Origin of the sequence: Shewanella cyperi, assembly GCF_017354985.1 — a bacterium.
In the GTDB taxonomy this organism is placed as follows: domain Bacteria; phylum Pseudomonadota; class Gammaproteobacteria; order Enterobacterales; family Shewanellaceae; genus Shewanella; species Shewanella cyperi.
On sequence record NZ_CP071501.1, the window covers coordinates 3647312 to 3704982 of the forward strand.

General features: G+C 55.9%; 51 protein-coding genes (2 of these 51 running past the window's edge). 28 read left to right on the forward strand and 23 right to left on the reverse strand.

The window, feature by feature from the left end:
- Window positions 1-1475 carry the 3' portion of a TonB-dependent receptor gene (locus JYB84_RS16205; protein ID WP_207321045.1) on the forward strand. 547 nt of this gene lie to the left of the window's left edge, so 1475 of the gene's 2022 nt are visible here — the last part of the coding sequence; the start codon falls outside the window, past its left edge; it ends in the stop codon at window positions 1473-1475.
- A 165-nt stretch (window positions 1476-1640) separates the two neighbouring features.
- Here JYB84_RS16205 and JYB84_RS16210 read toward each other — a convergent pair whose 3' ends face one another.
- Together JYB84_RS16210 and JYB84_RS16215 are read right to left on the reverse strand one after the other, a co-directional pair.
- Entirely contained in the window at window positions 1641-2165 is a 525-nt protein-coding gene (locus JYB84_RS16210) for a response regulator transcription factor (RefSeq protein ID WP_207321046.1), read from the reverse strand.
- Window positions 2162-3427, reverse strand: a complete 1266-nt coding sequence (locus JYB84_RS16215) for a sensor histidine kinase (RefSeq protein ID WP_207321047.1) — start codon at window positions 3425-3427, stop codon at window positions 2162-2164. Before JYB84_RS16215 ends, JYB84_RS16210 begins: the two co-directional genes overlap by 4 nt.
- Before the next feature lie 202 nt (window positions 3428-3629).
- Between JYB84_RS16215 and JYB84_RS16220 the strand changes: the two genes are divergently transcribed.
- The 3 genes from JYB84_RS16220 (at window position 3630) to JYB84_RS16230 (ending at window position 5719) form a co-directional block, all read left to right on the forward strand.
- Window positions 3630-4115, forward strand: coding sequence for a cupin domain-containing protein (locus JYB84_RS16220; protein WP_207321048.1), 486 nt, complete (start codon window positions 3630-3632; stop codon window positions 4113-4115).
- A gap of 32 nt (window positions 4116-4147) precedes the next feature.
- A complete protein-coding gene (locus tag JYB84_RS16225) occupies window positions 4148-4435 on the forward strand; it encodes a YciI family protein (RefSeq protein WP_207321049.1) in 288 nt (95 codons plus the stop codon).
- A gap of 1065 nt (window positions 4436-5500) precedes the next feature.
- A complete protein-coding gene (locus tag JYB84_RS16230; RefSeq protein ID WP_207321050.1) occupies window positions 5501-5719 on the forward strand; it encodes a hypothetical protein in 219 nt (72 codons plus the stop codon).
- 352 nt (window positions 5720-6071) lie between these two features.
- Here JYB84_RS16230 and JYB84_RS16235 read toward each other — a convergent pair whose 3' ends face one another.
- The gene (locus JYB84_RS16235; RefSeq protein ID WP_207321051.1) at window positions 6072-7199 is read right to left on the reverse strand and encodes an IS110 family RNA-guided transposase; all 1128 of its coding nucleotides are present in this window, start codon (window positions 7197-7199) and stop codon (window positions 6072-6074) included.
- A gap of 131 nt (window positions 7200-7330) precedes the next feature.
- Here JYB84_RS16235 and JYB84_RS16240 point away from each other — a divergent pair, with 131 nt between their 5' ends.
- On the forward strand, window positions 7331-7591 hold the full coding sequence (locus JYB84_RS16240) for a hypothetical protein (protein WP_207321052.1): 261 nt from the start codon (window positions 7331-7333) through the stop codon (window positions 7589-7591).
- A gap of 30 nt (window positions 7592-7621) precedes the next feature.
- On the opposite strand, the gene JYB84_RS16245 is transcribed toward JYB84_RS16240, so the two are convergent.
- Window positions 7622-8584, reverse strand: a complete 963-nt coding sequence (locus JYB84_RS16245; protein WP_207321053.1) for an IS110 family RNA-guided transposase — start codon at window positions 8582-8584, stop codon at window positions 7622-7624.
- A 776-nt stretch (window positions 8585-9360) separates the two neighbouring features.
- Here JYB84_RS16245 and JYB84_RS16250 point away from each other — a divergent pair.
- Window positions 9361-9906: a TlpA family protein disulfide reductase gene (locus tag JYB84_RS16250; RefSeq protein ID WP_207321054.1), complete on the forward strand. Its 546-nt coding sequence runs from the start codon at window positions 9361-9363 to the stop codon at window positions 9904-9906.
- A gap of 133 nt (window positions 9907-10039) precedes the next feature.
- Here the strand turns inward: JYB84_RS16250 and JYB84_RS16255 are convergent, their stop codons facing one another.
- Entirely contained in the window at window positions 10040-10216 is a 177-nt protein-coding gene (locus JYB84_RS16255; protein ID WP_207321055.1) for a DUF3012 domain-containing protein, read from the reverse strand.
- A 31-nt stretch (window positions 10217-10247) separates the two neighbouring features.
- A complete protein-coding gene (locus JYB84_RS16260; RefSeq protein ID WP_207321056.1) occupies window positions 10248-10619 on the reverse strand; it encodes a SpoIIAA family protein in 372 nt (123 codons plus the stop codon).
- Between the two features lie 97 nt (window positions 10620-10716).
- On the opposite strand from JYB84_RS16260, the gene arfB reads away from it, so the two are divergent.
- Window positions 10717-11130 carry an alternative ribosome rescue aminoacyl-tRNA hydrolase ArfB gene (arfB, locus tag JYB84_RS16265; RefSeq protein ID WP_407696004.1) on the forward strand — a complete coding sequence of 138 codons (414 nt, stop codon included), beginning with the start codon at window positions 10717-10719 and terminating at the stop codon, window positions 11128-11130.
- 16 nt (window positions 11131-11146) lie between these two features.
- On the opposite strand, the gene JYB84_RS16270 is transcribed toward arfB, so the two are convergent.
- Window positions 11147-11686 carry a phosphatase domain-containing putative toxin gene (locus tag JYB84_RS16270; protein ID WP_207321057.1) on the reverse strand — a complete coding sequence of 180 codons (540 nt, stop codon included), beginning with the start codon at window positions 11684-11686 and terminating at the stop codon, window positions 11147-11149.
- 148 nt (window positions 11687-11834) lie between these two features.
- On the opposite strand from JYB84_RS16270, the gene JYB84_RS16275 reads away from it, so the two are divergent.
- The 4 genes from JYB84_RS16275 (at window position 11835) to JYB84_RS16290 (ending at window position 15832) form a co-directional block, all read left to right on the forward strand.
- Complete coding sequence (locus JYB84_RS16275) at window positions 11835-13451, forward strand: LVIVD repeat-containing protein (protein WP_207321058.1); 1617 nt, start codon at window positions 11835-11837, stop codon at window positions 13449-13451.
- Between the two features lie 156 nt (window positions 13452-13607).
- Window positions 13608-14060 (forward strand): type II 3-dehydroquinate dehydratase, encoded by a 453-nt coding sequence (gene aroQ, locus JYB84_RS16280; RefSeq protein ID WP_207321059.1) that lies wholly within the window; start codon window positions 13608-13610, stop codon window positions 14058-14060.
- A gap of 4 nt (window positions 14061-14064) precedes the next feature.
- Complete coding sequence (gene accB, locus JYB84_RS16285) at window positions 14065-14487, forward strand: acetyl-CoA carboxylase biotin carboxyl carrier protein (RefSeq protein ID WP_207321060.1); 423 nt, start codon at window positions 14065-14067, stop codon at window positions 14485-14487.
- Between the two features lie 4 nt (window positions 14488-14491).
- Entirely contained in the window at window positions 14492-15832 is a 1341-nt protein-coding gene (locus tag JYB84_RS16290; RefSeq protein WP_207321061.1) for an acetyl-CoA carboxylase biotin carboxylase subunit, read from the forward strand.
- A gap of 8 nt (window positions 15833-15840) precedes the next feature.
- On the opposite strand, the gene JYB84_RS16295 is transcribed toward JYB84_RS16290, so the two are convergent.
- The 3 genes from JYB84_RS16295 to JYB84_RS16305 all read right to left on the reverse strand — a co-directional run bounded on the left by JYB84_RS16295 (window position 15841) and on the right by JYB84_RS16305 (window position 17813).
- On the reverse strand, window positions 15841-16881 hold the full coding sequence (locus tag JYB84_RS16295; RefSeq protein WP_207321062.1) for an MJ1255/VC2487 family glycosyltransferase: 1041 nt from the start codon (window positions 16879-16881) through the stop codon (window positions 15841-15843).
- A 58-nt stretch (window positions 16882-16939) separates the two neighbouring features.
- Entirely contained in the window at window positions 16940-17452 is a 513-nt protein-coding gene (locus tag JYB84_RS16300; RefSeq protein WP_207321063.1) for a phosphatase PAP2 family protein, read from the reverse strand.
- A 112-nt stretch (window positions 17453-17564) separates the two neighbouring features.
- On the reverse strand, window positions 17565-17813 hold the full coding sequence (locus tag JYB84_RS16305) for a YgjV family protein (RefSeq protein ID WP_207321064.1): 249 nt from the start codon (window positions 17811-17813) through the stop codon (window positions 17565-17567).
- Window positions 17814-18144: 331 nt separating this feature from the next.
- Between JYB84_RS16305 and rraA the strand changes: the two genes are divergently transcribed.
- The 13 genes from rraA (at window position 18145) to JYB84_RS16370 (ending at window position 29166) form a co-directional block, all read left to right on the forward strand.
- The gene (rraA, locus tag JYB84_RS16310; RefSeq protein WP_207321065.1) at window positions 18145-18630 is read left to right on the forward strand and encodes a ribonuclease E activity regulator RraA; all 486 of its coding nucleotides are present in this window, start codon (window positions 18145-18147) and stop codon (window positions 18628-18630) included.
- 108 nt (window positions 18631-18738) lie between these two features.
- Window positions 18739-19773: a formimidoylglutamase gene (locus JYB84_RS16315; RefSeq protein WP_207321066.1), complete on the forward strand. Its 1035-nt coding sequence runs from the start codon at window positions 18739-18741 to the stop codon at window positions 19771-19773.
- A gap of 186 nt (window positions 19774-19959) precedes the next feature.
- Window positions 19960-20715, forward strand: a complete 756-nt coding sequence (ubiE, locus tag JYB84_RS16320) for a bifunctional demethylmenaquinone methyltransferase/2-methoxy-6-polyprenyl-1,4-benzoquinol methylase UbiE (protein WP_207321067.1) — start codon at window positions 19960-19962, stop codon at window positions 20713-20715.
- A complete protein-coding gene (locus tag JYB84_RS16325) occupies window positions 20715-21332 on the forward strand; it encodes a ubiquinone biosynthesis accessory factor UbiJ (RefSeq protein ID WP_228290819.1) in 618 nt (205 codons plus the stop codon). Before ubiE ends, JYB84_RS16325 begins: the two co-directional genes overlap by 1 nt.
- Entirely contained in the window at window positions 21329-22978 is a 1650-nt protein-coding gene (ubiB, locus tag JYB84_RS16330; protein ID WP_207321068.1) for a ubiquinone biosynthesis regulatory protein kinase UbiB, read from the forward strand. Before JYB84_RS16325 ends, ubiB begins: the two co-directional genes overlap by 4 nt.
- Window positions 22979-23040: 62 nt before the next feature.
- The gene (tatA, locus tag JYB84_RS16335) at window positions 23041-23265 is read left to right on the forward strand and encodes a Sec-independent protein translocase subunit TatA (protein ID WP_207321069.1); all 225 of its coding nucleotides are present in this window, start codon (window positions 23041-23043) and stop codon (window positions 23263-23265) included.
- Between the two features lie 6 nt (window positions 23266-23271).
- Window positions 23272-23637, forward strand: coding sequence for a Sec-independent protein translocase protein TatB (gene tatB, locus JYB84_RS16340; protein ID WP_228289648.1), 366 nt, complete (start codon window positions 23272-23274; stop codon window positions 23635-23637).
- 3 nt (window positions 23638-23640) lie between these two features.
- Window positions 23641-24384 (forward strand): twin-arginine translocase subunit TatC, encoded by a 744-nt coding sequence (gene tatC, locus JYB84_RS16345; RefSeq protein ID WP_207321070.1) that lies wholly within the window; start codon window positions 23641-23643, stop codon window positions 24382-24384.
- A 72-nt stretch (window positions 24385-24456) separates the two neighbouring features.
- Entirely contained in the window at window positions 24457-24939 is a 483-nt protein-coding gene (locus JYB84_RS16350) for a hypothetical protein (protein WP_207321071.1), read from the forward strand.
- A 2-nt stretch (window positions 24940-24941) separates the two neighbouring features.
- Window positions 24942-25745, forward strand: coding sequence for a TatD family hydrolase (locus JYB84_RS16355; protein ID WP_207321072.1), 804 nt, complete (start codon window positions 24942-24944; stop codon window positions 25743-25745).
- Window positions 25738-27609, forward strand: a complete 1872-nt coding sequence (locus tag JYB84_RS16360; RefSeq protein ID WP_207321073.1) for a sensor domain-containing diguanylate cyclase — start codon at window positions 25738-25740, stop codon at window positions 27607-27609. Before JYB84_RS16355 ends, JYB84_RS16360 begins: the two co-directional genes overlap by 8 nt.
- Window positions 27610-27623: 14 nt before the next feature.
- On the forward strand, window positions 27624-28634 hold the full coding sequence (gene hemB, locus JYB84_RS16365) for a porphobilinogen synthase (RefSeq protein WP_207321074.1): 1011 nt from the start codon (window positions 27624-27626) through the stop codon (window positions 28632-28634).
- A gap of 133 nt (window positions 28635-28767) precedes the next feature.
- Window positions 28768-29166 (forward strand): TlpA family protein disulfide reductase, encoded by a 399-nt coding sequence (locus JYB84_RS16370; RefSeq protein ID WP_207321075.1) that lies wholly within the window; start codon window positions 28768-28770, stop codon window positions 29164-29166.
- A gap of 60 nt (window positions 29167-29226) precedes the next feature.
- Here JYB84_RS16370 and JYB84_RS16375 read toward each other — a convergent pair whose 3' ends face one another.
- The 3 genes from JYB84_RS16375 to rhlB form a co-directional block, all read right to left on the reverse strand.
- A complete protein-coding gene (locus JYB84_RS16375; RefSeq protein ID WP_207321076.1) occupies window positions 29227-32235 on the reverse strand; it encodes a TonB-dependent receptor in 3009 nt (1002 codons plus the stop codon).
- Window positions 32236-32514: 279 nt separating this feature from the next.
- Window positions 32515-33432 carry a Ppx/GppA phosphatase family protein gene (locus JYB84_RS16380; protein WP_207321077.1) on the reverse strand — a complete coding sequence of 306 codons (918 nt, stop codon included), beginning with the start codon at window positions 33430-33432 and terminating at the stop codon, window positions 32515-32517.
- Complete coding sequence (gene rhlB / locus JYB84_RS16385; protein WP_207321078.1) at window positions 33432-34748, reverse strand: ATP-dependent RNA helicase RhlB; 1317 nt, start codon at window positions 34746-34748, stop codon at window positions 33432-33434. Before rhlB ends, JYB84_RS16380 begins: the two co-directional genes overlap by 1 nt.
- 152 nt (window positions 34749-34900) lie before the next feature.
- On the opposite strand from rhlB, the gene trxA reads away from it, so the two are divergent.
- Window positions 34901-35227, forward strand: coding sequence for a thioredoxin TrxA (gene trxA / locus JYB84_RS16390; RefSeq protein ID WP_207321079.1), 327 nt, complete (start codon window positions 34901-34903; stop codon window positions 35225-35227).
- A 220-nt stretch (window positions 35228-35447) separates the two neighbouring features.
- Entirely contained in the window at window positions 35448-36713 is a 1266-nt protein-coding gene (rho, locus tag JYB84_RS16395; protein ID WP_207321080.1) for a transcription termination factor Rho, read from the forward strand.
- Window positions 36714-36775: 62 nt separating this feature from the next.
- On the opposite strand, the gene JYB84_RS16400 is transcribed toward rho, so the two are convergent.
- The 3 genes from JYB84_RS16400 to hemE form a co-directional block, all read right to left on the reverse strand.
- Window positions 36776-37693 carry a LysR family transcriptional regulator gene (locus tag JYB84_RS16400; RefSeq protein ID WP_207321081.1) on the reverse strand — a complete coding sequence of 306 codons (918 nt, stop codon included), beginning with the start codon at window positions 37691-37693 and terminating at the stop codon, window positions 36776-36778.
- Between the two features lies 1 nt (window position 37694).
- On the reverse strand, window positions 37695-38495 hold the full coding sequence (locus JYB84_RS16405) for an SDR family oxidoreductase (RefSeq protein WP_207321082.1): 801 nt from the start codon (window positions 38493-38495) through the stop codon (window positions 37695-37697).
- A 106-nt stretch (window positions 38496-38601) separates the two neighbouring features.
- A complete protein-coding gene (gene hemE / locus JYB84_RS16410; RefSeq protein ID WP_207321083.1) occupies window positions 38602-39666 on the reverse strand; it encodes a uroporphyrinogen decarboxylase in 1065 nt (354 codons plus the stop codon).
- Between the two features lie 402 nt (window positions 39667-40068).
- Here hemE and rsd point away from each other — a divergent pair, with 402 nt between their 5' ends.
- Window positions 40069-40533 carry a sigma D regulator gene (rsd, locus tag JYB84_RS16415; RefSeq protein WP_207321084.1) on the forward strand — a complete coding sequence of 155 codons (465 nt, stop codon included), beginning with the start codon at window positions 40069-40071 and terminating at the stop codon, window positions 40531-40533.
- Window positions 40534-40644: 111 nt separating this feature from the next.
- Here rsd and acnB read toward each other — a convergent pair whose 3' ends face one another.
- The gene (gene acnB / locus JYB84_RS16420; RefSeq protein WP_207321085.1) at window positions 40645-43242 is read right to left on the reverse strand and encodes a bifunctional aconitate hydratase 2/2-methylisocitrate dehydratase; all 2598 of its coding nucleotides are present in this window, start codon (window positions 43240-43242) and stop codon (window positions 40645-40647) included.
- Between the two features lie 436 nt (window positions 43243-43678).
- Here acnB and hxpB point away from each other — a divergent pair, with 436 nt between their 5' ends.
- A complete protein-coding gene (gene hxpB / locus JYB84_RS16425) occupies window positions 43679-44341 on the forward strand; it encodes a hexitol phosphatase HxpB (protein ID WP_207321086.1) in 663 nt (220 codons plus the stop codon).
- A gap of 60 nt (window positions 44342-44401) precedes the next feature.
- On the opposite strand, the gene JYB84_RS16430 is transcribed toward hxpB, so the two are convergent.
- From JYB84_RS16430 to aceE, 6 genes are all read right to left on the reverse strand, one after another.
- Entirely contained in the window at window positions 44402-46447 is a 2046-nt protein-coding gene (locus tag JYB84_RS16430) for a M13 family metallopeptidase (RefSeq protein WP_207321087.1), read from the reverse strand.
- Window positions 46448-46594: 147 nt separating this feature from the next.
- Window positions 46595-48799 (reverse strand): patatin-like phospholipase family protein, encoded by a 2205-nt coding sequence (locus tag JYB84_RS16435; RefSeq protein WP_207321088.1) that lies wholly within the window; start codon window positions 48797-48799, stop codon window positions 46595-46597.
- Window positions 48800-48873: 74 nt separating this feature from the next.
- On the reverse strand, window positions 48874-53325 hold the full coding sequence (locus tag JYB84_RS16440) for an EAL domain-containing protein (protein ID WP_207321089.1): 4452 nt from the start codon (window positions 53323-53325) through the stop codon (window positions 48874-48876).
- Window positions 53326-53468: 143 nt separating this feature from the next.
- Complete coding sequence (gene lpdA, locus JYB84_RS16445) at window positions 53469-54899, reverse strand: dihydrolipoyl dehydrogenase (protein ID WP_207321090.1); 1431 nt, start codon at window positions 54897-54899, stop codon at window positions 53469-53471.
- A 175-nt stretch (window positions 54900-55074) separates the two neighbouring features.
- A complete protein-coding gene (gene aceF, locus JYB84_RS16450) occupies window positions 55075-56985 on the reverse strand; it encodes a pyruvate dehydrogenase complex dihydrolipoyllysine-residue acetyltransferase (RefSeq protein WP_207321091.1) in 1911 nt (636 codons plus the stop codon).
- 11 nt (window positions 56986-56996) lie between these two features.
- Window positions 56997-57671 carry the 3' portion of a pyruvate dehydrogenase (acetyl-transferring), homodimeric type gene (gene aceE / locus JYB84_RS16455; RefSeq protein WP_207321092.1) on the reverse strand. 1989 nt of this gene lie beyond the right edge of the window, so only the last 675 of its 2664 coding nucleotides appear in the window; its start codon lies beyond the right edge, outside the window; its stop codon occupies window positions 56997-56999.

Here is a 57671-nt window from a genome sequence, read left to right on the forward strand (position 1 = left end):
ACCAGCAACAAGGGCATACGATCCCCCAAAGCGGCGCGGGCCACAGATTGCTGCCTGGCATTTATCAGCAGACCCAGTTCGGCGCCAAGTACCGCCTGTTCCTGAACGATGAGGATTATCTTGGTCTCGATGCCCGTCATCTGGAAACCGACAACAGCGCCACCCCGGCCCTGCCCATGGACATAGACTATATCCGCAGTGACCGTGTCCACACCGACGGCAGTCACGCCTTGGGTGATTCACGCCTCCAGTGGCAGCTGGGCTATGGCAACGGCCGTCACGGCATGGATAACGACAGCCTGAGGCTGCGAATGCCAACCATGGCCGCCCGCTATAACCAGGCCGACGCCGAGGACTGGCAGGCAAGCATTAAGCTGAGCGACGGCGATTGGCAGTTTGGTCTGGATATCAGCCAGGCCAGGCACAATTCGGTCATTAGCGATCCCAACAATCCCATGTTAAGGGTGGATAACTTTAACGACGTCAGGGATGACAGCTACAGTCTGTTTGGCCAGTGGCAGAGCCTACTTGCCGACTGGCAATGGCAGCTGGGGGCCAGGGTCAAGCACTACCGTTTCGATGCCGACGCGGTCAACCACTCCATGGCCGCCATGAAGCCCGCCATCAAGACCCTGATGGACAGATTTAACCAGGCCGACCGCAACGGCAGCGATACCGGGCTGGACTTGGTGCTGCAGGGCCGCCGCGCCCTTTCAGAAGATCTGGCGGCCGTAGTGGGTCTGGCCCGCAAACAGGCCAATGCCAGCTACCAGCAACGCTTCCTGTGGGTGCCGATGCAGTCCACCGGCGGTTTGGCGGACGGACGCACCTATGTGGGCACACTGGATTTGCAGCTGGAAACCGCCTGGCAATTGGAGCTGGGGCTGGATCTGCAGCAGCAACAATGGCTCCTGAGCCCGCGGCTGTTCGTGCAGCGCATCGACAACTATATCCAGGGCCTGCCGACGGAAGATCCGGCACTGCTGATGGCCGGCGATGCCCATACCCTGGTGTTCAGCAATACCGATGCCCTGCTCTACGGCATGGATCTTCAGGGCGAGCTGAGGCTGACCGAACACTGGCAGCTCATGCTTGCGGCCGCCTATGTCCGCGGTGAGCGCCGGGACGAGGACGGGGATCTGTACCGCATAGCACCACCCAATGCCAATCTGGGCCTGGTCTATAACAGCGGGAATTGGTTTACCGGCATTCACGGCCGGGCGGTGGCGGCCCAGGACAAGGTGTCCGCCGTGCAGCTGGAACAGGCGACTCCGGGGTATTTCACCCTCGACATCAAGGCCGGCTGGCAGGGCAACAACTGGCGCCTGAGCGCCGGGGTCGACAACCTGTTTGACCTTGAATATGCCGACCATCTCGGTGGCTATAACCGGGTCGCCGGTGGCGATGTGCCCGTGGGCGAGCGCCTGCCACAACCGGGGCTCAGCGCCTGGTTGATGGCGGACTATCGCCTGTAAGTGAAGTATCCGTCTTGAGGTTCAATTTTCATCGCAGCGGCAGCGAAACACGCTGAGGGTGTGATATCCACTGCCTTGAACCTGCCCCCGACAGCCTGGCCTGCCGGGGGATTTTTTTATTTCAATGGCGGCAACCAGGCTCCCGCCAAGTTAGCGACATTGGTTTCAGTGAGGCTTTTTCGCCAGTTTGCGTTGCAAGGTACGCCTGTGCATCCCCAGCTGGCGGGCGGTGGCCGACACATTGCCCTCGTTGGCACTGAGCACCTGCTGCAGGTGTTCCCACTCCAGGCGCCTTGGGTTCATGGGTTGCTCGTCCGGCAGCGCCCGCTTTTGGGCATGACCAGTGTGCGGCAACAGGGCCGCCAGCAGGGTTTGGGTATCTGCGGGTTTGGCCAAATAGTTGTCGGCGCCAAGCTTCACCGCCTCTACCGCTGTGGCTATGCTGGCAAAGCCGGTCAGCAGCACTATGGTGGCCTTGGGCAGGCTGGCCCGCAGCGGGGTGATCAGCGACAGTCCATTGCTTTCGGCCAGCTTCATATCCAGCAGCACATGGCTGGGACACCAACGTCTGGCACTGAGCAGGGCCTCGGAAGGCTCGGCGGCATGGTGGCATTCAAAGCCCTGGCGGCTCATGCGCCGGGCGAGCACTCCGGCAAAGGCATTGTCATCCTCAATGATCAGCAGCTTCATGCCTCGGACTCCAATTGCAAATGCACCCTGGCAAGGCCGCCACCCTGGGGAGCGTTGCCCAGGTGCAACTCGCCTCCCAGGCGCTCCAGGCTGGCGTGGCTGAGCAGCAGGGCCAGCCCCAGACCATCCTTGCTTTTCACCGGTTTGGCCCCCAACTGGTGCAAGCGTTCTGGGTCGATTCCGGCCCCCCTATCCCGCACATCCAATTGCAGCCTGTCCGGCCCCGCCAGTCTGGCTTCCAGCCAAATCCCGGCGTCCTGACCTGCGGCCTGGGACGCCTTGGCGCCGTTATCCACCAGGGCCAGCAAGGACGGCAGCAGGCTGACATCCACCTGCAACAGCCGCTTTGCCAGCACGGCATCACAGTCCTGATGCAGCTTGACCCCGGGCATTTGCAGCAGCACCTGTTGCCTGAGCCCGTGGAGCAACTGCGCCACAGTCATGCTTTGTTTGCGCCGCTCGCGAATGGCCTCGGTGGCCTGACGCAGGTCATTGAGGCTGGCTTCGCAACGGCCCATAGCCCGGTCCATTTCCGCCACCACCTCTGCCAAGGGGGCGCCGTCCTTAAGCTCGTCAAGCAACAGCCGCAGACTGGCGAGCGGCGTGGCCAACTGATGACTCATCTGGGCCGATGCCGTGCCCAGGGCCAACAGCTGTTCCTGGCGCAGCTGCGATTCACGCATGGCCGCCAACTCGGCATCGCGACTGCGCAGACGGCGGGCGATCAGTGCAACACTGGTGGTCAGCACCCAGGCAGAGATCAGAAAGTTCAGCCACATCCCCAGGTAATGGGGGCTGAGCAAGGTCCCTTGAGCCGGGCCGTGATGCTGATGACCCTGAGGCTCACCCGAGGCCAGGAACAACATCAGGCTGTAGGCCAGCACAGTCAGCCCAGCGAGACTCCAGGGCGCCCAGGACGGCAGGGTCACGGCGGCGATGGCGATGGGCAACAGCAACAGGGAAATAAAGGCGTTGGTCGCGCCACCACTGAAATAGAGCCAGGCTATCCACAGCACACTGTCCATCAGCAGCACGGCAAACAGGCTGGCGTGGCTGCGCAGCAATTGTTGCCGCAGGCCTATGGTCAGCCCCAGATACGCCAGCTCAAGAGCGAACACATACAGCAAGGGGCCCTGTTGCAAGGTCAGCCCCAGGGCATCGGCACCGACAAAGGTCAGCTGTAACTGCAATACCAGTCCCAACCCCCGCAACAAGGTCAGCTGATCGGCCGCCAGCGGTGGGCTGCTTCGAATAGGGGTCATCAGGTTTGCCTAAAGATCAAAAAATTGGACCATTTTAGCCCAAGGGTCCGAACCAATTCCGGGCTGAAGATCAAAGATGCGTCGCAAATACCTGTGCCGGGTTTCATCCGTTTCTGTGCCAAATAATCATCTCGGCAGAAAGCAGGATTGACAGCCCCAAGGCGTGCACCTAAGTTGGGGAACCTGCCGCGAGGAGCCAGCGATGAAACCCCTTATCAATCTCAATGAACTCAGCGAGTCTTTCCACGACGAACGGGGCAAGTACGCCGACACCTACTACCCCATCAGCGAAAAAATCGGTGCCAAACGCCTGGGGTACAGCCTGTCCGAAGTGCCGCCCGGCAAACGGGTATGTCCCTTTCACAATCACAGGATCAATGAGGAAATGTTTCTGATCCTCGCAGGTACTGGCACGCTGCGCTTCGGTGCCGAGGAATATCAGGTCAAACCCATGGATATCATCGCCTGCCCACCCGGTGGCCGGGATGTCGCTCACCAACTGATCAACACGGGCACCGACACCCTGCGCTATCTGTGTTTGAGCACCAACGACCCCTTTGATATCTGCGAATACCCCGACTCGGACAAAATACTGGCCATGACGGGCGAACAGGGCAACCGCACCCTGAGACACATCAGCCGCGCCGGCGATGCGGTGGACTATTATGACGGCGAAATGGACGACTAACGGCGTCAGCACCCAAGCTTAAGGAGTAAGTTATGTTTATCGTTTCCCTGAGTTATCTGGTCCCTGTGGATCAAGTGGACACCCACCTGGCGGCCCACATGGAATTTCTCGATAAGTTTTATGCCAACGGCACCTTTGTGCTCTCGGGCCGCAAGATCCCCCGCACCGGCGGGGTCCTGCTGGCCCGGGCCAAGGACAGGGACAGTCTCGACGCCATTTTGCAGCAGGATCCCTTCTTCCGTTACGGCATAGCCCGCTTTGATGTCATCGAAATGCAGGTCAGCCGCACGGCCCCAGGATTGGAGTTACTCAAGGAGTAACACAGTTTTTCTCCAGTTGGCTGGCACTGAAACACCAGTGCCAGAATGCGTGTTCCGCTCCTGCCATGGTGCATCCGACATATACTCGAAAGAGAAATGCCAATGTCAGACTGCTCCGCTTTAGCACTGCAAAATCATTGAGTTTATTTAAAAGCAACTCAGAAGTCGGAATGTTGCACTCACCCCGTTCCGACGCTGCCGAGGACGTTACTGAAAATGGCGTGGCGAGGCATGGATGCCGAAGCAGCGCCAGTCGAATCAGGGATGAGCGTCTGGCGCGCTAGCCAATTTTCAGCATAAGGCCGAGGAGTTGTCAGCGTCGGTGGGGTGTCCTTGGGGTTGCAAGGGGCATTGGACAAGCAATGCCCCTTGCCCGGGTGTGGGTTGGAGACCCACGACTTTGTGCCGCTGGCACAGCGGCTATCTTGTGCTTTTGTGCAACTTCAATCCCGGGAAGTACTAAATCACCTGCGGTGCGCTTTCGCACTGCCACACCCGTGACACGGCGTGAATATGTCCCTATAGCCTCCCCTCGCCATCCATGGCTCGGACGGTCACTGGTGCGGCAGTGCTTGATTAAAGGTGTTCCACTCTGGCAATCCTGCCACTTTTGGCAAAGAACTTAATGCGCATTATTTTTTGCTTGCCGAACGGTAGCAGCCTCTGCCAAGATGCTGATTCAAAAAAAATAAAACAAAGTTCAGGGATGAAGAACATCACTTCAACCCGTGCGGTAGCCATGCCTGCTGATCTCCCTAATGGCGCAATGATGCGATGAACGGCGTAAAGCTATACCTATTAGTCAGATACCAAAAGCGCAGCAAGGCTTGTAAAGTGGTTTTATACAGTCATATCTGAGTTTCGGGAGAAAGGTAGCCAAAATGGCTACAAAATTGTGTGCGCTATTGCCGCAACATTTTCAAAAATTAACTAAATATCAGCAAATTAAATTCACTGCGACTTAGATAATTGGTTTGATAACCGCGCATGCGCACTATACAGCTGTTATGTTTTTGAGGAATCATGATAAATAGTGAGGACCACCCCATCGCGTGGGCTCAATTGATGAGTGAACTTGAAGATGCTCACGAGCACCTTGGGAGTCTTATTTCAGAAATGGCCAACGCTGGAAAAATCGACGTGGAATCTTACGCCGTGGATGTGGCGCACATTTATGCACATCTAAATCGTGCGTGGAATACGAGAAACGCCACTGGCGAAGTCACAGACAAGGAATGGGAGGATGGGCGGTTATACCCCAAAGATCTGGAGCCACTCGCCTAGCCATGAAACATAACCAAGCCATTAAGTACGCTCCCTTCGGTCGCCCGACGCTCGCAAGTTCGCGCGGCTTATGGCGGCGTTGATATGATTTCCTTTGTCAAATAGATAATAGTGTCCTTACCGGAGGGCCAAAAACGCTCCGGTAAGGACACTCTGGCAGTCGGGCTTGGGCAAGTAAGTGTCGGCGGTTGACCTTGCTGATATCCGCGAGTTTGGTTATTCGCATTACTTGTGTTCGCCGCAGGAGCCTTGCCTCAGTCTAGGAGCGCGGATGTGACCGCTTAACGCCCTCGAGGGTTGCTCGCACCGCTGCCGCAGCCCGGTACTGCCAGAGTGATTGCTTAAATCAGCTTCAGAACGCTTGTATTGGTTTCTCGGCGTCAAAGCCCTGCGCCAGGTCCCAGATGTAACCGGTCAGCTCCCGTGCCACCGCAGTGACCACCTTGTTGTACTCTTTGCCCCGCGCCTTCAGGGCATGGAACCGTCGGCACAGGCGTTGCTGCACTTCCCAGGAGCGGGTTTGCAACTTGATGGAATGCGCCTGCTGACGACTTTCCAGCTCCCGCGAGACCCGGGCTGGAAATCGATAGGCCCACGCCGATTCGATTAAGATGCGCCTGGCATGACCATTGCCACATTTGGTGATACCACCCCTTCGTTCCCGCTGGCCACTGGAGCGTTCACTGGGTGTCAGGCCGACAAAGTTCATTAAGGAACGCGGCGAGGCAAAGCGCCGCAGGTCACCCAGCTCGGCCAACAAGGTCATGGCGGACAGAAAACGCACGCCCCGCAGCACCGTCAGGCGCTGCACCAGCGGATACCAGCGCCAGCTTTCAGCCAGGCTTTGCAGTTCTAACTCCAGCCGCTGCAAGCGCTCATAGCGCTCGGTCACGGTGTGGATGTAATGCTGGAAGGTAATTTTGCTGGCACTTTCCGGGAAGCTGATATCCGCCAGATGACGCCGATAGGCTTCGGTCCAGTGTTGGCGACCGCTGCAGGGGTGGCCATGACGCAGCAGGAAGGATTTCAGCCGTTGCCGCGCCTGACGCAAGTCGAGCATGGCATCCTCCCGGCAGCGGATAAGGTCGCGGATGGCCTCGTCCCGTTCGTCCGGAACATAGATAGACTTCAAGTCACCACTGCGGGCCAGTCTGGCCAAGGTCATGGCATCGCGTTTATCGGTTTTAACTCTGTCTCCCGGGGCCTTGGGGATGAGCGCCGGCGCTACCACCCAGCATTCAATGCCACGGCGCAACAGATGACGATAGAGCCAGAAACCGCAGGGACCGGCTTCATAAATGACGCACAGCTTGCTGGCTTTGGCTGTTTGGTTTTTAAAGAGTTTATTAAGTGAACGCAGGTTGGTTGGAACTGTGCCATGGTAGTGCACTGTGTCAGCCGGCTTATCAGAAACCCAGGCCACGTCAGTGGTCTCCTTGTGCACGTCCAAACCGATAAAAAGTGTGTTAGCTTTAGACATGTCGGCCTCCTGTAATTGTTTGCCTATTGGATCAACAAACAGTGTGGCTCTGGTTTAACTAACCCACGAGAAAACACGGAGGCCGACACCTGCACAGGGAATCATTATGTCTAAGCATACAAGGAGCGTCAGTGCCTATTGGTGAAATTGCGGGAGAATTACTTGGCGGTGTGTTTAGGATTCTAGGCCACTTCCTGATAGAAATAGTCCTAGAAGTATTAATTAAAGGTCTGGGGTATTTGATTTGTAGACCGTTCTCAAAGTCAATTAGCCCAGACGGCATCTTGGTTATTGTGGTTGGTCTGCTGGCATGGGCAGCAATAGGCGTAGGGATATTAATCACCTTTAGCCACTTTCATTCGATGGAAACTGGAGTGGGAATAAATGCTTAACAAGTGACTGTGGCATTCCGTCAATATTTATTACGCCAATTCAGGTGATTTTTCGCCCCACCGAGTCCCGTTTTTCATCATGGTGTTGAGCGTGACCAAGAGCTTCCGCATGCAGGCTATCAATGCCACCTTGGGCAGTTTTCCCTGGGCCTTTAAATGTTCATAGTAGCATTTGAAAACCGGATTGCACTGGATGGCTGACATCATGGCCATAAACATCACGGTTCGCACCCTGGCTCGACCTCCGCGAATACGGCGTTTACCTGTGTAACTGCCGCTCTCGCGGCTCATGGGGGCAACGCCTGCCAGCGCGGCGATTTCTTTGCGGTTGAGTTTGCCAAGCTCGGGTAAGTCGCTAAGTAAGGTGTATGCCAATACCTTGCCTACCCCGGGAACGCTGGTCAGTATGTCGGCTTTTTCACGCCAGCCTTTGAATTGCATGACCAGGGTATCCAACTGCTTGGTGAGTGTGTCTATCTGCTTTTCAAGGCTTTTGAGCATGGCTTTGATAGAAGCGTGTAGTGGCTTTGGCAGGATTTGCAGGCGATTTTTCTCCATGGTGGACATCTCCAGTAATTGGGTGCGTCTGACGAGTAAGTCTTTGACCAACCTGGATTGTTCATCTGGAATGGGCTTAATTTCTGGCTTGAGCGTGGCGCCAAACTGCGCCAGGACGCCGGCATCCAGCTTATCGGTTTTGGCGAGGACTCCTATCGCCTGAGCAAAGCGTCTGACCTGAATTGGATTGACCACCACGACCGGCAATCCGGCTTTATCACAGGCAAACACAAAGGCGTGTTCATAGCGGCCTGTGGCTTCAGTGACAATGCGACTGATGCGGTGGGATTGCAGTAATACAATAACCTTTTGGATCTCTGCTGCTTCATTGGCAACGGTGAAATGCAGATTCAACGGGTAAAGCATGATGTCGAGTTTGGACTTGCTGACGTCCACTCCGACCGTGATTTCAGATTGGATTTCCGTGTTATTCATAATAAGCTGACTCTGCCTTGCTATACGGGCTCGAGGCCCCGATGACTGTTCGAGTTGTCGCTAAAGAGTCATGCAACGCTGCACACTTGTTACCGGTCTCTCGCAAGAGGAGCCTGCGCTAAATCGAGCTGCTGCATGAAGGCCCTCAATGGCCGTTGAGGGTGGGCCTCAATTTACCCAAAAACACACGGAATGAACCATACAAGTTGTTCAAGGTTACTTCGCCAGCCAAGGCTAGCTCTGTGGAACTGGCGCGTGGCGCCATGAAGAGTCAACAGGCATGATAATCAAAAATTTAATAAAAATGTTCAGTGACGTTCATGGAATGCCTCTTTTGTTTTTGTTTTAACATCGGCTTAATTCCTTAACTTACACAGCTATTTTGTTGTTTTTATTTTGGCCCTGGCCGAATGCAACATACTCATTGAATGGGCGAGAATTAAACTACTCAGAGTTTTGGTCTACCGGATTGGCGCCAGCGTTCATGATCTTCAGCAGCATCATGGTATCCATTTGTATTGCCACTGTTAACCGAAAGAAAGTTGGTCTTTGCGGAGCATTTTTATATTGGGCTTCTCTGATCGCCTTTCTGTGCTTTCACACCCTAACAGGCGCAGTTATTGGCTGTCTATTGATAGCATTATGGGCTTGGTATGTTCTCTCCAACGCAAAACTTAGGCAGTATTTTGCACCTGGCAACGCATAACCAGTTGCTCAAGTTTACTCCGCCAGCCCCTCCTTAAAACGTTATGAGCCATCCAGACCCGGGGTTTAGCATGAAAAAATGGATTTATTTATCACTCGCAACAGCAATTTTCGTTGCAATATTCGGCGCATGGCAATTAGGTTTCTTCGCAAAAAACTTCGATGACATTAAAGGGAAAACCATTCAAAGCGTTGCACTTCAAGACTTATATGGAAACTCCAAGTCATTTAACGAATTAGAAAATAGCGAAACCGTCATTTATTTTTTTGCATCTTGGTGTGCGCCCTGCTTTAAAACGCTAAAGCAACTGCAAACACTTAATAACAAAAGCCAATTTAAAATTAATCTACTCGCAGTAGCCTTGGACAAAGATATAGATGGTGTCAAAAACATGATCCGTCGCGCTAACTACTCAGGTGATGTTTGGCTAGTTAAAGAAGGCACAACGGCTTTACAACAAAAATGGTTCGGTAACGAAAAGCGGGCTGTACCCTATGTAATAAAACTAAATCAAGAAACAGAAATTTTAGAAAGCTCTTACACTATTAAAAGTGACGAGGATTGGCTTTCGGTGTTAGTAAACGGTAGTAGCTTAAATGCGCGAGATGGCTTATAACAAGTTAAATCATCGGAAAACCATTCGTAGGGCATAACCCAAAAGCGCTCGCGTTCTCCGCTGTTTAAAGCGTTAATCTTCAATCAAAAACAAAAGGCACCCTGGGGTGCCTTTTTGCTATTCCTGCGTCGGATTACTTGAACACGCAGTGCTTGGCGTAATCGGACGCCTCGTTGGCGGTCCAGTCACCTTTTGGCTTTTCTTTCATCATCTTGCACCAGGCTTCGCTGCCCACTTCAGGGGTACAGGCGCCCAGGGCTGCCACCATGGCCACGGCGGCCAGCAGCTTGAAATAAGTTTTACTCAGCATTGTGCTTCCTCTTCAATTCTTTTGCATTGCCTCAGCCACGCACGGCCGAGCGCTTGATAATCCATTCCACTGCCCTGGGCTTTTGCTCCAGCGGAAACCAGGCGACTTCACCGCTGACGAACGGGCCCAGCAAACGCACGGCATTGCCGACCCAATCCGGACCACCGACAAACACCAGGGCATCGAACGGCGGTAATTGTACCTCACCGGGGCCGGAAAGCGACAATTGCTCCCAACCTTCCAGCAACACATCGGCCTCGATATAGAGACACACCTGGCCCCAGTTTTCCCGGTAACTCTTAATGGCGGGCTGCAATCGGGTGCGATAATCCTGGGCCGACAGGCGACCGCTGGCAAAAAGACTGATAACACCCTTAGCAATATCCGGGATCTGGCATAACATAGAGGCTCTCCGAGGGAAAACAAACGCCGGCCAATGGCTAGGCGGGTCGGCCAATCATAGCAAATCCCTTGTCAGCCATTAACTGCAAAGCATGTCCATGATCACAATATCGCAAAGGGTTGTCATTCAGGAGCAGGAAATCGAGTGGCAATTTATCCGCTCCAGCGGCGCCGGGGGCCAGAATGTCAACAAGGTGTCCACCTGTGCCCAGCTGATCTTCGATATCCGCGTCTCATCCCTGCCCGACTTTTACAAGGAGCGCCTGCTGGCCAAAAGCGATCACCGCATCAGCCAGAGCGGCAAGATCATTATCAAGTGCCAGGACAGTCGCAGTCAGGAGGCCAATCGCCAGACCGCGCTGGCGCAATTTATCGAACTGGTGCGTTCGGTCAATGTGGTGCAGAAAAAACGTATTCCCACCAAGGCCAGCCGCTCCAGCCAGAAAAAGCGGGTCGACAGCAAGAAGCAACGCGGTGCCACCAAGGCGATGCGGGGCAAGGTCGGGGTTTAGCTCACATAACAAAAAGTCAAAGCTGTTCCAGACTGAGTACCAGATTCCAATAGATGGGATGAAAGCCGTAGCCGCCGTGAATAAACTCTGTGATAGCGTCGGCCTTGGACCAGCCCTGCTCCAGGATCCGGTAGGCCGCCACCACGGCGCCGGTGCGATCCGAACCATGCCAGCAATGCACCAACGTCTGCTCATTGGTGGCTGAGATATAGGCTACCGCCTCGCGCAGCTGCGCCGGTGTCACCTCGGCGGCATTCATGGGCATACGTTTCAGGCTGAGACGTGCATCCCGGGTTAGCCGGCCGTCATCATGGTACTGGCGCAGGTTGAGCACCCGGCTCACCCCCTGCTCCGCCAGCACGGCAAAATCCGCTCTGGACGGCTGGGCGCAGCGAATAAGGCGGGCATCGATGCGAAAACAATTGTCGAGCCCTTCCAGTCTTTCCTCGGGCAGTACCGGGGAAGCCAAAGGCTGGGCCCATTGAGCGGGGCGCACCTGCGGCGCAACATAGGCAGAGTTTTCCGGCAGACTGCCGCAGCCGGGCAAGGACAGCATTACCAGCCAGACGAATAAAGTTAACCGCCGCACATTTCCGTTCACAGCCTCATGCTCCCCGCCTGCTTTGCTTACATTCCCCGAGGGAACTGGTTATACTCGGTCGTTAAATTAATGTGGCAAGCCTTTTAAATCAATGGTTAATAACATGGACGTAGATTTCAAGCACCGAATCGCCCCCCTGCTGGCATTGGCGTTAATACTGCTGCCCGGCTGCAATTCAACCCCGCGTCAGGTCAAGCCCGCAGTCCAAAGTCAGCAACCCCAGATAGTCAGGGTGCGCGATATCGGCAGCCAATTACCGACAGCCACAGCCAAACTCAGCAAACTCACAAGCGATGGCCTGATTTACCCGGGCGAGCTGCTGGCCATCGAAGGAAATATTCCGGCCGATGCACAAATCCAGATAGACGGCCAAGTGATGCCCAAGTTGCAGCAACTGGGTAAGGCCGTGCTGATAAGGGTGCCGGCGGAGTTGGCAGCGGGCCAAGCGCACCGTTTAAGTGTCAGCAATGCCCAAGGCGTGGCCCAGTGGGAATTCTTTAGCCGCCATTACATCATTGCGACGGACACAGATGCCAATCGGCTGCAATTTATGCGCACCGATCCCAAGGCCAAGGGCCTTATCGAAATGGATTCCGCCTATGATATGACCCTGGAGCTGAAGCGGGCCATGTTTACCCAGATCTCTCCCAGCCATGCCTATCTGTATGCGTTCGGGATCGACGGCAGAGAGCGCGCCGCCAACGACACCGGTAAGCAATACCATGTGTTGCTGCAGATAATCGACCTGACAGCACCGGGCCAGCCCGCCCTGTTGAAGGAAATCCCGCTGGAGTTACAGTCACAGCCCACGGCCGTGGCCCGTAATGGTCAGCAGATGATACTGCTGGGTGCCAAGGATCTGGCCATACTGGATGTGAGTGATGAGCTTGCCCCCAAGGTCATCAGCCGCATGTCGCTGCCAGGCGACAGGGGCAATGAAATGTATCTCGATGTGCTGTTCCTGCAAGACGGCCGCCGCGCCGCTGTGCTGGAGGCCATCAATAACCAGGTGTTGCTGCTCGATACCGAAAATCCACAGCAGCCAAGGGAACTTAGCCGACTGCAGCTGTTTAAAGATGCCACAGTGCCGCTGTTGGTGGACCTTGAGCGGGATCCCCGGGATCCCAACCGCTTTTGGGCCTTGGCAGGAGCCAATCTCAGGGTCGTCAGCACCAAGGCCAAGGATTTGTATCACAACCTGTTTGGCGACGACGACACAACAGCCAGCGAAGCGATTCCCGAAATGCTGCAGCTCTTAAGCATCAACAACGACAGACTGGAGCCGGGGCAAAGCATCACACTGCCGGACAATTTTGTGCCCTTTTATGCCGCAGCGGGTGAAGACAACCGCCTCTATGTGTCCGGTATCAACGGCGAGTTGCTGGACTTCCACGATCTGAGCCTCGACAGCACCCTGATAAAACAACTGTTTGGCGGCCTGCTGGGAACAGTGCAGTTCGGCCGGATATTGGCGGTGGACACAAAGACCTCACAGGTGAGCAATCACGCCAAGGGCCTGGGACTCTACTACCACCTGACCTATAACGACGATCTTGGCCCGGTGTTCGCCCTGTATAAGCTGTCGGGCAAGATCTTTGCCCCCTTTGTCAAAGTGAAATGGGGTGTGGGCGTTAACAGTCGCGGGACCTTTGCCATACGCGAAGGCAGCGCCACCAGCATATTCCCGCCTTATTCCGTGGGCCATGTCAGCATTCAATGATCCCTGGATGGGCCGGCGCCGTTCGGGTAAAGATGAGAAAATTGAGTGGACCCGGGCGGCCTAATTCCGGTATTGGCGGTTGAAAATACCCTGAACATTGGCGATATTGGGTCCTTCGGCGCCCGGTCGCCGGCAACATAATCAAAAGGATATCCCATGCCTTCGTCACCCGAGCCCAAAATCCTGCTTATCAACGGCCCCAACCTTAATTTGCTTGGCAAACGGGAACCCGGGATCTATGGCAGCCTGACCCTGGCGGAAATTGTCAGCGGACTGGAGGTCGAGGCCAAGGCTGCCGGTGTGCAATTGCAGCATATCCAGGCCAATGCCGAGCACCTGTTGATTGAGGCTATCCATGCCAGCGACGCCGATATGATCATTATCAACCCCGCCGCCTTTACCCACAGCAGCGTGGCGCTGCGGGACGCCCTTCTGGGTGTCGGTATCCCCTTTATTGAAGTGCACCTGTCCAATATTCATGCCCGCGAGCCCTTCAGGCACCACTCCTATTTTTCCGATAAGGCGGTGGGAGTGATTTTGGGCCTTGGGCCCCAGGGTTATTCACTGGCCCTACAGGCGGCCGTCGCCCGCATCAAGGCGGGGAACTGACACCATGGATATCCGCAAGATCAAAAAACTCATCGAGATGGTCACCGAAGCGGGCATTCAGGAGCTGGAGGTTAAAGAGGGTGAAACTTCGGTGCGCATAGTGCGCCAGGGCAACCAAGGCACCGCTGCTATTCCGGCAGCACAGCAACCGGCTCCCAAGACGCCCCAACCGAGCGACGGACGGCAGCGGGTACTGTCCCCCATGGTCGGCACCTTTTACCGGGGCCCCAGCCCGGAGGCCAAACCCTTTGTGGAGCTGGGCACCCAGGTGAGCCGTGGCGATACCCTGGCCGTGATTGAAGCCATGAAGATGCTGAACCAGATTGCCGCCGACTGTGATGGCATAGTCAGCGCCATCCTGGTGGACAATGGCGCCACTGTGGAATTCGATCAGCCCCTGTTTATCCTGGAGCCCTTGCGGGAATAGCGCCATGGCCCAATTCCGGCGGGTACTGGTGGCCAACCGTGGTGAAATCGCGGTTCGCATCATCCGCGCCTGCCGCCAGTTGGGGTTGGAAACCCTGGCGGTTTTTTCCAGCGCCGATCGCCACAGCCTGCACGTACAACTTGCCGATAGTGCCCTTTGTATCGGCCCCCCGGCCGCCAAAGACAGCTACCTCAATATCCCCGCCCTGCTGACCGCCGCCCGCCTTGGTGGTGCAGATGCGGTGCACCCGGGCTATGGCTTCCTGGCCGAGAGTCCCGCATTTGCCGAGGCCGTGTGCCGTTCGGGCCTGACCTTTATTGGCCCGGATGCGGCCGTGATGGCACGGCTCGGCGACAAACTCAGCGCCCGCCAGACCATGGCCGGGCTGGGTTTGCCACTGATCCCCGGCTCGGACGGTGCTATCACCTCAATGGAACAGGCAAAGCACCTGGCGCAGAAACTGGGTTATCCGCTGATCATCAAGGCCAGTGCCGGTGGAGGTGGCCGCGGCATGAAAGTCGTATCCGGGCCGACCGAGCTGGAGCAGGCGCTGGCACTCACCCGTGCCGAGGCCAAGGCCAGTTTCGGCAACGACAGCCTGTACCTGGAACGCTACCTGACCACACCCCGCCACATCGAATTTCAATTGCTGTGCGATGGCAAGGCCGCACTGTGCCTGGGCAGCCGCGACTGCTCGGCCCAGCGGCGCCATCAAAAGCTGATCGAAGAGGCTCCGGCACCGGGGCTGGATGCCGCAGAAAGCGCCCGTATTTCGGCACTGTGCGAACAGGCCTGCGTGGAGCTCGGCTATTGCGGCGTGGCAACCTTCGAATTTCTGTACCAGGACGGGCGGTTCTTTTTTATCGAAGTGAATACCCGCATCCAGGTGGAGCACACTGTCACCGAGATGGTAACCGGAATCGATTTGCTGGCCTGGCAACTCAAGCTCGCCCGCGGCGAACCGCTGCCACCGCGCTCGGTGCTGAAGCCCAGCGGCCATGCCATAGAGTGTCGCATCAATGCCGAAGATCCGCTGCGGCAATTGCCGGGCACAGGCACTGTGACCGGACTTCGCCTTCCCGGCGGCCCCGGCATCCGCTGGGATTCACACCTGTATCCCGGTTATGAAATCCCCTGCCAATACGACTCCCTGGTGGGCAAACTTATCGCCTGGGGCGAGGACCGTCCCCAGGCATTACGCCGACTGCAACAGGCGCTGGCGGAGCTGGACATCAAAGGCATTCACAACAACATCACTTTGCAGCGGCGCTTGTTGGTAAGCCCTGAGCTGGCGCAGCAGATGCCGGACATTCATTTTGTCGAGCGCCTGCTAGAAACCCAGTAAAACGCCCATCAGCGCCAGGTTTCCGGTAAGTCCACCTGAGCCCACAGCCCATCGCAAAGGCTGCGGCTGTCATGCCAATTGCCACCCTTGAGCCATTCCACCAGCGCATCACCCACTCCGGGATAGGCCACGGGTCTGGGCTGGGGCGCCTTGAGCCAGTGGCGCAGTGCATCCTGACTGAGGTGCATCATGCTGTGGGCTGCCCCCAGGAGTTGCAGCGCAGCCACATTGGACAACTGTTCAAACTGGCCAATCAGCGGTTTCACCAGCAGCTTTTTGCCGAGGGTCAGGGCTTCGCTGGCCAGCTCGAACCCGGCATTGCCTATTACGCCGCCACATTGGGCCATGTCCGCCCTGAATCCCTCGCGGTTAAAGCCATGCCAGACTATGTGTTCCGGCGGCGTCTGTGCCGGTGCTGCGGCGTGATACACCAGAAAACGGTAGCCATCGAAAGGTGCCAGCAGCGCCACTATGTCCGCGGGCGCTTCAAAGGGCAGGTACACCAGGATGTCATGGCTGTGCTCGGCCTGGACCCGGTCCACATCGACAAAGGGCGGCAGGATCGGAAAACCGAAGTGATGCCAATGGCATCCCAAAGCCACGTCGGCGGGGGCGAAGTAGTTGAGCAGCATTTCGTTCCACCAGGTATTGCCCACCTTGGGAACCGGAAAACGCAGCGCAGCCTGGTGACTGATCCCTATGGACGGCACCTTCTGCCGCCTCGCCGCCCAGGCGCTGACGGGCTCAAAATCGTTGAGCACCAGATCGTAACCCGAGAGATCCAGCTCGCGGATTTCTCCCCAGAACCTGGGGGGCAGATTGTGCTTAAGGGTCCTGGGCACGCTGATGCTGCCGGCATGGGTCACAAAGGTGAGCCCCTGTTTGACCTGAAAATCACCAAAGGCCTGCATATCGAAGAACTGCTCCCGTTTACGGCCGCTGAACAGGAAATCCACTTCGATATCGCTGTTGGCCAACGCCTTGGCCATCACCCGGGCGCGGCTTAAATGACCATTACCTGTGCCCTGAACCCCGTAGAGTATTTTCATTGCTTATCCTGAATTTAGTGGGCCTGACATCGACGGGCCCGGGTTAAATGGGCTTGCGCTAGATGTAATGACTTGCCAGCAGTACAGACCCCAGCCCCAAGAGGGCGCCGGCGCCGATATCCAGTGGGAAATGCACGCCGAGGGCAATGCGCGACAACCCCACGGCCAGGGCCCAAAGGAAGGCCGGCGCCGCCAGTTGCGGGTAAATGTGCTGCACCGAGGCCGCCATCACGAAAGCGGCAGCGGTATGGCCCGAAGGCAGACTGAACTTATCCGAAGGTTCGAAACGGCAATGCCCGCCTATGGCCAGATGGCAGGGCCGGGTGCGGCGGATGCTGTGTTTGAGCAGCAGGTACAGGGGTAACTCGATGAGAAAGGCCACCAGGGCCAGGTTGAACAGGCTTTGGCCCTGACTGTGGGTTAGCAGCAGGCCCACAAACAGGTACAGATAGAGAGGTCCGTCACCCGAGGCCGAAATACGCAGGGCCAGCGGCTCCAAGCCATGCTCCCGGCTAATGTCGACTATCAGGCGATAACCACGTTTGTCCAGTTCGGCAATCTTGTCTTTCACAGAGGCAGTACCCCAGCTGAAACCCTATGGTTCCTCCGGATTCTGGCTCTGGGCTGTGACGGGCAGGTGACACCTGCCCGAAGTTTTTATGACACTTTTCGCTGAACGGGGATCAGGCCGCGACGGCAACCTGGGGCTTGTTGCGGTAGATTTTGATCAGGTGGTAGATATTGATGCAGGCAACAAAGGCATTCATGCCCGCCACCGGCCAGGCGGTGATGGCAACGCCATAGACCACGAACAGGCTACAGCCGACAAAGTTAAGCCATCGCAGCCAGATGATATCTTTCATCATCAGCGAAATAGCCACCATGACTGAGGCGGCATAGCCTATAATTTCAATCAGATTCAGAGCTTCCATAAGGCACCTCGTTTAAGGCCCTCTGCCTTCCTTGAGCTTAATGGGGGGTCCGTGCCCCTAAAGCAGATATAACTGTGGAGTGGGGATCAGCAGCTATGCTAGCAAATCGGCCCCCAGAGTTGTAATAAAAAACCGTTATATAATGACAGGAATCATGTTTTGGCGATTTTTGCGCCACCCGTGTTGAAATTTTACGACGGACGGCTGACAGGGAGGGCGACAATTGCGTGATTGATAACACTTTTCTTTTGAAGATTCCCTTATATACTGGCAAGAGTTTGTTTTATACCAGCCTAACAGCCTGATTTTCGGGCGCTACAGGAGTGTCACTATGGAATACAACACCTCAGAATTATGCGACATGTATTTGGACGTCGTGGATGTGGTTGAGCCCATGTTCAGTAATTACGGTGGTTGTAGCTCATTCGGCGGGTCCATCAGCACCATCAAGTGCTTCGAGGACAATGGTCTTATTGCCGATGTGTTGGCCGAAGACGGTGAAGGCAAGGTATTGCTGGTTGATGGCGGCGGCTCGCTGCGACGGGCATTGATCGATGCCAGCATCGCCGAGATTGCGGTCAACAACAATTGGGAAGGCATCATAGTTTACGGCAGTGTGCGCGATGTGGATGCCCTGGAGGATCTCGACATTGGTATCCAGGCCCTGGCGTCCATCCCGGTGGGTGCCGATGGCAACGGCGTCGGTGAAGTGGAAATCCCGGTGAATTTCGGTGGTGTCACCTTCCTCCCCGGCGACCATGTGTATGCCGACAACACAGGCATCATACTGTCACCCGAGCCCCTTGATATAGAATAAGGGTCAGGCTCAACAATATAACGCCGGCCCCGCCGGCGTTTTTATTGCCTTTTGCACAGACATAATCACAATAATTGGCATATGGCCGAACTCGACAGACACAAGACTATGCGACATCTGATCACCTTCTCTCAGGACCTGCTCAAACAATTACTTGGAAAACGCCCCGGGGAATCCCGCCTGGGTGACAACCTTTTGCTGCCCCAGGGCGATACTCTTGAAGCGATTGTGGCCCAGGCCAAGGCCGACGGCGCCCGCTTCGCCATCCTGGGCATCGCCGAAGACCTGGGCCCCAGGGCCAATTTGGGCCGCGGCGGTTCCACCAATGCCCTGGAAGCTTGCCTCAAGTGGTTCGTCAATCTGCAGGCCAATCGCTTCTATGATGGCAAGGATTGCCTGCTGCTCGGCACCCTCGACTGCAGCGACCTGCACCAGGGCGAGCTGGACACAGAAACCCTGCGCAATCGGGTCGCTGAGGTGGACGACAGGGTTATAGCCCTGTGCACTGTGCTGATGGAAGCGGAAATCGAGCCCATAGTCATAGGCGGAGGTCATAACAATGCTTACGGCATGTTGATGGCAACCCGGGCCGCCTATGGTCGCCCTGTGGCCGCGGTCAATCTTGACCCCCACTCGGACTTCAGGCCCAGGGAAGGTCGCCACAGTGGTAACGGCTTCAGCTATGCCGCCGCCAGCGGCGCCCTGGACCACTACCATGTGCTGGGACTGCATGAACTCAAAAACAGCGAAGCCAACCTGGAACAATTGACCGCCTTCGGCGGCAGTTGGCACAGCCTGCAGGACATCTGGGTGCGCCGCGAAATCACCCTGGAAGAGGCCCTGCGCCAAATCGCCAAGGACTTGCGCGCCACAAGCTTGCCTGTGGCGCTGGAGCTGGATCTCGATGCCATCAGCAATATGCCGTCAAGCGCCTGCACCGCCGCCGGGGTGCCTTTACTGGATGCCTGTCACTACGTCAGCTATATCGCCGGCCACAGCCCCTGTGCTTATCTGCATCTGGCGGAAGCGGCCCCCGTGTGCCACGAGGCCGGCCTGGCTGCCGGAATGCGAGAGGTGGGCCAGAGCCTGACCGAGCTGATCTATGCCTACATCCAGGGGCGGCGCAGCTTCTGTCCCGTGTGACCGCTATTCAATAACGGCCTGTTTTGTGGTCTAATGCGCAATCATTCCGGACTGTGACAGTACCTCTGTCACAGGGTCAGCGGCCTGTCCGTGACAGGGATCACAACGCCGCCCCAGGAGTATTCAGCCTGGGCAGCCAATGGCGCAAACTTGCATTTAATTTGAAAGATTGACAGGAAACAGCAGATGTCTGAGGGCTCGGCAAACACTACCCATTTTGGTTTCAAGACGGTTGAAGCAGACAAGAAGGCCGATCTGGTCGCGGGCGTATTCCACTCTGTGGCCGCCAAGTACGACATAATGAACGACGTAATGTCCTTCGGTATCCACAGGTTGTGGAAGCGATTCACCATTGAAACCGCCGGTGCCCGCCCGGGCATGAAGGTGCTGGATCTGGCCGGTGGCACTGGCGATCTGACCGCCAAATTTTCCAAGCTGGTCGGCGACAAGGGCCAGGTGATCCTGGCCGATATCAATGATTCCATGCTCAAGGTCGGCCGCAGCAAGCTGCGGGATCTGGGGGTGGTTGGCAATGTGGATTATGTCCAGGCCAACGCCGAGGCCCTGCCCTTCCCCGACAATCATTTCGACATCATTACCATCGCCTTTGGCCTGCGTAACGTGACCGACAAGGACGCAGCGCTGCGCTCCATGCAAAGGGTGCTCAAGCCCGGCGGCAAACTGCTGGTACTGGAGTTTTCCAAGCCACAGCATGAACTGATGCGTCAGGTGTACGACATGTACAGCTTCAAGATCCTGCCCAAGATGGGTGACATCATCACCCAGGACGCCGGCAGCTATGAGTACCTGGCCGAGTCCATCCGCATGCACCCCGACCAGGAAACCCTCAAGGCCATGATGCAGGATGCCGGCTTCGAGCAGGTGGATTACATCAACATGACCGACGGCATAGTGGCGCTGCACCGGGGATACAAGTTCTGATGCTGCAAAGAGAGCTGGCGCTGCTGGCCTGCGGCGCGATTGAACTGGCCTTCAATGGCCTGCTCAAACAAAGCGGCGCCCAGCTGCGCAGCTACGGCCTCAATGGCAAGGTCATCGCCATTGAACTCAAAGAGTTACCTTTCCCCCTGTACCTGATTTTCGACCAGACTGTGCTGGTGCTGAGCCGTTATGAGGCCGAGCCCAGCGTCGCGGTCAAAGCCGATTTAGCCTGCCTGTACCAGCTGAGCCGGGGGGCAAATCTGAGTGCCCTTATCAAGCAGGACAAACTGGAGCTCGATGGCGATCTGCATGCCTTGCAGGGCTTGAGCCGCCTGATGACAGAGCAGCGTTTTGACTTCGGCGAACCCCTGTCGCGCTGGATTGGTGATGGTGCCACCCACAGACTGCAATCCGGTCTGGGCCAGCTGGGTCAACAATTGCGCCGCATCACGGGCAAGAGCCTGGACCATATGGCGCAACTGGCCACGGAAGAGTATCGCCTCGCCCCGCAACGAATTGAATTTATCGCCCAGTGCGATGCCATTGAAGATCTGGCCCGGGATACCGAGGCCCAGATCCAACGCCTGCAGCATTTGAGGGAACGTTTTTCATTATGACGCTCGCCAGTCTCCGCCGCGGATACCAGGTTGTCCGCACCCTGCTGCATTATGGTTTGGATGAACTCTTACCCCCCAAGCTGACACCTTGGTATTTCAAGGTGTTACGTCTGTGCCTCTTTTGGATCCGCAACCGTCACAAGGACAAATGCGGTGGCGAGCGTCTTAAGCTGGCGTTGCAGCAACTGGGCCCCGTATATATCAAGTTTGGCCAGATGCTGTCGACCCGGCGCGATCTGCTCAGTGACAACTGGGCCGAGCAGCTGACCATGCTGCAGGACAGGGTACCGCCCTTTGACTCGGCCCTGGCCCGTGCCGCCATCGAAAGCGAACTTGGCACCCCCATTGAAAGCCTGTTTGATGATTTCGACGATGTGCCCCTGGCCTCGGCGTCCATTGCCCAGGTGCATACCGCCAGACTCAAGTCCAACGGGGCCGAGGTGGTACTCAAGGTGCTCAGACCCGGGGTCGAGCAACAAATCGCCGCCGATCGGCAGCTCATGTTGCAGGTGGCTGCCCGTATAGAAGCCCTGCTCGGCCATGGCAATCGCCTGCGGCCGGTGGAAGTAGTGCAGGACTATGAGCACACCATACTCGGCGAGCTCAACCTCAAGCTGGAGGCCATGAATGCCGTCCGCTTGCGGAATAACTTCCTCAACTCCGACGCCCTGTACATTCCCCTGGTGTATGAAGAGCTGTGCCACCAGCGATTGATGGTGATGGAGCGCATCGACGGCATTCCGGTGGCGGATATCGCCGCCCTCAAGGCCCAGGGTACCAACTTCAAGCTGCTGGCCGAGCGGGGGGTGGAGCTGTTTTTCACCCAGGTTTTCCGTGACAACTTCTTCCACGCCGACATGCATCCGGGCAATATCTTTGTCAGTCGCGAACACCCGGACAATCCCTTTTACATCGGCCTGGACTGCGGCATCATGGGCAGCCTCAGCGAAGAGGACAAACGCTATCTGGCGGAAAACTTCCTCGCCTTTTTCAACCGCGACTATCACCGCATAGCCCAACTGTACGTCGAATCGGGTTGGGTGTCGGCGGATACCGACATACTGGCGTTCGAGCAGGCGGTAAAGCTGGTGTGCGAACCCATGTTCAACAAGCCGCTTAACGAGATTTCCTTTGGTCATGTGCTGCTGGAACTGTTCCGCACCGCGCGGCGCTTCGACATAGTGGTGCAACCTCAGCTGGTGCTGCTGGAGAAGACCCTGCTCTATATCGAGGGCCTGGGGCGGCAGCTGTACCCCGAGCTGGATTTGTGGCAAACCGCCAAGCCCTTCCTGGAAAAGTGGATGACCCAGCAGACGGGCCCCAAGGCAATGTTCAAAAAACTGCAATCCGCGGCGCCTTACTGGTCTGATAAACTCCCCGAGCTCCCCGAGTTGGTGTATGACAACCTGCGACTGGGCCGCAAGCTGCTGGGCAGCCAACAGCAAATGCTGGACCGCTACCTGAAACACCAGCAAAAAGCGCATAAAAGCAATTACCTGCTTATCACTTCTGCGGTTTTCTTGATCTGCGGCACAATATTGTTTGACCGAGAGGTTACACTGGTGCCCGCCCTGGGGTGTCTGGCAGCCGGTGCGTTGTTGTGGCTTATCGGATGGAGATCCAGGCCAAAGAATCGGAAATTTTAGCTAGCACTAAATAACCAGAAGTTCATAATAGAACTGACTAATTTGATTGAGAGGAATCCTTCATGGGTGGAATCAGTATCTGGCAATTGCTCATCATAGCCTTAATCGTCATCCTGTTGTTTGGCACCAAGAAATTGCGCTCATTGGGCGGCGATCTCGGCGGTGCGGTCAAGGGCTTCAAAAACGCCATGGCCGACGAAGACAAAAAGGCTCTGGAAGACAGCAGCGCCAAATCGACCCAGACCACTGAAAAGCAGTCTGAAACCGAGAAAAAAGAACAGGTGTAATCCCTTATGTTTGACGGTATCGGCTTTATGGAGCTGTTGCTCATCGCCATCATAGGTCTGGTGGTGTTGGGCCCGGAGCGCTTGCCTGTGGCTGTGCGCACTGTGACCGGCTGGATCAGGGCCATGAAACGCATGGCCAACTCGGTCAAAGATGAGCTGGAACAGGAACTGAAAATCGAGCAGTTGCATGCAGACCTCAAAAAGGCCGAAGCCCGGGGTCTGAACAACCTGTCTCCGGAATTGCAGGAGTCCATTGACCAGCTGAAACAGGCCGCCGAATCGGTTAACCGTCCCTATCAGGTGAAAACGCCGGAATCCCAAGCCGACAGCGTGGCCGCAGGGCAGGAAAAACCGCCCCACACCAACGGATAATTCATGTCGTCACACCAACAACCGCTGATCAGTCATCTGCTGGAGCTGCGCAATGTATTGCTGAAGTGCATCGCCAGCGTGATGCTGCTGTTCGTGGCCCTGGTCTACTGGGCCAATGATATTTACCACTACATGGCCATTCCGCTGATGCAATCCTTGCCCGAGTCCGGGACCATGATTGCCACCGACGTAGCGGCCCCGTTCTTTGCCCCGTTTAAATTGACCCTGGTATTGGGCTTTTTCCTGGCCGTACCTTATGTGCTGTATCAAATCTGGTCCTTTGTGGCTCCTGGACTGTACAAGCACGAAAAACGTCTGGTGGTCCCTTTGCTGGTCAGCAGTACCCTGCTGTTCTATATGGGCATTGCCTTCGCCTACTACGTGGTGTTTCCCGTGGTATTCGGCTTCTTCACCAGCGTGGCCCCCGAGGGCGTGCAGGTGGCGACCGACATCAGCAGCTATCTCGACTTTATCCTCAAGCTGTTTTTCGCCTTCGGCCTCGCCTTTGAAATCCCTGTCGCCGTGGTGCTGCTGTGTTGGGCTGGAGTAACCTCGCCGGAAGACCTCAGGGCCAAGCGTCCCTATATAGTAGTTGCAGCCTTTGTTATCGGTATGCTGTTGACTCCTCCGGATGTGATCTCCCAAACCATGCTGGCGGTTCCCATGCTGTTACTGTTTGAGGGCGGATTGCTTGCCGCCAGGTTTTACAGTAAAAAGGACGACCAGGAGCCCGAAGACGAGGCTTAATTCATCGGCCACCTAAGCCGTGGCCTGTGCATACACTCTGGTCAATCCGTATATAACAACAAGGAACTACAGATGCGCCCCATTTGGATATTTGCCGCAGCCGCTTTCAGTATGCAAGCCCATGCCGGTTTGGAGCAGCAATTGGGCCAATGCGCCACCATCCAGGACAAACTCGAGCGCCTTATCTGCTACGACAAGCTGGCGGCTGACGTTGGCAAGGGCACGGTAACAGCCGAGACGACCAAGACCATCCCAGCGGCCACCGCAACTATTCCCGCACAAGTTGCAATCAGTCCAGAAGCCAGTTTCGGTGCACGTAAGAAGGCAAAAGATGAGGTTGAAAAAATCTACCTGGAAGTGGCTGTCATAGACAAAGACAAACTGGGCTCATTAAAAATTGAATTTACCAATGGCCAGGTTTGGAAACAGATAGAAGATAAAAAGTTCCGCCTGTCCGTCGGCGAGAAAGTGTTTATAGAGAAGGCCGCCTTGGGCTCATTTCTTTTGGGAAGTGATGATCGCAATGCCACCATCAGGGTCAAACGCCTGAAGTAAACATGAGCTTATATCTGGATGTGGCCGTCAATCTCCTGGGCAGCAGCCTGGAACCAGACTTGGTCTCTGTGATAACAGAGGCCGAAGCCGAAGGTGTATCCCCGCTATTGGTGATTGGCAGCACACTCGATGAAAGCGAAGCCGCTATCCAGACCTGCGCCTTATACCCTGGCAAACTCTATTGTACCGCCGGGGTCCATCCCCACCACGCCAATCAATGGAATATCCAGTCCGAAAATAGGCTGCGACAGCTAACCCAAGCCCCCCAGGTGGTCGCCGTTGGCGAAGCCGGGCTCGATTACAATCGGGATTTTTCGCCCAGAGCCGACCAACGCCGGGCATTCGAGGCCCAGCTGGCTCTGGCAGCAGAACTGGGTAAACCTGTTTTGCTGCACCAGCGCGACGCCCATTCGGACTTTATTGCCATTCTCAGCCAATATCGCAGTGCCTTGCCCGGCGCCCTGTTGCATTGCTTCACCGGCAACCGCGCTGAGTTGCAGGACTGCCTGGCGCTGGATTTACACCTGGGGATCACCGGCTGGATCTGTGATGAACGCCGGGGCCAGGAACTGGCGGAACTGGTCAAAGACATACCGGCAAACCGCCTGTTGCTGGAAACTGATAGCCCTTACCTGCTGCCGCGCTCCATGCGTCCCAAACCTAAATCCGGCAAGAACCTGCCCAAATACCTGCCCTATATTGCGGCCGAAGTTGCCAGGTTGCGCGGCGAATCCGAAACCGAACTGGCCGCAAATTGTTACCGCAACAGCCTCGCCTTCTTTAATTTGGAGGCCGGCCATGCTTAGGTCTGTGTTGTGGTTGGTGCTCCTGTTGTCATGGCAGGTCCATGGGCAATTGCTGCAGGTTAACAATGCTGTGACCGAAATGGCACTCACGCCCTTTTTGCAGGTATACCAGGCACAAAAGTCGCAGTCATGGGAACAATTACCGCCGCAGGACAGCGCTTTGTGGCGCCCTCTGGAAAGGGAAACTCTGGCCCTGGGGGTACACAATCTCTGGTTGAGCTTCAGCCTCTCCAGCGATCAGGGTGTCATAAACCGAATGCTGGAAATGGACAATCCTCTGCTGGATGAAGTCAGTCTCTATCATTTGGTCGATGGCGATCTTGTCCGGGTCATGCACATGGGTGACAAGCTGGATTTCGCCTCCCGCCCCATGCGCAGCACCAGTTTCCTTTATCCTTTCGAATTGGCCCCGGGCGAGGTCCACAGTTTTTATTTGAAGATTGACTCCGAGGGCAGTGGCTACCTGCCCGTCACCCTCTGGGCTCCGGAGCGCTACAACCAGGTAAGTGAATCGACCACCCTGTTCCAGGGTATCCAGTTGGGTATTTTGTTGGCACTGGGCCTGTTCAGCCTGTTTATCGCCCTCGCCTCCGGCTCCTTCAGTTACAGCTACTATGCCGGTTACGTGCTGTCCATGACCTTATTGGTAGCCACAGTGCAAGGTTTGGCATTTCGCTTCCTGTGGCCGAATACCCCCGAAGTCCAGCAATGGATCATTCCCTTACTGCTGCCAATTGTGATGGCTTTTGCGCTGATGTTTGCCGAGAAAATGCTGCAGCTTAAGCACAACAATATCCGCATGCTCAGGGCCTGCCGCATGGGCGCCGCATTCAGCGTACTGATGGCGCTGCTGTCTCCCCTGGTCAGCTATGGTGTGGCTATTTTCAGCGAGATCATTGCCTTGCTCGGGATCAGCACCATGCTGCTGCTGTTTGCCCTGATTCAGGCATTTAAGGGACAAAAGCTTGCCCGGCTTTATTCTCTGGGGTGGATAGTGCTGCTCAGCAGCGCCATCGCCAGCAGCCTGATTTATCTGGGCATGGTAGATACCCTGATTCCGCCGCAAACGCCGGCCATGCTGGGGCTGACCTTCGAGATAGTCTATATGGCGGCGGTGTTGGCTATCCGCTACAGCGATGAGCGCCGGGCCAAACAACGAATTCAACAGCAGGCGCTGGAACAGGCTCAGCGCATCCGACTGGCCAGGGAAGAATCCCTTAGACAGGAAGCCGAATCCAACGAACGCCTGGAGCAAATGGTGCAGGAGCGCACCCTGGAGCTGGAAATCACCTTAAGGGAACTCAATGAGGTGAACCAGAAGCTGACCGAACAAACCACCATTGACAGCCTGACCGGGGTCAAGAACCGGGCCTCCTTTGACAAACGCCTGACCGCCGAGGGGCGCATCAGCCGCCGGCAACACACACCGCTGGCGCTGTTGATGCTGGACATAGATCATTTCAAACGCATCAACGACCGTTATGGCCACCTGGCCGGCGATCATACCCTCAAGGTCATTGCCGCCAACCTGCTGCAACACCTAAAGCGTCCGACCGATATGGTGGCCCGCTATGGCGGCGAGGAATTTGCCGTGATTCTGCCGGCAACGGACGAGGAAGGCGCACTGGCGGTAGCCGAGGCCATACGGGAAAATATCAGCCAATTACAACTGAGCTGGAACCAGGACAGCATAGCCCTGAGTGTCAGCATAGGTGTCAGTACCGCCATTATCGACAGCGACAGCCACCCGCTGCTGTTGCTTGAGCAGGCCGACAAGGCCCTGTACAGAGCCAAAAACCTGGGCCGCAACCGTGTCTGTCGCTACGAGGAACAGACGCTGCAAGCGGTATCCTCCGCCCCCTAAGACAGGAGTCGAATGTGAACATTATTACCAGTGCTTTCCCACAACGCAGAATGCGCCGCATGCGCAAACACGAGTTCAGCCGTCGCCTGATGGCCGAAAATACCCTGACGGTCAACGACCTGATCTATCCGATGTTTGTTTTGGAAGGCAACCACCGAAGCGAGCAGGTGGCGTCCATGCCGGGCATTGAGCGCTACTCCATAGACCTGCTGCTCAAAGAAGCCGAGCAGTTGGTTGAGCTGGGCATTCCGCTGATTGCCCTGTTCCCCGTGACTCCGCTGGAAAAGAAATCCTTGCTGGCGGAAGAAGCCTACAACCCGGATGCCCTGGCTCAGCGCGCCGTGCGGGCACTTAAAAGTGAGTTTCCCCAGCTGGGGGTGATGACAGACGTGGCTCTCGATCCCTTCACCACACATGGTCAGGACGGCATCATAGATGACACGGGCTACATACTCAATGACATCACCACAGAGATCCTGGTGAAGCAGGCCCTGTCACACGCCGAAGCCGGTGCCGATATAGTGGCGCCCTCCGACATGATGGATGGTCGTATCGGCGCCATACGACAGGCCCTGGAAGCCGCCGGCCATGTGAACACCCAAATAATGGCCTACTCGGCCAAGTACTCTTCCAGCTACTATGGTCCATTCCGCGATGCGGTCGGTTCCGCCGGTAACCTCAAGGGCGGCAACAAACACAGCTATCAGATGGATCCGGCCAACAGCGACGAGGCACTGCACGAAGTGGCGCTGGACATCCAGGAAGGAGCCGACATGGTGATGGTCAAGCCCGGCATGCCGTATCTCGACATAGTCCACAGAGTCAAGACCGAGCTGGCGGTGCCCACCTTTGCTTATCAGGTCAGCGGCGAATACGCCATGCACATGGCCGCCATTCAGAACGGTTGGCTGGCGGAAAAGGCGATAGTGATGGAGTCATTGCTGTGCTTCAAGCGCGCCGGTGCCGACGGCATCCTCACCTACTTCGCCAAGCGTGCCGCCCAGTGGCTCAAGGATGCCAAATAAGAGCAAGCGCTTCAGCCAAGAGAAAGCCACCTCGGGTGGCTTTTTTAATGGCACCACTTCGCACGGCATCCCGATTGGGGCACAATGCCGGACAAAGGGCCGCCATGGCCGCGATGACATTGGAGGAACCAAGATGTTAACAGGTCAACTGGACTCGGCCACTTTGCTGGCACAGGAAGACTATCAGGCCAGCTATCAGGACTATGAGCCCGATGCCGCCGGGCTGGCACCTTTGCAACAGGTGACCGAGCCCACCGAGCTGCTGGTGATTCAGGGCACTTGGTGTCCCGATTGCGTTCGTGAAGTGCCGCGCCTTATTCGTATTGCCGAGCAACTCAATGGCACAGTGTTCAAGCTGAGCCACATAGGCGTCGACAGGGACAAAACCGATCCCGCGGGCTTGGCCGGTCGCTACGATTTCAATCGCATTCCGACTATCCTGGTACTGCGCCAGGGCGTGGAACTGGGCCGGATAGTGGAACGGCCACAAACGTCACTGGAGCAGGACCTGGTTGACATTCTCGGCCTTTGACTGAAGGTTGATCCCCATAAAAAAGGCCGGCAATTGCCGGCCTTTGATTTTTCCCTTGCCCTAGAACTCGTAGCGGGCAATCAGCGACAGGTAGCGGGCCTCCTGACGTCCGGTCACCATGCCATAGTCAGGGTTCAGCTCCAGGCCGTTTGGTGTTGGGTTATCTTCTCCGGCATAGCGGCTGCGCTCCTCATTGATGTCGGTGGCCGCATCGCTGTTGAGCAGGTTGTAAACCGTCCCCTTGAGGGTCAGATCGCCACCAAACAGCTCGGTCCTGTAGCTCAGCGACAGATCCACACTGGTCACCCAAGGCAGGGTGCCAACACTGCCACGAGGGACCGGGTTACTATTTTCATCATAGTGTGATGCCTGATCGTAGTATTGGCTGATACAGTCTTCCCACGGGCTGCCGGGAGCACAGCTGTCAACGCCTTCCGGGTGCTGGGAGAAGTAGTTCTGGGGTCTGCCAGAGGTCGCCCTTGCCACCAGTCCCAGGGTCAAGGCATCGGTCAACTGATAGGCACCGCTGACCTTGAAGGCATGACGGTGATCGTTCGGCAGGTTGCCATAGCCGTGATCCATCAGATCCGCATAGTCATAGGAGGTGGTCCAGCCCGGATCCGCCTGATCATTGTCCGTCTTCACCAGGCCCTCAGTGTTGCCATAGCTGTGGGACCAGGTATAGGAGCTGTTGATGGTCAAATCTTCGTTGACCCGGCCATCCAGGGTGAACTCCATAGCCAGGTAACGGCGCGAGGCCTTGGGCAGCTGCAACTCATCCTGACTCAAGGTGACATTGTCTACCTGACCATCACCGTCGAAATCATAGGACAGGGCAATAGCCTCACCCGGGTTGTTGAGCACATAGTAGGAGCCCTGCCCCACGTTGTCTTCGATACCCAGCTCCGCCAGTTTTTTCGCCAGCACAGGGCCCACATCCGTGTCCTCCAGACTGCGGCCCAGATCGCGGTAGATAAAACGCACACCGCCGGTCATGCTGTCGAACAGCTCCTGCTGATAGCCCAGGGTAAACTCATCGCTGTACATGGGCTTAAGGTTGGACGAGGCGATCAATCCCGGCTCGGTAATGCCGCGCTGGCGCCAATAGCGCTCCCTCAGCATGGCGCCGCGGCTGGGTGAACCATCGGCCAGCAGCACCGGCTGTCCATCGGCGTCGAGCTGATCGAGCTCGAAGTACTCAAACCACTCGATGGAAGAAGAGCCCTGGGTAATGTTCATATTGGCCGACACGGGCTGGAAATAGCGGCCATAGCTGGCAAACAGTTTGGCACTGCCATCTCCGTGCAGATCGTAAACCGCCTGAACTCGGGGAGCTATCTGATTATCGATGGACACATAGGCACGACCATCGGAAACGGTATTTTCAAAGCCGCTGTAGCGCAGCCCCAAATTCAGCACCAATTGGTCTGTAACCTGCCAGGAATCGCTGGCATAGAAAGCCAGCGAGCTGACCTCGGAATCCGTGTAGCGGGTCCGGACCCGGCGCTCGATGTAATCCTCACCGTTGGCCGCTCCGGAAACACTGTTGGCTCCTGCGGTTTTCACCGACCACCAGCCCTGAGCATCGCCGATACCATTTTGCGCCGAGGTATAGTCCACCAACACCTTGGTGTAATCAATGCCGAACTGCAACGAGTGCTCTTCCAGATCCCAGTTGAAGTCTATCCGGGCCTGATCCCGGGTAAATTCCTGCTCCGAGATTGAATGATCCGAGTGCTGACTCAGGTATTCGCCATTGCGATTGTCATACACAGATGGATTGGCCGAAGCCACCACATTGTCTATGTTCTCCTGGGTGCGACCGACCACGGCCGATACCGAAAAGTTATCGCTGAAGTAGCCGTTATAGTTGATGCTGTAGACCTTGCCGCCATCCCGGCCAGGCGCCTTGGCGCCTATGGGCGCGCCAACGCTATTGCTCTCAAAATCATAGGCAAGTGTTTGTTTGTCATAGGTGCGTTTGTTATTGAGCGCCGACAGGCCGATGGAGTGATCCTGGGAAATATACCAATCCAACTTGGCAAACCAGCGGTCTTCCTGCCTGTCCCTGTGACCCGCTGTCGTCTGACCGGCCCAGTCGCTGTCATCACGGCGGGGATTGAACAGGCCGTAATAAAACAGTTTGTCCTCAACAATGGCGCCACTGGCCCACAGCTGCAGTTCACGGAAATCGTAACTGTCCTGACGGGTATTGGTGCTGACTATGCCGTCACTGTTGAAAATCGAGTCATGATTGGCCCGCATACTGTCGGGATCCCAGCGCACCTGGGTACCGAATTTGAACTCATTCTCACCGGATTTGGATACCGCATTGACTATGCCCCCCATGGCACCACCAAACTCGGGACTGACGGCACCTGTCATCACCTGGGTCTGGGAAATCGCTTCCCATGGCAAGGCGATTGAGCCCAAACCGGTCCTGATGCTGGTCACATTCATACCGTTGAAATAATAGCCATTTTCAGCAGATGAGGCCCCGCCGAAACTGGACGCCCCCTTAAAAGATGAGCCACCCGGTGCCGCAGTACCCGGTGCCAGCAGGGCAATGCTTTCAAAGCCCGAGTTAACCGGCATGGTTTGCAAATCTTCCTGGCTGAATGACACGCCAGAGGTAGAAGAGGCCATGTCCACCCGGCGGATGACGCTGCCGGTCACTGCGATGCGCTCCATATTGGCACCTGATGCCAGCAGTTGGCCATCCAGGATTAATGCCTGGCCTATGACCACCTGCACGGATGCTTCATGGGACGCTTCAAAGCCATCCTTGCTGATCTCAATGTCATACTCACCCACGGGCACGTTACGCAGCAGATACTCGCCCTTGTCATTGGTGCTTATCTTGTAAACCAAGCCCTTGGTTTTGTGCCTGAGTGTAATGGTGGCATCGGCAATGGCGGCACCATTGCCACTGACCACCTGGCCCTTGACGATACTGGAGCCATCAACCGCCATGGCCTGGGGGACCGCCAACAACAGTGCCGAGCTGACGGCAATCGCCGCCAGTGATTTGCGAGCCCCGATTAAGGCTCTATTGCTTGTTTCCAACATGGTTAAGATTCCTCATCCCTTTCCTGAGTGTCGCTTTCGGCCTGTTGTGATACGGGTACTTTTTGACCGAAAGTCGCAGAACCTTAACAGCTATTACATATTGTATACATTATTTATTATGCACGAATTATTTGGTTTGATGGGAATCAAAACAAAATTCTCCGTAAGATCAGCGCGTTAGAAGCAAGATGAAATTTATTTATGATGGCTGCCGCCGCACAAGCAGGAGCAGGCTTGTGGACATAGGGAAGCGTTCAGGAGGAATACGACCGACAGCTGCTAGTGCGCAACGGCCTGGCGTGACAGTTCCAGCAGCACACCTTCACGCAGGGCGCCACCGGAAAGGGATAATTGCTCTATACCGAGCAGGCGGAACAGGGCCACCAATATGGCGACACCGGCGGCAAAGGTGGGCGCGCGCTCGGGACAGAGGCCATTGATACCACTGAGGCCGGCATCGGGTGCAGCAAGAATTTCCTGCTGCAGCGCCAGCAGCACAGGCAAGGTGATCAGGGCTGATTCCTGCCTGTGTTCCAACAACTCGACCACGGACTGGACTGTACCCGAGGCACCCACGGCACAATGCCAACCCAAGCGCCTGAGGGTCGCACCATCCTCACCGAGTGCGGCTTCGACAGCCCTGTGGGCATCGTCAAAATCCAGCTGCTGTAACGGCAAAGAAGAGAAATACGCTTGTTGATAGGTCACGCAGCCTATGGGAAGGCTGGTTTTGAACAGCAGCTTGTCGCCATCACCGACGATAAACTCGGTACTGGCACCACCAATATCGATCACCAGTCGTCGCCCCTGGCCCGACGTGGTGGCAACCATGCCACGGTAGATAAGTTCTGCCTCGCGCATGCCACAGATAACGTCTATGGGATGTCCGAGTATGGGCAAGGCCCGGGCCTTGAAGATCTCGGCATTGGCAATGGTGCGCAAGGTGGCAGTAGCCACCACGGCAACCCGGTCGCCGGCAATGGCGTGGTCTTTCAGCATTTGGGCAAACATGGCCAAACAGTCGAGTCCGCGAGCCATCACCTCTTCGCTGAGCATACCATCACAGCCAATGCCCTCGGCCAACCGCACCTTACGCTTGTATTTCGCCAATACCCTGGGCTGACCGGCTACTGTGGTAGCAACCAGCATGTTAAAGCTGTTGGAGCCCAGGGTAATGGCGGCGTAAAGATCTTGCATCAAGAGTGTCTGCGGGTCCTGTCATGCCTTGGCGGACGGCTGCCGCCGCTGCGATGGGCTCCCGATGGACGGCCGCCGCGGTCGCGTCCACCACGGGCACCCACAGGGTGCTTGCGATGGATATGTGCCGGAGGTGGCAAGTCTTCAATCAGGGCACTGCGATCATAGGAGCTGACCGGAATGGAGTGCTGGATATAGGTTTCGATATCCGGCAGGTTCAGGGCGTATTCCTCACAGGCAAAGCTGACGGAAACCCCTTTCTGACCCGCACGACCGGTACGGCCAATGCGATGCACATAGTCTTCGCAATCGTCAGGCAGATCGTAGTTGTATACGTGGGACACATCGGAAATGTGCAAGCCACGGGCGGCCACATCGGTCGCCACCAGGATATCCAACTCGCCCTTGGTGAACTGTTCCAGAATGCGGATCCGCTTCTTCTGCGGCACGTCACCGGTCAACAAGCCAACCCTGTGACCATCGCCTTCCAAACTGGCCCAGAGTTTTTCACACTGGTGCTTGGTGTTGGCAAAGACTATGGCTTTTTCCGGCCAGTCTTCTTCAATCAGGGAGTGCAGCAGCTTGAGCTTGTCTTCCATCGAGGGATAGAAGATCTCTTCCTTGATGTTGCGGGAGGTCTTTTCCTCGGGCGCAATTTCCACCTTGACTGGATCGTTCATGTGGTCGTAAGCCAGTTCCTGCACCTTCATCGACAGGGTGGCTGAGAACAGCATATTCAGACGTTGATTGGCCTCGGGCATGCGGCGGAACAGGAAGCGGATATCCTTGATAAAGCCGAGATCGAACATGCGATCGGCCTCATCCAGTACCACGGCCTGAATGGCGCCCAGATTAATTACACCCTGACGGACATAATCTATGATGCGGCCAGTGGTGCCGATCAGTATATCCACGCCCTTGTCCAGCACCTTGCGCTGGGTTTCATAGCCTTCGCCGCCGTAGACAATGGCCACCTTGAGGCCGGTGTGCTTGGACAGCAATTGGGCGTCCTTGGCAATTTGGATGGCCAGTTCACGGGTCGGCGCCATGACGATGGCGCGGGGCTGATTCAGCTGACGGTTTTCAGGAACTGGGGAATTCAGCAGATGGTTAAAGGTGGCCACCAAAAAGGCCAAGGTCTTGCCTGTGCCAGTTTGCGCCTGGCCGGCGATGTCTTTTTGCGCCAACAATACAGGCAAAGATAAGGCCTGGATCGGGGTGCAGTATTCGAAGCCGTTTTCGATAAGTGCCTGTTTTACTTCTTCACGCAGGGGAAGGTCGGCAAATTTCTGTTGGGATAAATGTGTTTCGCTCATAGCGCCAGCATACCATTCAGGGTTGCAATAAGATACTCGATCGTTTGAAATAGCGACAACCAAAAAGCGGTCACTTGAATTGCCGTAAAACAGCCCCAATATACACGCTAAGCCATTAACAAACCAGCAATGGCAACCTACCGGAGAACATCATGAGCGATAAAATTGTAACCCTGAGCGACGACAGCTTCGAAAATGACGTACTGAAGTCCAGCCAACCTGTTCTGGTTGATTTCTGGGCCGAGTGGTGCGGTCCCTGCAAAATGATCGCTCCAATCCTGGACGACATTGCCACCGAATACGAAGGCAAGCTCACAGTGGCCAAGCTGAACGTGGATCAGAACAATGCCTCTCCAGCCAAATACGGCGTGCGTGGCATTCCAACTCTGCTGATGTTCAAGGGCGGCGAGCTGGTGGCCACCAAGGTGGGCGCCCTGTCAAAAACTCAACTGAAAGAGTTTATCGACGCGCAAATCTAAGCCGTCCTTCCGCCATTGCGTGACACCCGGCACAAGCCAGCCATTTAAATGTGCCGGGTATCCGCAAAAATCTGGACGCCCCGCCGCTATAGTGCTACTTTAATAACCAGATTCTTTCTAATTAACCCACTTCTCGCTGTTCAATCTCATCAAGACTTCCTTTAATCATTGCGGATTGAGCGCGGGGTAAGCTTTCTCGCGTAAAAAAGACCCATCAAAAATGAATTTAACTGAACTGAAAAACATGTCTATTTCCGACCTGGTTGCCCTGGCGGATAACATGAAACTGGAAAATATGGCCCGTGCGCGCAAGCAGGACATTATTTTCTCTATCCTCAAGGCCCACGCCAAAAGCGGTGAAGACATATTTGGTGGCGGGGTGTTGGAAATACTTCAGGACGGTTTCGGTTTCCTGCGCAGTGCCGACGGTTCATACCTTGCGGGTCCAGATGATATTTATGTGTCCCCCAGTCAAATCCGCCGCTTCAATATGCGAACGGGTGACACCATTACCGGTAAAATTCGTCCCCCGAAAGAAGGTGAACGTTATTTTGCCCTGCTGAAAGTTAACGAAGTTAACTTTGACAAGCCCGAAAATTCCCGCAACAAGATCCTGTTTGAAAACCTGACTCCCCTGCATGCCGAAGAACGCATTCGCATGGAGCGCGGTAATGGTTCTACCGAAGATATCACAGCCCGTATCCTCGATCTGTGCTCTCCCATTGGTAAGGGCCAGCGTGGTCTGATCGTGGCACCGCCAAAAGCCGGTAAGACCTTGTTGCTGCAAAACATTGCCCAATCCATTACCTACAACAACCCCGAAGTGGTGTTGATGGTGTTGCTGATTGACGAACGTCCTGAAGAAGTGACCGAGATGCAACGCCTGGTTCAGGGCGAAGTGATTGCCTCTACCTTCGACGAACCGGCCAGCCGTCACGTGCAGGTTGCCGAAATGGTGATCGAAAAGGCCAAGCGCCTGGTAGAGCACAAGAAAGACGTAGTGATCCTGCTGGACTCCATCACCCGTCTGGCCCGCGCCTACAACACTGTTATCCCGTCATCAGGCAAGGTGCTGACGGGTGGTGTGGACGCCAACGCCCTGCACCGTCCCAAGCGCTTCTTTGGTGCTGCCCGTAACATTGAAAATGGCGGTTCCCTGACCATTATCGCCACCGCCCTGGTAGACACAGGCTCCAAGATGGACGAAGTGATCTATGAAGAATTCAAGGGTACAGGTAACCAGGAACTGCATCTGTCGCGCAAGGCCGCCGAAAAGCGGGTATTCCCGGCAATCGACTTCAACCGTTCAGGCACCCGCCGCGAAGAGAAGCTGACCACCCAGGACGAACTGCAGAAGATGTGGATCCTGCGCAAGATCCTCAACCCCATGGACGAAGTTGCCGCCATGGAGTTCCTGATAGACAAGTTGGCCATGACCAAGACCAACGAAGAGTTCTTCACCGCCATGAAGCGCGCCAAGTCCTGATAGCAGGGCAATGCGTTTCACAAAAAAGCCGCTCTCTGAGCGGTTTTTTTATTGCCCGGATTTTACTTGCCGGGCATGGTCTCCAGGCGGGCCAGCTGCTCGGTAATCCGCTCCCGCAAAAAATCCCGCAGCAGTAATATGGCCGGACTCAGATGCTGGCGACCGGGACACAGCATGTACAGTTCCAGCGGCTCCCCGTCAAAGTCGGGCAGCAGCGGCAGTAAGCGCCCGGCTATCATGTCTTCGGCAAGATCCAGCCTGGACTTGTATACCAGGCCGTGACCGGCCACGGCCCAGCGGCGGGCCAAATCGGCATCATTGCTGCTGCGACGTCCGCTCACCCGCACTTTATGCTCCTGCCCATCCCGCCAAAAATGCCACAGGTCATGGGTGCGCTCGCCGCGCTTGTACAGCAAGCACTCATGCAGACTCAGCTCCCCGGGCGTCTGCGGCCAGCCGTGGCGAGCCAGGTAGTCGGCCGAGGCGCACAGCTGCCGGCGCAAACTGCACAACTTGAAGGCCACCTCACTGGAGTCCTGGGGTTTACCGTAGCGCAGCGCCACATCCAGCTGATCGCGATAAAAGCTGCTCAGCTGATCCCCAAGCTGCAGGCGCACCTCCAGTTTGGGGTGGCGCGCCAGAAATGTATCCAGCCAGGGCAAAAACAGATTGCGGCCAAAATCCGACGACACCGCGATGGCCAGGGTGCCGGCCACCTCGCCCTTTTCCTCCTGCAATGCCCGCTCCGCCTGGCATAACTGCTCCAGGGCGTTGCGACAATGGATCAGATAGCGCTCACCGGCGGCGGTGAGCCGCAAATTGCGGGTGCTGCGCACAAACAACAAGGTGTCGAGTTGCTTTTCAAGTCGCTTGATAGCCGCACTGGCGGCTGCGGCGCTGAGTTCCAGTTCGGCCGCCGCAGCTGTGATGCTGCCGCAATCGGCCACCCGTACAAACAGCTGTAGATCCTCCAGCAGCATCTCAATGCCCCCGGGAGATGGCCTTAAGGGCCAGCCTGTCGATGAGCCCCGGTGCCAGCAGCTTGAGCCAACGGCCCAAGCGGCCACGCCAGGAGGTGATCAGCAGCCGCTGCCGGTTTGCTATGGCCGGCAACATCATTTCCGCACAGGCCTCGGCACTGATGATGCGCGACTCCTGCATCGGCGTTTCCCCCAGGGGTTGCCCCTGGGCATCCAGGGCACGCTTGTGGATCTGCGACACCACGAAGTCGGGACAAATCTGGGTGACAGCCACTCCCTCATCCATCAATTCAATGCGCAGCGAATCGAAAAAGCCCATCAGCGCATGTTTGGAGGCAGCATAGCCACTGCGGGTTGGCACCCCGGTAAGACCGGCCACCGAGGCCACGGCCACCAGCTGGCCACGACTGGCCTTAAGGTGGGGTAAGGCGGCCTTGGTCAGGTACACGGGACCAAAATAATTGACCCGCATCACCCGCTCCAGCACGCTCAAATCTTGCAGCTCATCGAAGCGGGTCCACATGGTCATGCCGGCATTGTGGATCACTATATCCAGGGCGCCGAAGCGAGTCAGACAGACATCCACCAGCTCTTCGCATTCCAATGGCAGGGACAGATCAGCGGCATGGATCTTGGCTCCACAATCCTTTGGCAGTTCCAGTAACAGGGATTGCAATCTGTCCTGGTTACGGGCCGTGAGCAGCAACCTGGCCCCTTCCCGGGCCAAGACCTTGGCCAGCGCCCGGCCTATCCCTTCGGAAGCGCCGGTAAGCAGTATCACTTTCCCCTTGATGTCACCCATGTCATGCCTCAGTTCAATCCATATTGGCGGATAAGTTGGCACAGGGGATAGCGGCTGGCAAGTTATTGGCAGGCATAAAAAAGCCCGCTTGATGCGGGCTCTTGGGTTATTTGTGATATTTGCGCGACTTCTCGTGCACCGCCTTGATAAAGGCGCCGGCATGCTCGGGATCCACATGCTGATGGATACCGTGCCCCAGGTTGAATACGTGGCCTGTGCCCTCGCCGTATCCGGCCAGGATCTGCTCCACTTCTTCTTCGATGCGTGGGATGGGCGCGTACAGCATGGAAGGATCCATGTTGCCCTGCAAAGCCACCTTGTGACCGACGCGACGACGGGCATCGGCGATATCCACTGTCCAGTCCAGGCCCAGGGCATCACAGCCGGTTTCGGCCATGGACTCCAGCCACAGGCCACCACCCTTGGTAAACAGGGTAACTGGTACCTTGCGACCGTCGGCTTCACGGGTCAAACCATCGACAATCTTCTGCATGTAGCGCAGGGAGAATTCACGGTAGGCGCTGTGTGACAGGGCACCACCCCAGGAGTCGAAGATCATTACCGATTGGGCACCGTTGGCGATCTGGGCATTGAGGTACAGGGTGACAGAATCGGCCAGCTTATCCAGCAGCAGATGCAGTGCCATCGGCTCTGAGTACATCATACGTTTGATTTTTTCGAAGGCCTTGCTGGAGCCGCCTTCAACCATGTAGGTGGCCAGGGTCCAGGGAGAGCCGGAGAAACCGATCAGCGGCACTTCGCCCTTAAGCTCACGGCGAATGGTGCTCACCGCCTTCATCACGTAACCCAGTTCATCTTCGGGATCGGGAATGGGCAGCGCCTTGATGGCTTCCAGAGTATCAGCCTTGCGCTCAAAGCGCGGGCCTTCACCGGTTTCAAAGTAAAGTCCCAGGCCCATGGCATCGGGAATGGTCAGAATGTCCGAGAACAGGATCGCGGCGTCCAGCTCATAGCGGCGCAGCGGCTGCAGTGTCACTTCACAGGCCAGTTCGGCATTTTTGCACAGTGACATAAAATCACCGGCCTGGGCGCGGGTCGCGCGGTATTCAGGCAGATAACGGCCTGCCTGGCGCATCATCCACACTGGGGTCATATCCACGGGTTGCTTCAGCAAGGCACGCAAATAACGGTCATTCTTCAATTCTGCCATTTGGCTCGGTTCCTGTTCTTATTGGCAAACTGGGCGCTAGTTTAGCATTTACGCGACTAAAAAAACCTGCCCGAACGTAAATCTGTGAACTTAGGCAACTTGGCGACAGGATTAAGGGGCCGGGATCATAAAAGCACTGAATTCGAGAGCCATCACCCGTTATATGACAGAAAAAAGTTGCGCCCTCAGATCCCCTTTGGTATAAAAACTGGGCGCTAGCAAGAACAATCAAGAAGCTCGTCACATCGAGCCCAAAGACACATAATTCGCCCGGTTGCAGGTCTCTGCAACCGGGTTTTTTATTGCTGCTCTGAGCTGATGGAATTGCTGCCGAAAACAGTTGATCCCGTCCCTGTTTCTCTCCTACAGTAGAGGCAAGGTTGACGGACAACGAGGCAACAAATGCTAAGAGAGCTGGAAAAAGCCGAACAAAAGTGGGGCGGAGCAAATAAAGCTATTGATCAATGGCTTAATAATCGCAGAAACCTCTTGGTGCATTACTGTCGCATCGCGGGCTTGCCCCCCTATGAGAATGGCAACAGTTTGCCGTCCGTTGATAACGTCCGTTCTTTCTGTGAGATGTTGGTGGACTACGTTTCCGAGGGCCATTTCGAGGTCTATAACCAGGTGGTCAGCGCCTGTGAAAAGCATGGCCAGACGAGCAAGGCCGTGGCTCAGCAATTACTGCCCAAGATCAATGACACCACGGATGCGGCACTGGACTTCAATGACAAGTACACCGAAGCTGCGGATGACAAGGTGCTGATGCAACTGGATTCAGACCTGTCGCGCCTCGGCGATGCCATGGAGACCCGCTTCCAGCTGGAAGATCAGCTCCTGGAAGTGCTGCACACCCGCCACTCCTGATATGGAATTTCTGATTAAGGTCGGCATCGCCGGCCTTTTTTATTGGCGTATTTTCCACTTTGGATAAAACAAAAAAGCCGGCTTAAGCCGGCTTTTTCAATTGCTGCGGGGTTAGACCGCAGACTGGAAGATCACCTTGGACGCCTTGTCTGTGTAGGAGTCTATCTGATCGAAGTTCAGGTAACGGTAGGTATCGGCGGCAGTGGCGTCGAGTTCCTTGGCGTATACCTGATATTCCTCGGCAGTTGGCAGACGACCCAGCAGGGCAGCCACGGCAGCCAGTTCCGCTGAGGCCAGATACACGTTGGCACCTGTACCCAGACGGTTCGGGAAGTTACGGGTAGAGGTAGATACCACGGTTGAACCGTCGGCCACGCGAGCCTGGTTACCCATACACAGAGAACAACCCGGGATTTCGATGCGGGCACCGACACGGCCGAAAATACCGTAGTAACCTTCTTCGGTCAGCTGATCCTTGTCCATCTTGGTTGGCGGCGCAATCCACAGACGGGTAGGCAGAGTCTTGGCAAACTTGTCCAACATCTTACCTGTGGCACGGAAGTGACCAATGTTGGTCATACAGGAGCCGACGAACACTTCATCGATCTTGGTGTTGGCCACGCTGGACAGCAACACGGCATCGTCCGGATCGTTAGGGGCACACAGGATAGGCTCCTTGATGGCATCCAGATCGATTTCGATAACTGCGGCGTACTCGGCATCCTTATCGGCTTCCATCAGCTCAGGATTCTTCAGCCACTCTTCCATGCCCTTGATGCGGCGCTCTATAGTACGGCGATCACCGTAACCTTCGGCAATCATCCACTTGAGCATGACGATGTTGGAGTTCAGATACTCGATGATAGGATCTTTATCCAGCTTGATGGTACAACCGGCAGCAGAACGCTCGGCAGAGGCATCGGACAGTTCGAATGCCTGCTCTACCTTCAGGTGCTCCAGACCTTCGATTTCGAGAATACGGCCGGAGAAGATGTTCTTCTTGCCTTTCTTCTCAACGGTCAGCAGACCCATTTCGATGGCCTTGTGCGGGATAGCGTGTACCAGATCGCGCAGGGTGATACCGGGTTGCATCTTGCCCTTGAAGCGCACCAGCACTGACTCAGGCATATCCAGTGGCATCACACCTGTGGCAGCCGCGAAGGCCACCAGACCGGAACCGGCTGGGAAAGAGATACCGATTGGGAAACGGGTGTGAGAGTCACCACCTGTACCTACTGTATCGGGCAGCAGCATACGGTTCAGCCAGGAGTGGATAACACCGTCACCTGGACGCAGGGAAATACCACCGCGGTTCATGATGAAGTCAGGCAGGGTGTGGTGAGTGTTCACGTCCACTGGCTTTGGATAAGCGGCAGTGTGACAGAAAGACTGCATGGTCAGGTCCGCACTGAAACCCAGACAGGCCAGATCTTTCAGCTCATCACGGGTCATAGGACCTGTGGTGTCCTGCGAACCCACAGAAGTCATCTTGGGCTCGCAGTACTGACCGGGACGCACGCCGGCTACGCCGCAAGCCTTACCAACCATCTTCTGGGCCAGGGTGTAACCCTTGCCGGTGTCGGCCACGTCCTGGGGACGTACGAATTCTTTGGAAGCCGCCAGACCCAGCACTTCACGGGCCTTGTCGGTCAGACCACGACCAATGATCAGTGGAATACGACCACCGGCGCGGACTTCGTCCAGCAGCACGTCGGTCTTGAGTTCAAATTCGGAGATCACTTCATCGCTGCCGTGACGCTTCACCACACCTTGGTATGGGAAGATATCGATCACGTCACCCATGTCCATCTTGCTCACGTCCAGCTCGATTGGCAGGGCGCCGGCATCCTCCATGGTGTTGAAGAAGATTGGGGCAATCTTGCCACCCAGACAGAAACCACCGGCACGCTTGTTGGGTACGTTGGGGATATCATCGCCCATGAACCACAGCACAGAGTTGGTGGCAGACTTACGGGATGAACCTGTACCTACCACGTCACCCACGTACACCAGTGGGAAGCCTTTGGTCTTCAGCTCTTCAAGCTTCTTGACCGGGCCAATCACGCCTGGTTGATCGGGCTCAATGCCGTCACGGGCGTTTTTCAGCATCGCCAGGGCATGCAGCGGGATATCGGGACGAGACCAGGCATCGGGAGCAGGAGACAGGTCGTCGGTGTTGGTTTCACCGGTCACCTTGAACACGGTCAGGGAGATCTTGTCCGCCAGCTTGGGACGGCTCAGGAACCACTCGGCGTTGGCCCAGGACTCAACCACTTGCTTGGCAAAGGCGTTGCCGGCGTTCATCTTCTCAACCACGTCGTGGAAAGAATCGAACATCAGCAGGGTGTGTGACAGGGCCTTGGCGGCCAGCGGGGCCAACTTGTCGTTGTCCAGTTGATGGATCAGCGGCTCAATGTTGTAACCACCCTGCATGGTGCCCAGCAGCTCAACGGCACGTTCGGCACTCAGGATTGGAGACTTGGCGTCGCCCTTGGCTACGGCGTCCAGGAAACCGGCCTTAACATAGGCGGCTTCATCCACACCTGGGGGAATACGGTTTTCCAGCAGATCCAGGATAAAGGCTTCTTCGCCTGCTGGGGGATTCTTGACTAATTCAACCAGTTCGGCCACTTGATGGGCATCGAGTGGCTTAGGGACTACGCCCTCTGCAGCACGTTCTTCGACGTGTTTACGGTATGCTTCTAGCACGGCAAAATTCCTCTTTGTGTGGCGCTCTAACAGCGAAACTGCACGTCTTCTCGCCAAGTTCCAAGTGACATTAAAGGCAGTTGAACCCAAGGGGTGACGGACAGCTAGGTGACAACCACTGCTGTGTCCGCCCGGTTTTCATGCAGCAGACAGTCCGACAGGATCGACCCGGTTTTCCGGCCCGCAGTATACTACAGCTTTGCAAAAGTATGAATCGACTCACAAGCTTACGCAGGGAAAAGCCGGTATAAATTTCCCCACCGACGGGCAAGTTACTCCTGCAGTTAAACGATTGAAATTAGACAATAGTTTGAAACAAGACCAAAAAACAGCCAATACAAATACTTAGCAACAATAGTTGATTTAAATACTGCCTGCAGACCAAAATGAAGGCGCCGTTTTCAAGCAGAAAACTTTTTTAACTTCCGGAGCAGAAATGATCCCAAGCACGATCCAGGCAGTGATTTTTGACATGGATGGCGTCCTTATAGATTCAGAACCCGTATGGCAACAGGCCGAATACGAAGTGCTGAGAGATCTGGGATTACCCTTGCAACGCAAAGACATTTTGGAAACCGTCGGCCTGCGAATCGATCAGGTGGTGGATTATTGGTATCGACGTATGCCCTGGGACAATTACGACAATGGCGCAGTGGCGGCGCAGATTGTCGACCGCGTCATCGCATATATCAAAAAAGAAGGCGCACCCATGGCCGGGGTACTCGATGCCCTGGCGTGTTGTAAGGCCCGGGGCCTGAAGGTGGGCCTGGCGACCTCTTCCAGCTGGACCATCATAGATGCGGTACTGGATAAGCTTGAGATAAGGCACTGTTTCGACGCCATGGAGTCGGCCGAACATCTGGCCTATGGCAAGCCCCATCCCGAGGTCTACCTCAATTGCGCCGCCAAACTCGGGGTACCGGCCCGTCTGTGTCTGGCCATAGAGGACTCATTCAACGGCCTGATTGCGGCCCGTGCCGCCACCATGCACACCCTGGCAATTCCTCCGGCCCACGAGCGCGGCCAGCCCCGCTGGGTCATAGCCCATGAGCGGGCCGAGACCCTGACTGAGCTGCCAGCGCTGCTGGCGGGAGACTGACGACAGCAGGCAATAAAAAGCCAGGCAATTGCCTGGCTTTTTTATCTGTTATTCAGCAGATTACCAAATCTTGACCCTTTCTTCCGGGGCCAGATACATCTTGTCCTGCGCCTTGACGTCAAAGGCCTGGTAGAAACCGGTAATGTTTCTTGGCGTGCCCATGGCTCGGAAATGGCTCGGAGAGTGATTGTCGGTCATCAGACGGCGCCCCAGCTCCTCCTCACGGTAGTTGCGACGCCACACCTGGGACCAGCCCATAAAGAAGCGTTGGTCGCCGCTCAGACCGTCCATCACAGGTGCTTCCTTGCCGTTGAGGCTCAGATGGTAGGAGCGCAGCGCCACGGTCAAGCCACCGAGATCGCCGATGTTTTCGCCAAGGGTCAGATCGCCGTTGACGAATTTGCCCGGCAGGGCCTCAAAATGGCTGTACTGGGCAGACAGCTGCTTGCCGCGTTTCTGGAATTCTTCACGATCTTTATCGGACCACCAGTTACGCAGGTTGCCATCGCCGTCATACTTGGCGCCCTGGTCATCAAAACCGTGGCTGATTTCGTGGCCAATCACAGCACCTATGCCACCGTAGTTCACCGCGTCATCGGCTTCCATATTGAAGAATGGCGGCTGCAGAATGGCGGCCGGGAACACAATTTCATTCATCACAGGATTGTAGTAAGCATTGACCGTCTGCGGTGTCATATGCCACTCGGTGCGATCAATTGGCTTGCCGAGTTTACCCAGCATGTCGGCGTATTCAAACTTGGCGTAACGCACATAGTTGCCCACCAGATCGTCGGCCTTGATCTCCAGACCGCTGTAGTCCTTCCATTTATCCGGATAGCCAATCTTGTAGGTAAACTTGGACAGTTTTTCCTGGGCTGCCTTCTTGGTATCCGGTGTCATCCATTCCAGATCATTGATGCTGACCTCGAATCCCTTAATCAGGTTCTTGATCATGGCTTCCATACGGGCCTTGGCTTCCGGTTTGAAGTGCTGCTTGACGTATTGCTCGCCCACCAGCTCACCAATGACGCTGTCGGCCGCATCCACGGCAAGTTTCCAGCGCGGAGCCTGTTCCTCGATGCCCGCCAGGGTCTTGTCATGGAAGTTGAAATGCAGGTTGGCAAATTGCTCGCTGAGCAGTTCAGCGGCACCGTCCACCAGGTGGAACGCCAGATAATCCTGCCAGGCGCTGACCGGGAACTGCTGATACTGCTTGCCAAGGGCTTCGATGAAGGAAGGCTGGCGCACTATCACGTCTTTAACCTTGTCATCCATGCCGGCCTTGGCGGCAAAGGCTTCCAAATCGAAACTGCCGAACAGTTCGGTCAGCTCCTGACGGCTGTACTTGTTGTAGGCCTTGTTGGCGTCACGGGACTCGACCCGGCTCCATTGGTTCTGGGCGATAAAGAGTTCAATCTCGGCGACGCTCTTGGCGGCACGCTTGGCATTGGCATAGCCTGCGGCCTCCAGCAACTCGGTCACGTAATTGGCCATCGCCTCACGGTTGGCGACGAATTTGGGATCATCCTTGAGATAGTAATCCCGGTCCGGCAGGGTCAGGCCACTCTGGGTCATGTACACCGCATACTCAGAGGAGTTTTTGGCATCGTTATTGACGTAAAAACCGAACGGTGCGGTCACACCGCTGGTGAGCAGGTCCCCCATCAGAGCTGCCAGTGCCTGATGGCTGTTGCCGGCGGCGATAGCCTTCAACTGCACCTGAATTGGGCTGCTGCCCAATTGCTCCAGCTTGGCGGTGTTCATGTAGCTGGCGTAAAAATCACCGATCTTTTGCTCAGATGAACCTGCTTGCTTATCAGTCTTGGTGGCTGCGGCCTCGACTATTTCCTTGAGGGCTTTCTGGCTCTCGTCATAGAGCACAGAGAAGGCGCCGTAGTTGGATTTGTCGGCCGGGATTGGAGTGTTGGCCAACCACTTGCCGTTAACGCTGTAATAGAAGTCGTCCTGATGGCGCACTGCGGGATCAAAATTGGCCAATTCAATACCCGATACTACGGGAGTGCTGTTCTTGGCTTCCTGGTTGCTGCAGGCTGCCAGTCCCAGGCTGAGGGCTATGCCCAGTGCCAGAGTGGTTACTTTTGTCATGAGAGTCCCCGTATGTCCTTTTTATGGTCTGTTTATGTTTTTTGTGACCCAAGACTAACAAGACTGGCGCCCGGGCCGTAGTAGCAATTTGTAAATGTCTATTTGCAAATTGCCTGCGACCAGGGCGCCTCAATCCACATGCGGATATTAAAAATTCTTGCCGACAAACAGATAGAAGGCCCGCTCACCATCATCGGACAGACCAAATCCCAGCGCCGCCGGCCCCAGATCCGTGTCGGTACCTATATAGAGGCTACCGGCATAAATAAGATCGTTCAGGGCCACATCACTGCGTTGCCACCAGACATTGCCGGCTTCAACGCTGGCCCCCAGATACAAGGGATAGTCCTGCATTCCCAGGGCATCACGGCCCAGATCGTATTGATAGATAAAGGCGCCAAACAGCTTGTGGACCCCCAACAGGGAATTCTTGTGATAGCCCGAGAGATTGAGAAAGCCACCCAACTCCGACAGGTTCAGGGTTTCCTCACCTTCTTCATTGACTGTGGACAGCGACACCTTGCCGACAAAGGCGTGATTGCCAAAGCCCAGCGCCCCTTTCCAATCGGCCTCAACCTGCACCGAGGAAATGGAGGCCAGTTCTTCCGGCACATCATCAAATTTCTCTTTGCGCACATAGACATTCAGGGTCACACGGTTACCCGAGGTCGGAAAACTGATGCTGTCGAGGTTATCAAAGCCGAATTTGAAATAGCCACCATAAGAGTTGAAGCCAAAATCCGACACCAGTAAGGCATCGTTACTGAGGGTGCCAATTTCGCCGGTAAAGCCCAGCTCTATGATGCCATGTTGGTGATAGTTGTAGCCCAATCCCAGATCAGCCCTGTGGGTCTTCTTGGTCAACTCGAACAGCTTGTTATTGGCATCGAACAGCTCCCAGGCCTTAATTTCGTATTCATAACGACTGCGGCCATAGAAGGATTGGTCAGGGTCCAGTGGCTGATAAAACTCGGTGGCCGCCATTTTCTCGTAGCCGAGCTTCAGCTCGTTGCGCCATTCGGCACCTTTGCTGTTCACATCTGTCATGGTGTAGGCCAGATCCAGGGTCACGGCCGAATCCAGGGTGAAATCATCTTCCCAATTGAATCCCAACTGGAAGTAATTCGGCCCCCAGGATTTGGCCTTGGTGTTGACCGTCAGCACCCGACCGTCGGCGGTATCGGCAAACTCAGCATCCACCCGCTCAAAACGGTTAAGGGCATAAAGCCGCTCAATGCCCTGATTCAACTCTTCACTGGTCACAGCCTTACCGGGCGCAATGCCGAGGGTATCCCGCAGCAGGCTCTCACTGACCTTGGAGTGATTATCAAAAGCAACGCGCACCACGGGGCGCTCAAATTCACCCAGCCATTGCAGCGACTTTTGCCTTTTGGCCGCCCGATAGGCCAGGTATTCCTCCTCGGACAGACTCAGGTGGCTCAGTTGCGCCAAAGCTGCATTGGCAGCCACTTCCCCCAGGGGCAGGGCGCGGCTCATAACGCTGAAGTCTGTGGTGCTGAGATCATCAATTGCCGGACGGATCAACACATCTTTGTCGGTCAGCAGTTTTTTCTGTGCCTCGGTGCTGACGTTGGTCAGCATGGTCGACAACTGGTTCAGCACGGCTATGGTGCTGTTCAGCTGGCTCTTGTCCACCAGGGGGGAGCCTATGTCGACAGCAATCACCACCTCGGCGCCCATGGCCTTGACCACATCCACCGGCATGTTATTGGCAATGCCGCCGTCCACCAGCAACTTGCCGTCCTGAACCATGGGCTGCAAGGCGCCTGGTACTGTGGCCGAAGCCTGCATGGCATTGACTATGCTGCCCCGTGACAGGATCACTGGCTGACTGGTTTCCAGATCGGTCGCCACCGCCCGGTAAGGAATGGCCAGTTCGTCAAAGCTGCCAAATTGCCTGACCAAGTCCGTTGACTGACGCAGCAATATCGACATGGATTGCCCCTGCAGCAAGCCACTGGGGGTCTTTACCTCGTTGTCCACATAACCCAGATTAAGCGGAATGTTGTATTGATCCCGCAGCTGCTTGTCACGGTACCCCAATGACTCCCGCGGTATGGTGTCCGAATAGCCGGCATTCCAGTCCACGTTCATCATGATGGCCTCAATTTCCGTGGCGCTGTAGCCCAAGGCATACATGCCGGCCACATAGGCACCTATGCTGGTACCGGCCACATAATCCACGGGAATATGATTGGCCTCGAGCACCTTGAGCACCCCCACATGGGCGGCGCCCTTGGCCCCACCACCGCTGAGCACCAGACCAACGGTCGGCCTGGCCCAAGCCTGGGAGACGGATAACAGCAGCAAAAGCGGCACAAGACGGATCATGGAATGATTCTTCACAGTCAAAGGGTTAAAAACGGATTTATATCAGAAAACAAAACATTCTATTGGCCAGGTCCTTAGCTCTCGTCCAATCCGATGAAATTGTCCAGCTCCGGCAGCGGCATAGGTTTGGCAAAGTAATAGCCCTGAATTGTATGGCAACCCCGGCTGAATACCTGCTCAAGCTGTTCCTTGGTTTCTATGCCCTCGGCGACCACGTTGAGTTTCAGGTTGCGGGCCAGCTCGATAATACTGCTGACAATGGCCTGATCGGCTTCATTGGTGGCGATATCTATGAGGAAAGACCTGTCAATCTTGAGGGTGTTGACATCGAAATGTCGCAGGTACGCCAGCGAAGAGTAACCGGTACCGAAGTCGTCGATGGCCACATCCACCCCCATGGATTTGAGTTGCTGCAAATGCTGTCTGGCCACTTGCAACTCCTTCATCAGTACGCCTTCGGTGATTTCCAGCGCCAGATTAGCTATCGGCATACCGGTTTCTGCCAGGGTCTGTTGCAGATGGCTGATGAAATCGGCCTGACGGAAGTGGATGGCACTGACGTTGACTGACACCTTGAACGGCCCCTTGGCCAATCTGGCCCAGCGGGCACCATCCAGGCAGGCCCGGCGCAGCACCCACTTGTCGATATCGATCACCAGACCACAGGCCTCGGCCACCTTGATAAACACATCGGGACGAACGAAGCCATCCTTGGGATGACGCCAGCGGATCAGGGCCTCAACCCCAACCACGGCATCATCCTTGAGCACATCGATCTGGGGCTGATAGTAGAGTTCGAACTCTTCCCGCTCCAACGCCTTACGCAGATCGGTTTCCAATTTGAGGTGATAAAGGGCCTCGGCATTGCGCTCTTCCGAATAGTACTGGAAGTTACCCCGCCCTTCATCCTTGGCATGGTACATGGCCAAGTCGGCATTTTTAATCAAGGCCTCTGGCTGACGGGCATCATCGGGCCAAATGGAAATACCAATACTGGTGGAAATAAAAAATTCCCGGCCATAGAGCCTGAAGGGCATTTCTATCTGACGCAGCATGGACTCGGCCAGATGATTGAGACTGTCCAGATCCGTGCCCTGGTTAATCAAGACCACAAACTCATCACCGCCAAAGCGACACAGGGTTTGCTCGGGTTCCATACATGACTGCAAACGATTGGCGGCCTCCACCAGCAAGGCATCACCCATACTGTGGCCAAAGGAGTCATTGACGTGCTTGAACCTGTCGAGATCCAGGAACATCAGTGCCAGCTTGCCATCGTTAAGGGTAGCCTTGTGGATTGCCTGATTGAGGCGGGCCGAGAACAGGGAGCGGTTGGGCAACCCGGTCAGCACATCGTAGTTGGCCAGGCGGCGCAGATCGGCTTCACTGCGCTTGCGTTCGGTTATGTCGGAAAACACCACCACATAATGTTGGATTTTATCTTCTGCTCCCAGCATGGCGGAAACGTTGAGCCAAACGGGACAAACCTGACCGGCTGCCACCCGCAGCTCGCGTTCCCCGGTCCATGACTGGCCGTGCCCCAGCAACTCGCGGATCTCACTTTGTTCGCTGCTGCGCTCACTGACCAGGGAGACAAAACTGCGGCCCAACAAGGAATCGGCCGTCTCGCCCAGAATTGTCTGCGCGGCGCGGTTTGCCACCTTGATCTTCTCTGCAGCGTCGAGGATAAGCACCCCCTCGGAAGTGTTTTCAAAGGCCTGGGCCAGCAAATCCACCTCATCCTGTAGCTGGCGCTGCTGGGTAATATCACTGTAAATACCAGAGATTTGCTCGGGCAGCCCGTTTTCCCGGCTATGGCGGGTTGGACGACCGCGCACCCGCAGCCAGCCCCAATGACCGTCCTGACGCTGAAAGCGGTATTCGGCCTCAAATCTTGGCAGCTCCCCCTTTGCCACCTGGGACCACAGGGTCTCCACCCGCTCCCTGTCATCCGGATGGATAGGAATGTCTTTCACCGGACGTTCTATCATTTCCGCGTGACTGCCCAACACCCCACCACGGTTATCCAGATAGAAGTGATCCGTGTCAGCACGCCATTCCCACAGATCTGATTCACTGCCCTTGAGCGACTGCCTGAGTCTGTCCTCACTTTCCAGTAACGCCTGGTTTATGCGGCGGAATCGGGACACCTGTTTTTGGCGGGCAAATGCGGCGCCAATCGCCATGATGATAGAGAACAATACCAAGGCCCATTTAAACCAAGGTGTCTGCCACCAATATTGCTCCACCTGTAAGCGGTAGCTGAGCGGCACCTCGGACCAAATGCCGTTGCTTTGGCTGAGCACTTCCAGCAAATGCATTCCGGCGGTCAAACCAGACAGGTTAATCTGGGTCTGCCCATCAAGCAGCAGGTAACTGCCCTGCCCCAAATCCCCAGGCCGCCGCAAGCGATACTTCACCCGCAATGGTGAGTCGTCCAGCAGGTCGTGGCTGGTCAACTGTAAACTGACCATACGCGCCCCGGGAGCCACCCGGGTCATCTGCTCCGGCACCAACTGCAGCTCTGAATGCTCATCAAAGTAAACTGTGACCGACTCCAGCGAGACCTTGTCAGTGTTGAACCTGTTGCTGAGTTGGTTCACATCCACCAACACGGCACCATCGGGAGTGCCAAGATACAAGCCCTGATCCGGGTGGAAATAGACGGCGCTTTCGTTCAGTTCACTGGCCACCAGTCCATCGGTCACCGAGTACACTGAAACCTTACCCGAGAGTTTATGCTGCCGGATAAGACTGCGGGGACAACCAATAAGCCGGTACTCGCCGATATCACGCAGGAAAAAGATGCTGCTGCAATCAACCCGCCAATCCTGTCCCAAGGGCTGTACCAGACCTGTGTCGCCATGGTACTCCAGCAACCCCATTTGCCCACTGCCAATCCACAGTACACCCGGCGCGGGTTCCAACAGATGACTTACACCAGGAGTTCCCGACAGACCATCGAACAGGGCCAACTTGCTGACAAAATATCCGTCCTTGTCGAGATAGCCGAATTCGCCTTCGCCCCCAAGCCACAGCCTGCCGGTGCTGTCTCTGAGCAGGGTTTGAATACTGGGACTGAGCACCTGCCCTTCACGGGTTTTTATTTCCTGAACAGCAGGATTGAACAACCCGGGCTCCCAGAAGAACAAGCCGGTCGCGGTCACAAACCAGATGCGACCGGGTATTGCAGGGTCTCGGTAGGTGGAGAACACCAACTTGTGCCTTAAAGAATCGTTGCCCTGACTCCACTGTTCAAACCGTTGGCTGGTGAAAGAGGTCTTGTTGACCACATACAAGCCATTGGTGGTCGACAACAGCAGGTATTCGCCGTTAAGGGGGGTAATGTTATAGACGCTGTCGTTAAGTTCGAAATCATCCGGTACCAATAAACGGGAGCCGTCCTTGCCGCGCTCAAATGTCATCAAGCCAGCGTCACTGCCAAGCCACACCCGGCTGCCCTCGGTATACACGGACCAGATCATTTCATTGGCAAGCTTATAGCGGCTGTCGCCATCAAATTTGTCCAGGATAAACTTGGGCGTATCTGCGACTATGGCCAGCCCCTCGCCCGTGCCGCCGACCCATAACAACCCGGCGCTGTCTATTTCCATATCATGGATATACTCAATGTCGGCTTCTTGCTTGAGTGCATCCTTATAGGTTGTAGGTTCCTGGCCCGGAACCCACTTAAGCAGCCCCGCGCGACTGGCAATCCAGAAATGTCCGTTCCCATCTTCCACCATATGAGTGCAATAATAGGGCACCCTGGTTTCGGCCGTGATCTGCAGCTTGTCCAACTCAATACGAAACAGCCCTTCGCTGCTGCTCATCCACAGCCGTTGTTGCTTGTCTGCAAATAAAGATTTAATTTGCCCCGAGGTCTCATTCCAGGGCAACTGGGCCAGTTTTTCACCGGAACTGGTGCGTAACTGCAACTGGTAGAAACTGGCCAGCAGTATCCGGCCATCTTCAAGCCTGAGAACCCGTTTCCAAGGTCTGTCCTTATCCTGCTGTAAATGCACCAGGGAATGGATTTGCCAATGACGATAGTCCAGCTCCAGCAATTGGCCCGCATTGGTCAGCAGCAGCAAACGGGCATCCGGTAAACGGGTAGCATCCATAATGCCGCCACCGGGATAATCGGACATAAACTCAGGGCTGCCGATACGTTGAAAACTGTCGCTGGGAATATGATAACGATAGATATCCTGGTTAACCCCCACCAACAGGTTTTCCTTATCCAGTGGGATGACCTGATTGACGTAAGCATTGCTCAGGCGATTTTCCAGGCCTTTTTTGTCTATGCGCCTGACCTTGGTATTGCTTACCCGGTAAAGGCCATCTTCCGTCGCCAGCCAGGCAAAACCATATTGATCGAAGCTGATATCATTGATGACCCCGTTGGCCAAGCCATCCCGGGCGGCGAAAACCCGCTGCACCAATTCACCGGCATTCGCCCACTGCAACCCTGCGCAGCAGCACAGCAGGAGGAACATCAAACGGTGAACGGCTTTTCTTATCATGATTTTTCAGCTCAGGGGACTGCGCGGGAAAGGTCCGAAAAATGAACCTAAATCCCGACAATAATTACACATAATTTACAAATGTCACAACCTGCGACAAAAAAAGACGCCCGCAGGCGTCTTCTTTTTTTCATACCAAAAGCTTACTTTTTCTTTTTGGCTTTCGGGTTTGGCAGATCCGTGATGGAACCTTCATACATCTCGGCAGCCAGCCCCACAGACTCATGCAGGGTTGGGTGCGCATGGATGGTCAGTGCGATATCTTCGGCATCGCAGCCCATCTCGATGGCCAGACCAATTTCGCCCAGCAGCTCGCCACCGTTCACACCGACAATGGCGCCACCGATCACGCGATGGGTTTCCTTGTCGAAAATCAGCTTGGTCATACCGTCGCTGGCGTCGGAGGCAATGGCGCGACCGGAAGCGGCCCATGGGAAGGTCGCAGTTTCATAAGCGATACCCTTCTCTTTGGCTTCTTTCTCGGTCAGACCTACCCAGGCCACTTCAGGATCTGTGTAAGCGATAGATGGGATCACCTTGGGATCGAAGAAGTGCTTCAGACCGGAGATCACTTCGGCGGCCACGTGGCCTTCATGCACACCTTTGTGAGCCAGCATTGGCTGACCAACGATGTCGCCCACGGCGAAGATGTGTGGCACGTTGGTACGCAGTTGCTTGTCAACATTGATGAAACCGCGCTCATCGACATTGATGCCAGCCTTGTCGGCGTCGATCAGCTTGCCATTGGGAGTACGACCGATGGCCACCAGCACTGCGTCGTAACGCACAGGTTCGGCGGGGGCTTTCTTGCCTTCCATGGAAACGTAGATACCGTCTTCCTTGGCTTCAACTGCGGTCACCTTGGTTTCCAGCATCAGATTGAACTTCTTGCTGATCTTCTTGGTGTATACCTTAACCACGTCTTTGTCGGCAGCAGGGATAACCTGGTCGAACATTTCAACCACGTCTATTTGGCTGCCCAGAGCATGGTATACGGTACCCATTTCCAGACCGATAATACCGCCGCCCATTACCAGCAGTTTGCCGGGTACTTCATTGAGTTCCAGAGCTTCGGTAGAGGTCCAGATACGAGGATCTTCATGAGGAATAAATGGCAGCTGGATAGGACGGGAACCGGCGGCGATGATGGCGTTGTCAAAATTCACCACTGTTACCTTGCCTTCGCCATCGGTGACTTCGATGCTGTTGGGGCCGGTAAACTTACCGAAACCATTGACCACCTGCACCTTGCGCATCTTGGCCATGCCACCCAAACCACCGGTCAGCTGACCGATCACTTTCTCTTTGTAACCGCGCAGCTTGTCCAGATCGATGGAAGGCTCGCCGAATACCACACCGTGCTCGGCAGCGGTCTTGGCTTCTTCAATGACCTTGGCAATGTGCAGCAGGGCCTTGGATGGGATACAACCCACGTTCAGACACACACCACCCAGGGTGCTGTAGCGCTCAACGATAACGGTCTCCAGACCAAGGTCGGCTGCGCGGAATGCAGCTGAATAACCTGCAGGACCCGCGCCCAGCACTACTACCTGAGTTTTGATTTGATTACTCATGTTTTCCTCTGAATTTTTCATTTCGCCGGTTCAAAAAAACTCGCCAAGCATCTGAGGGAGACGACATTTTTTTCGCCGACATTCGGCCCGCGTGTAAGGTGGCCGCATTTTAACCCGCGATGGGTCAGGATCTCAATAAACAAAAGGCTGTCCCGCAAAGGACAGCCTTAAGTGTTTACAACACCAACTTGCGGATGTCTGCCAGCACGCCGCTCAGGAAGGTGACGAAGCGGGCACCTTCGGCGCCATCGATCACCCTGTGGTCATAGGACAGTGACAGGGGCAGCATCAGCCGCGGCGCAAAGTCCTTGCCGTTCCACTTGGGCTTGATCTCGGACTTGGACACACCGAGGATCGCCACTTCGGGGGCATTCACAATCGGCGTGAAGGCGGTACCGCCCAGGCCACCCAGGCTGGAAATGGTAAAGCAGCCACCCTGCATATCGGATGCGGTCAGCTTACCGGCACGGGCCTTCTTGGAAATTTCCGCCAGCTCGCGGGACAACTCATAGATGCCCTTCTTGTTCACATCACGCACCACCGGCACTACCAGGCCTGTGGGGGTATCCACTGCGATACCAATGTTGATGTACTTCTTGAGGATCAGGCTCTCACCGTCATCGGACAGGGACGAGTTGAAAGAAGGAAACTCCTCCAGAGCCTTGGCCACGGCCTTCATGATGAACACCAGCGGGGTGATCTTCATGCCGGTATCTTTCTTGGCTTCCTCGGCGTTCTGGTTTTTGCGGAAATCTTCCAGCTCGGTGATATCGGCCTCATCAAACTGAGTCACATGGGGGATCATCACCCAGTTGCGATGCAGGTTGGCGCCGGAAATCTTCTTAATGCGGGACAGAGGTTGTACCTCGGTCTCACCGAACTTGGCAAAATCCACCTTGGGCCAAGGCAGCAGACCCAGACCGGCACCGTCGCCCTTGCCTGCAGGCGCTGCTGCAGCTGCATCCAGACGCTTGAGTGCATCCTTGATGTAGGCCTGCACGTCTTCGCGCAGCACCCGGCCCTTGCGGCCGGTGCCTTTTACCTTGGCCAGATTGACGCCAAATTCACGGGCCAAACGACGCACCACGGGCGATGCATGGGCATATTCGTGGTTTTCCACGAACTCACCTGTCTTGGCCTGAGCATTGGCAGCCGGAGCAACAGCTGCCGGAGCAGCGGCCTGAGCCACAGGAGCAGAAGCAGGAGCGGCAACTGGCGCAGCACCCTGGACAGGATTCCCTGCGACTTCAAACACCATAATCAGGGAGCCGGTGGACACCTTGTCACCCACGGCGACCTTGATCTCTTTTACCGTGCCGGCAACGGGAGCCGGTACTTCCATGGCGGCCTTATCGCCTTCCACTGAAAGCAGCGATTGCTCCTTGGCAACCACATCGCCCACTTTTACCAGCAGCTCGGTCACTTCCACTGCATCACCGCCGATGTCAGGAACATTGATGTCCTGCAATCCGGCGGCAACGGGCGCCACGGCGACCGGGGCAGAAGCAGCAGCTACGGCAGCAGAAGCGCCGGCCACCGGTGTGCCTGCCACCTCAAATACCATGATAAGTGAACCTGTGGCGACCTTGTCACCCTTGGCGACCTTGAGTTCTTTCAACACGCCGGCAAAAGGTGCAGGTACCTCCATGGCGGCCTTGTCGCCTTCCACGGTAATCAGCGGCTGCTCTTCAGCTATGCTGTCGCCGATGGCCACCAGGATCTCGGTCACTTCCACTTCGTCACCGCCAATGTCGGGGACCTGCACTTCTTTCAGTGCCACAGTGGCATTTACTGAAGCAGGGGCCGCGGCCACGGGCGCAGCCGCAGGTGCGGGAGCCGCGGTCGCGGCAGAAGCTTCGGCCTCAAATTCCATGATCAGTGAGCCGGTGGCAACCTTGTCACCCACGGCAATCTTGATAGCCTTGACCACGCCGGCGGCGGGGGCTGGCACTTCCATGGAAGACTTGTCGCCTTCCACTGTGATCAGCGACTGCTCTTTCGCGACGGTGTCACCCACCTTCACCAGGAGTTCGGTGACTTCGACTTCATCTGCGCCAATATCGGGTACGTGAATTTCGATTGTCATTGTCTGTTCTCTTACGCGTAAAGCGGGTTCATCTTCTCGGTGTCAATGTCGAACTTACGGATGGCATCTGCCACCACGGACTTCGCCACTTCACCGCGCTTGGCCAGCTCATTGAGCGCCGCCACCACCACGTAACCGGCGTTCACTTCGAAGTGACGACGCAGGTTGGCACGACTGTCGGAGCGGCCGAAACCGTCGGTACCCAGCACCTTGAAGGATGCAGCCGGTACGAAGGCACGAACCTGCTCGGCATAGTTCTTCATGTAATCTGTGGCCGCAATCGCAGGCGCATCACTCATCACAGTGGCAATGTAAGGCACCTTGGCTTCGGCTTCAGGATGCAGCATGTTGTAGCGCTCGCAGTCCTGGCCGTTGCGGGCCAGCTCGTTGAAGGAGGTCACAGAGAACACATCCGATGCCACGCCGTACTCCTCGGCCAGGATGACCGCCGCCTTGCGCACTTCGTTCATGATGGTACCGGAACTCAGCAGCTGTACCTTGGCCTTGGCGCCTGCATGGCTTTCCAGCTTGTAGATACCCTTGCGGATCCCTTCCTCGGCACCTTCCGGCATGGCCGGCATGGCGTAGTTTTCGTTCATCAGCGTCAGGTAGTAGAACACGTTCTCCTGCTCGCCATACATGCGGCGGATACCGTCCTGAATGATGACCGCCGTTTCGTAGGCAAA

Coding starts and splice junctions, on each gene's coding strand:
- JYB84_RS16210 (WP_207321046.1), bottom strand. CDS start 2,165: ATGAAGCTGCTGATCATTGAGGATGACAATGCCTTTGCCGGAGTGCTC.
- JYB84_RS16215 (WP_207321047.1), bottom strand. CDS start 3,427: ATGACCCCTATTCGAAGCAGCCCACCGCTGGCGGCCGATCAGCTGACC.
- JYB84_RS16220 (WP_207321048.1), top strand. CDS start 3,630: ATGAAACCCCTTATCAATCTCAATGAACTCAGCGAGTCTTTCCACGAC.
- JYB84_RS16225 (WP_207321049.1), top strand. CDS start 4,148: ATGTTTATCGTTTCCCTGAGTTATCTGGTCCCTGTGGATCAAGTGGAC.
- JYB84_RS16230 (WP_207321050.1), top strand. CDS start 5,501: ATGAGTGAACTTGAAGATGCTCACGAGCACCTTGGGAGTCTTATTTCA.
- JYB84_RS16235 (WP_207321051.1), bottom strand. CDS start 7,199: ATGTCTAAAGCTAACACACTTTTTATCGGTTTGGACGTGCACAAGGAG.
- JYB84_RS16245 (WP_207321053.1), bottom strand. CDS start 8,584: ATGAATAACACGGAAATCCAATCTGAAATCACGGTCGGAGTGGACGTC.
- JYB84_RS16250 (WP_207321054.1), top strand. CDS start 9,361: ATGAAAAAATGGATTTATTTATCACTCGCAACAGCAATTTTCGTTGCA.
- JYB84_RS16255 (WP_207321055.1), bottom strand. CDS start 10,216: ATGCTGAGTAAAACTTATTTCAAGCTGCTGGCCGCCGTGGCCATGGTG.
- JYB84_RS16260 (WP_207321056.1), bottom strand. CDS start 10,619: ATGTTATGCCAGATCCCGGATATTGCTAAGGGTGTTATCAGTCTTTTT.
- arfB (WP_407696004.1), top strand. CDS start 10,717: ATGATCACAATATCGCAAAGGGTTGTCATTCAGGAGCAGGAAATCGAG.
- JYB84_RS16270 (WP_207321057.1), bottom strand. CDS start 11,686: ATGCTGTCCTTGCCCGGCTGCGGCAGTCTGCCGGAAAACTCTGCCTAT.
- JYB84_RS16275 (WP_207321058.1), top strand. CDS start 11,835: ATGGACGTAGATTTCAAGCACCGAATCGCCCCCCTGCTGGCATTGGCG.
- aroQ (WP_207321059.1), top strand. CDS start 13,608: ATGCCTTCGTCACCCGAGCCCAAAATCCTGCTTATCAACGGCCCCAAC.
- accB (WP_207321060.1), top strand. CDS start 14,065: ATGGATATCCGCAAGATCAAAAAACTCATCGAGATGGTCACCGAAGCG.
- JYB84_RS16290 (WP_207321061.1), top strand. CDS start 14,492: ATGGCCCAATTCCGGCGGGTACTGGTGGCCAACCGTGGTGAAATCGCG.
- JYB84_RS16295 (WP_207321062.1), bottom strand. CDS start 16,881: ATGAAAATACTCTACGGGGTTCAGGGCACAGGTAATGGTCATTTAAGC.
- JYB84_RS16305 (WP_207321064.1), bottom strand. CDS start 17,813: ATGGAAGCTCTGAATCTGATTGAAATTATAGGCTATGCCGCCTCAGTC.
- rraA (WP_207321065.1), top strand. CDS start 18,145: ATGGAATACAACACCTCAGAATTATGCGACATGTATTTGGACGTCGTG.
- JYB84_RS16315 (WP_207321066.1), top strand. CDS start 18,739: ATGCGACATCTGATCACCTTCTCTCAGGACCTGCTCAAACAATTACTT.
- ubiE (WP_207321067.1), top strand. CDS start 19,960: ATGTCTGAGGGCTCGGCAAACACTACCCATTTTGGTTTCAAGACGGTT.
- JYB84_RS16325 (WP_228290819.1), top strand. CDS start 20,715: ATGCTGCAAAGAGAGCTGGCGCTGCTGGCCTGCGGCGCGATTGAACTG.
- ubiB (WP_207321068.1), top strand. CDS start 21,329: ATGACGCTCGCCAGTCTCCGCCGCGGATACCAGGTTGTCCGCACCCTG.
- tatA (WP_207321069.1), top strand. CDS start 23,041: ATGGGTGGAATCAGTATCTGGCAATTGCTCATCATAGCCTTAATCGTC.
- tatB (WP_228289648.1), top strand. CDS start 23,272: ATGTTTGACGGTATCGGCTTTATGGAGCTGTTGCTCATCGCCATCATA.
- tatC (WP_207321070.1), top strand. CDS start 23,641: ATGTCGTCACACCAACAACCGCTGATCAGTCATCTGCTGGAGCTGCGC.
- JYB84_RS16350 (WP_207321071.1), top strand. CDS start 24,457: ATGCGCCCCATTTGGATATTTGCCGCAGCCGCTTTCAGTATGCAAGCC.
- JYB84_RS16355 (WP_207321072.1), top strand. CDS start 24,942: ATGAGCTTATATCTGGATGTGGCCGTCAATCTCCTGGGCAGCAGCCTG.
- JYB84_RS16360 (WP_207321073.1), top strand. CDS start 25,738: ATGCTTAGGTCTGTGTTGTGGTTGGTGCTCCTGTTGTCATGGCAGGTC.
- JYB84_RS16370 (WP_207321075.1), top strand. CDS start 28,768: ATGTTAACAGGTCAACTGGACTCGGCCACTTTGCTGGCACAGGAAGAC.
- JYB84_RS16375 (WP_207321076.1), bottom strand. CDS start 32,235: ATGTTGGAAACAAGCAATAGAGCCTTAATCGGGGCTCGCAAATCACTG.
- JYB84_RS16380 (WP_207321077.1), bottom strand. CDS start 33,432: ATGCAAGATCTTTACGCCGCCATTACCCTGGGCTCCAACAGCTTTAAC.
- rhlB (WP_207321078.1), bottom strand. CDS start 34,748: ATGAGCGAAACACATTTATCCCAACAGAAATTTGCCGACCTTCCCCTG.
- trxA (WP_207321079.1), top strand. CDS start 34,901: ATGAGCGATAAAATTGTAACCCTGAGCGACGACAGCTTCGAAAATGAC.
- rho (WP_207321080.1), top strand. CDS start 35,448: ATGAATTTAACTGAACTGAAAAACATGTCTATTTCCGACCTGGTTGCC.
- JYB84_RS16400 (WP_207321081.1), bottom strand. CDS start 37,693: ATGCTGCTGGAGGATCTACAGCTGTTTGTACGGGTGGCCGATTGCGGC.
- JYB84_RS16405 (WP_207321082.1), bottom strand. CDS start 38,495: ATGGGTGACATCAAGGGGAAAGTGATACTGCTTACCGGCGCTTCCGAA.
- hemE (WP_207321083.1), bottom strand. CDS start 39,666: ATGGCAGAATTGAAGAATGACCGTTATTTGCGTGCCTTGCTGAAGCAA.
- rsd (WP_207321084.1), top strand. CDS start 40,069: ATGCTAAGAGAGCTGGAAAAAGCCGAACAAAAGTGGGGCGGAGCAAAT.
- hxpB (WP_207321086.1), top strand. CDS start 43,679: ATGATCCCAAGCACGATCCAGGCAGTGATTTTTGACATGGATGGCGTC.
- JYB84_RS16430 (WP_207321087.1), bottom strand. CDS start 46,447: ATGACAAAAGTAACCACTCTGGCACTGGGCATAGCCCTCAGCCTGGGA.
- JYB84_RS16435 (WP_207321088.1), bottom strand. CDS start 48,799: ATGATCCGTCTTGTGCCGCTTTTGCTGCTGTTATCCGTCTCCCAGGCT.
- JYB84_RS16440 (WP_207321089.1), bottom strand. CDS start 53,325: ATGATAAGAAAAGCCGTTCACCGTTTGATGTTCCTCCTGCTGTGCTGC.
- lpdA (WP_207321090.1), bottom strand. CDS start 54,899: ATGAGTAATCAAATCAAAACTCAGGTAGTAGTGCTGGGCGCGGGTCCT.
- aceF (WP_207321091.1), bottom strand. CDS start 56,985: ATGACAATCGAAATTCACGTACCCGATATTGGCGCAGATGAAGTCGAA.